Origin of the sequence: Xanthobacter sp., assembly GCF_041911315.1 — a bacterium.
Taxonomy (GTDB): domain Bacteria; phylum Pseudomonadota; class Alphaproteobacteria; order Rhizobiales; family Xanthobacteraceae; genus Xanthobacter; species Xanthobacter aminoxidans.
In genome coordinates this window covers 1-54,196 of record NZ_JAYRPE010000058.1, presented here as the reverse complement: position 1 = coordinate 54,196, position 54,196 = coordinate 1, and the positions used below count along the sequence as shown (strand labels likewise).

Below are 54,196 nucleotides of genomic sequence, written 5' to 3'. Positions count from 1 at the left end.
ATCCGCCTGCAGGCCCGCTGATGCTGCGCGCGCCCGCCTTCTGGTGGCGCGACCGGCCGGGCCTTGCCGCCGCTCTGCTCTCTCCGGTCGCCGCCGTCATCGGCGGCGTGGCGCTGCGCCGGCTTGGGGAGGCCGGCGGCATGGTGGACGTGCCGGTGATCTGCATCGGCAATCCCACGGTCGGCGGCGCGGGCAAGACCCCCACCGCCATCGCCCTCATCGAACGGCTCAAGGCGCGCGGGGCGCAGCCCTTCGCCCTGCTGCGCGGCCATGGCGGCAAGGCCAAGGCCCCCCTTCGGGTCGATCCAGCCTCCCACACCGCGGCGGACGTGGGGGACGAAGCGCTGCTGCTCGCCAATCATGCGCCCACCATCGTCGCTGGCGGGGACCGGCTGGGTGGCGCGCGGCTGGCGGTGAAGGCCGGCGCGAGCCACGTGGTGATGGACGACGGCTTCCAGAACCCCTCCCTCCACAAGGATTGCACGCTGCTCGTGATCGATGCCGGCGTCGGCGTGGGCAACGGCTACGTCACCCCGTCCGGACCGTTGCGCGCGCCGCTGGCCCCACAGATCGAGAAGGCCGATGCGCTGCTGCTGATCGGCGATGGCGCGCCCGGCGAGACGGTGGCCGGGCTGGCCCGCGCGGCGGACCTGGCCGTGCTGCACGGGCACCTCGCGCCGGAGCCCTCGGCCGTCGCGGCGCTCAGGGGCAAGCCTCTCGTCGCCTTCGCCGGCATCGGACGGCCGGAGAAGTTCTTCGCCACGCTGGAGGCGGAAGGGCTCAACGTGGTCGCGCGCCACGCCTTCCCCGACCACCATCCCTACCGGACGGACGAGATCGCCCGCCTCGCGGCGGAGGCGCGGCGCCTCGGCGCGCGGCTGGTGACGACGCAGAAGGACTTCGTGCGGATCGGCTTCGCGTTCACGGTCAGCGCGAAGATCGCGAACCTGCCCGTCAGCCTCGCGCTGGACGGGGGCGATCGGCTCGACGCCCTGATCAGCTGGGCCGAGGCCCGCGTCGCCGCCCGTAGGCTGTAAGGCCGGACCGGCTCAGTGCCGCCGGGCGAGCAGCGCGGTCGCCGCCACCATCAGCCAGCCGAGGATCATGAGGCTGCCGCCAAATGGCGCGCTCCCGCCCAGGAGCTTGACGTCCATCAAGGCCCGCGCGGCAAGATCGCCCGAAAAGAGAAGCGTGCCGAGCGCGATGGCGCTGGCCCCCACCTTCAGCAGCACGCCCCCGCGCGTGAGCTGGAGGGCAAGAGCGACCAGCGCCGCCAGCGTCGCGGCGTTGAACAGCAGGAAGTGCGACGCGGTCTCAAGGTTGGTGCCCCCGCCCACATGGGCCGCAGCAGCCGCAGCCGCGACACCGGCCGCACCGAACAGGCCGGCAAGAAGGACGAGAAGACGGGTCCAGAGGTCCATCGGGTGTATCCTGTCGGGCGTTTGCCGGGGCGTTTCTTGGGGCGTTTCTTGCGGGCGCATCGCGGGCGTTTGTCTATACGCCCGGCGGGCGGATCGCGGGAGCCGCGCCGGCTGCGGCATCGCGCGCCGCCACGGCGGTGCGCACCCCGGGGACCAACCAAGGGCTATGAGCCCAAAGTCTTGACCGGCGGTGCCTTGTGAAGCGTCGAGGCGCTCAGCATAATCCGCCCCAACCAAGGCGGGTACCGCCGTGAATGATGGACAGCGGACGAAGCGGTCCGCGCGAGGGAGGCAGAAGAATGTCCGACAAGGTCTATGACGTTCCGTCCCAGTGGGCCCAGAAAGCCTATGTGGACGACGCGCACTACAAGTCCATGTATGCCGCCTCGGTCAACGACCCGAACGCCTTCTGGGGCGAGCACGGCAAAAGGATCGACTGGTTCACGCCCTACACGAAGGTGAAGAACACTTCGTATGACCCGGGCCACGTCTCCATCAAGTGGTTCGAGGACGGCGTGACCAACGTCGCCTACAATTGCGTGGACCGGCACCTCGAGACCCGCGGCGACCAGGTGGCCATCATCTGGGAGGGCGACAGCCCCGACGAGAGCCGCAAGATCACCTATCGTGAGCTGTCCTCCGAGGTGAACAAGCTCGCCAACGTGCTGCGCAACCGCGGCGTGGAGAAGGGCGACCGCGTCACCATCTACCTGCCGATGATCCCCGAGGCGGCGTTCGCCATGCTCGCCTGCGCGCGGCTCGGCGCCATTCACTCCATCGTGTTCGGCGGCTTCTCGCCGGACAGCCTCGGCGGGCGCATCGCCGATTGCGGCTCCAAGGTCGTCATCACCGCCGACGAGGGCCTGCGCGGCGGCCGCAAGGTGCCGCTGAAGGCCAATGTGGACGCGGCCGTGAACCAGATCGAGGGCGGCGTGGACCACGTGATCGTGGTGCGCCGCACCGGCGGTAAGGTGGACATGACTCCCGGCCGCGACGTCTATTACGACGAAGCCGCCGCCATGGTGACGGACGAATGCCCGGCCGAGCCGATGAATGCGGAAGACCCGCTGTTCATCCTCTACACCTCCGGCTCCACCGGCAAGCCGAAGGGCGTGCTGCACACCACCGGCGGCTATCTCGTCTATGCGTCCATGACGCATCAATACGTGTTCGACTATCACCCCGGCGACATCTACTGGTGCACCGCTGACGTGGGCTGGGTGACGGGCCATTCCTACATCGTCTATGGCCCGCTCGCGAACGGCGCCACCACGCTCATGTTCGAGGGCATCCCGAACTATCCGAGCGTGTCCCGCTTCTGGGACGTGATCGACAAGCATCAGGTGTCGATCTTCTACACCGCCCCCACCGCCATCCGCTCGCTGATGCAGGCGGGGGAGGAGCCGGTGAAGAAGACCTCCCGCGCCTCCCTGCGCCTGCTCGGCTCGGTGGGCGAGCCCATCAATCCCGAGGCCTGGGAGTGGTACTACCGCGTGGTCGGCGAGGAGCGCTGCCCCATCGTCGATACGTGGTGGCAGACCGAGACCGGCGGCATCCTCATCACCCCCCTGCCCGGCGCGACGAAGCTCAAGCCCGGCTCGGCCACCCGTCCCTTCTTCGGCGTGCAGCCGGAAGTGGTGGATGCGGCGGGCGGCGTTTTGGAAGGCGCCTGCGAGGGCAACCTCGTGATCGCCGACAGCTGGCCGGGCCAGATGCGCACGGTCTACGGCGACCATGAGCGCTTCGAGCAGACCTATTTCGCCACCTATCCCGGCAAGTACTTCACCGGCGACGGCTGCCGCCGCGACGCGGACGGCTTCTACTGGATCACCGGCCGCGTGGACGACGTCATCAACGTCTCCGGCCACCGCATGGGCACGGCGGAGGTGGAAAGCGCCCTCGTCGCCCATCCGAAGGTGTCCGAGGCGGCCGTGGTCGGCTTCCCGCACGACATCAAGGGCCAGGGCATCTATGCCTACGTCACCCTGATGGACGGCGAGGAGCCCACCGAGGAGCTGCGCAAGGAGCTGGTGGCCTGGGTGCGCCGGGAAATCGGCCCCATCGCCTCGCCCGACCTGATCCAGTTCGCGCCGGGCCTGCCCAAGACCCGCTCGGGCAAGATCATGCGCCGCATCCTGCGCAAGATCGCGGAAGACCAGTTCGACAGCCTCGGCGACACCTCGACGCTGGCCGATCCCGGCGTGGTGGAAGACCTCATCAGCAACCGCCAGAACAAGCGCGACGCGGCCTGAGGGCACGTCTCAGGCGCCCTTCATCGTCACCGTCATGGCCCGGCGCGTCCGGGCCATCCACCGGGCCGATGGAGCGGTGGGACCGACGAAGATCCAGCCCGGCCGCACCGTGGATCCCCGGACAAGCCGGGGGATGACGGCGGCGAAAGCGAAACCAGGACCAAGCCGGCGTCCCTCGGGGCGCCGGTTTTCTTTTGGCACCGGCGCACAAGAAAAAACCGGACGTTCGCGAGAACGCCCGGCGGGAGGAATGCGACGATCATGGAAGCGGCGAGGGGGGCTCGCCGCGCCGCTCAGTGCGAGCGGCTGACCACGGTGTATTCGCCGGCGGCGACCCGCTCGGCGACGCGCGCCATATATTCGGAGCTGGCGGCCTCGCCATAGGTGGCGACGAGGCTGCGCAGGGCGGTGAAGAGCGCGGCCTGCACCAGGCAGTCCTCGTCCAGCCCTTCGCGCACGGCCTCGACCCACGCATCGTTCAGATAGGTCAAGGCGGCGTGGCGGTCATCGGCGGCCATGTCCGAGATTTCGGGCAGGTCGATGACGGGGTTGGTCAAGGTGGACACGTTTGGCTGCCTCCACGCCGCAGAACCGAACGGCGCACCGGATATCTAGCACTTCACGCTGGGGGATTCAGGCGAGTTCTGACCAAAAGGTTAACACGAAAGGGGTCAATTCCCCCCATACCTCACCACGATTTCGTGAGTGAGGCGCCCGCCCTCGTCGAGCTGGCGATCCACCGCCATGCGCGCCGCCGGCGTGCAGCTGCGATAGACCTCGGCATAGCTGGAATAGCCGCGGTTGAAGCTGGCGATGATCTTGGAACGGCGGGCGTCCGAGGGCTGCTCGGTATCGATGAGCGCCTGCATCTCGTTGCGCCAGCGCTGCGCCTCGGCGGTGACGCCGCACAGGGGCCGCAGGTAATGCAGGGCGCCGAGAATCTCCGCGAGCCGCATCAGGTCGCCGTCATAGGGCGGGGGCGCGCCTTCCGTCGGCCCGGCGGCGCGGGACGCGGCGGGGCCGGCGAGCACGAGGCCGGCAGTCAGGAGAAGGGCGAGCGCGCGCATCATCATGGTTCCGCCGCCACTCCTGCGGCGCCCGGCGCGCGCGGTCAAGGGGGCCAACCGGCGGGTCACATCTCGCCCATCAGGAGCGCGGCCTTGGCCACCACCTCGGCGAGCCCCTCGGTGGTGGTGAGGGCGGCGACCTCGTTGGGCCGGAACCAGCCGACCTCGGCCGCCTCCGCGCCGGGCTTCGGCTCCCCGCCGCGCCAGCGGGCGGCGTGGGCGAGGACCACGAAATGGGCCTTCAGCTCCCCCTCCCTGTTGCGCACGATGATGTCGCGGGCGGCGGCGAGGCCGACGATCTCGGCCTCGACTCCCACCTCTTCCATCACCTCGCGCACGGCGGCCTCGGCCACCGTCTCGCCCGGCTCCACCCGTCCGCCCGGCAGGCTCCACAGGCCGGCGCCGGGATTGGCGGCGCGGCGGGCGAGCAGCACGAGGGGGCCGCGGAACACGGCGGCGCTGGCGGCGAGCGTCGGGCGCACCTCCACCCCAGGGGGAACGGCCGTTGCGCTATCCAGGGTGTCGGACATGAAGGATCTCGGGCGAGGCGATGCAGCCGGAGCCGTGACGGGCGGCTTGTGAGGTTTCGGCCGGAGCTTACCTTTCCCCGATCCGAGGAGCACGCGATTCGTGACTGAGCCAGACGTCCCCGCCAAACCTGCTGCCAAACCCGTTGCAAAGACGACCTCCCGCCGCGCCGGCGCCGCGCCGCGCGCATGGCAGCGCATGCTCTCCGGCCGCCGGCTCGATCTGCTCGACCCCTCCCCCCTCGACGTGGAGATCGAGGACATCGCCCACGGCCTCGCCCGCGTGGCGCGCTGGAACGGCCAGACATCGGGCGCCAACATCTTCTCCGTGGCGCAGCACTCCCTGCTTGTGGAGAAGATTTCCCGCCGCACCCATCCGGACCTGGACGCCCGCTGGCGCCTGTGCGTGCTGCTGCACGACGCGCCGGAATACGTCATCGGCGACATGATCTCCCCCTTCAAGGCGGTGCTGGGGGGCGACTACAAGACCGTGGAGGCGCGCCTCCTCAATGCCATCTGCGTGCGTTTCTCGCTGCCGGTGGGCTGGCCCGATCAACTTTTGAAGATCGTCAAGGCGGCGGACCGCGCCTCGGCCTATTTCGAGGCGACGCGTCTGGCGGGATTTGCGGAAGAGGAGGCGAAAGCCTTCTTCGGCCGCCCGGCCCGCCTCGACGCTGGGGTGGAAAAGGACTATCTCACCCCATGGGAGGCGGAAACGGCGAAAGCCCGTTTCCTCAAGAGATTCGAGGAGCTTGCGCCATGATCCATGTCTGCTCCCTCGCCAAGCTGCACGATACGGTCGCCACGACCGGCGCGCGGCATGTCATCACCCTCATCAATGGCGGCACGGTGCTGACCCGGCCGAGCAACGTCGACCCCACCAACCACCTCTTCCTCGGCATCAACGACATCGCCGAGGAGATCGAGGGGCTGGTGGCGCCGGGCGAGGCGCACATGCTCGAGCTGTTCGAGTTCGTGCGCGCCTGGCCGCGCCAGACGCCGCTGGTGATCCATTGCTATGCCGGCATCTCGCGCTCCACGGCAGCGGCCTATGCCACGCTCTGCGCGCTGCTGCCGGATCGCGACGAGATGGAGCTGGCCCAGCGCCTGCGCCACGCCTCGCCAACGGCGACGCCGAACCCGCGCATCGTGTCTCTCGCCGATGCAGCGTTGCAGCGGGAGGGCCGGATGGTTGCCGCCATTCACTCGATCGGTCGCGGCGCCGATGCCTTCGAGGGCGAGCCCTTCTCCCTGCCGGTAGCCTGAGTGGCGCCGCAGACTGGGCGGGACCGCGCGCGATTTCAGCTTTGCATCGCGCGGGCAGCACGGATGCCGGCTGCGCGCGTGGCCCACTCGCGAGCATGGCGGGCATGGGCTATGTTGCGCCGCAACTTATCCCCGACAGACTGAGCTGCGGGCCTCTGGGCGCCTCTTCGCCAGCCCGCGCCGTCTGCCCTGCCCCGGCCGCCCCGGCCAGAGACCGCCCATGCCCGCTTCCGCCCCGAGCCCGAACCAGCTGGGCTTCGCCCGCATCTTTGCCATGGCCGCCGCAGCCGGCGTCGCCGTGGCGAACATCTATTACAACCAGCCCATGCTGGCGGTGATGGAGGCCGACCTGCCCGGCCCGCTGACGCCGCTGGTGCCCACCGTGACGCAGCTCGGCTATGCCGCCGGTCTGTTCCTGCTGGTGCCTTTGGCTGATCAGCTGGAGCGGCGGCGGCTCATCGTCCTGCATTTCGTCGCGGTCGCGGCGGCCGCCGCCTTGTCGGCCCTCGCGCAAGGCGCACTGGCGCTGCTCGCGGCCTCGCTGCTGCTCGGCCTCGGCTCCACGGTGGCGCAGCAGATCGTGCCGTTCGCCGCCCATCTCGCGCCGCCGGAGAAGCGCGGGGCGACGGTGGGAACGGTGCTCTCGGGCATCCTCGCCGGCATCCTGCTCAGCCGCACGCTGGCCGGCTTCGTCGCCGCCCATGCGGGCTGGCGCGCCATGTTCTGGCTGGCGGTGCCCATGGCGCTCGCCGCCGCGGCGCTGATGGCGGCCATGCTCCCCCGCAGCAAGCCCGAGGGTGGGCTGAGCTATGCCAGCCTCATGGGCTCGCTCCTCGGATTGTGGAAAGAGTTCCCGACGCTGCGGCGGGCGGCGATCACGCAGGCGCTGATCTTCGCCTCCTTCATCGCCTTCTGGACCATCCTCGCCTTCCGGCTAGAGGGACCGCCCTTCGGCCTCGGCTCGGAGGCCGCCGGCCTGTTCGGCATCCTCGGGCTGGTGGGCGTGCTGGCGGCGCCGCTGTTCGGCCGCTTCACCGACCGGCGGGGACCGTCCAGCGTGGTGGTGCTCGGCGCCGTGCTGGCGCTCGCGGCGTGGCTGTTCTTCTCGCTGTGGCCGCAACTGGCGGGTCTCGCCGTGGGTGTGGTGCTGATCGACCTCGGCATCCAGAGCGCGCTGGTGGGCAACCAGCACCGCATCTTCGCCCTGCGGCCGGCGGCACGGGCGCGGCTCAACACCATCCTCGTGGGCACCATGTTCCTCGGCGGCGCCTTCGGCTCGGCCGTCGCGACGATGGCGTGGACATGGGGCGGATGGGCCGCCGTCTGTGCCACCGGGCTCATCCTGTGCGTGGGGGCGCTGGTCATCACGCTGGTCGCCGGGCGGGACGCCTCGGCCAGGGCCTGAACGGCTTAGCCGGCCGCCAATACGCCCACCAACCCCGGCACCGGCACGCCCTTCTCCGAGCGGGTGGAGGCCCGCTCCAACAGGACGACGGCGAGCCCCGCCTCCGCCGCCAGCGCGCGGACATAGTCCTCCCCATGGGCATAGCGCAGCGTCTCGCGCAGCAGCACGCCTTCGCCCTCGTGCGTCTCCAGCGTGAAGGCGAAGAGGCCGCCCGGCGCCAGCGCCGCCCGCGCGGCGTGGAAGATGGGGGCAAGATCGCCCACATAGCAGAGCGCGTCGGCGGCGAGGACGAGATCGAGGCCGCCGGCCGGCATCGCCCCCAGCGCCGCGCCCATCTCGCCGGCTTCGAGGGCGGCATAGAGGCCGAGCGCCCGCGCCTTTTCCAGCATGGCGGGCGAGAGGTCCACCCCGTCGAGCCGCTCCACGAGCGGCGCAAAGAGCACGCCGGCGAGGCCCGTGCCGCAGCCGAGGTCCAGCGCCGCGCCGAAGCGGACGTCGCGCCCCTGGGTGGCACAGGCGGCCCGCACCGCCTCCAGGAGCAGCTCGGGGCCGCGATAGGCGAGTTTCTCGCGCAGCGCCGTGTCGAAGCGATCGGCATATTGGTCGAACAGGGTGCGCACATAGGCCGCCGACATCACGCCTTCTGCCGCCTCGCCCCCGAGCCGCGCCCGGCGCAGCCCCGCGCCCAGCCGGTCGGCGGGATCGAGCGCCAGCGCCCGGCCATAGGCCTCCTGCGCGGCCTCGCTTTCCCCCTGCCCTTCCCGCGCCTCGCCCAGCAGGAACCAGGCGGCGGCGAAACCGGGCGCCGCCTCCACCGTCTCGGCGAGAAGCTCGGCGGCGGCGGCGAAATCTCCCTCGGCAAGGAAGGCGCGCGCCCAGTCGAGCCGTCGGTCGAGGACGGGATCGCCTGATGTGTCGAAGGCAGCAGCGGACAAGCTCGATCTCGCAGTTCGAGGGAACCTCGCGCAGGCGCGCAAGTCTCCCCATATAGTGGTGAACCCGCCCGATAAAGTGATGCGCCCGGAAGACCTCCTCTGCCCCTCGCCCAAGGGCCTCTACAGCCCCGCCGGCGACTTCTACGTGGACCCCACCCGCGCCGTGCCGCGGGCGGTGATCACGCACGGCCATTCCGACCATGCCCGCGCCGGCCATGCCCATGTGCTCGCCACCCGCGAGACGCTGGACATCATGGCCCTGCGCATGGGGCCGGGCTTCGCGGGGGCGACGCAGGCGCTGGCCTATGGCGAGGAGATCACCCTCAACGGGGTGAAGGTGAGCCTCCATCCCGCCGGCCATGTGCTCGGCTCGGCGCAGGTGCGGCTTGAGAAGGACGGGCTCGTGATCGTCGTCTCCGGCGACTACAAGGACGCCGCCGACCCCACCTGCGCGCCGTTCGAGCCCATTCGCTGCCACGTCTTCGTCAGCGAGGCGACGTTCGGCCTGCCGGTGTTCCGCCATCCCCCGGCGGCGGGGGAGGTGGACAAGCTGCTCGCCTCGGTGCGCATCTTCCCCGAGCGCACCCACATCGTCGGCGCCTATTCGCTGGGCAAGGCGCAGCGGATGATGGCGCTGATCCGCCGCGCGGGGCACGACGCGCCCATCTACGTGCACGGCGCGCTCATCAACATCACCGACTATTATGAAAGCTGCGGCATGGATTTCGGCGAGATCCTGCCGGTGAAAGGCGCGCCGAAATCCGCCTTCGCCGGAGCCGTCGTCATCGCCCCGCCCTCCTCCATGACGGACATCTGGGCGCGGCGCTTCGCCGATCCCATCACCTGCTTCGCCTCCGGCTGGATGCGCGTGCGCGCCCGCGCCCGGCAGCGGGGGGTGGAGCTGCCGCTCGTCGTCTCCGACCATGCCGATTGGGACGGCCTCTGCGCCTCCATCCGCGCCACCGGCTGCGAGGAATTATGGGTGACGCATGGCGCCGAGGACGCCCTCGTCCACTGGGCCCACACCCGCCAGCTCCGCGCCCGCCCCCTCCACATGGTCGGCTACGGCGAGGAGGATGAGGAGGCGGTGGTGGTCGCGCCGGAGGGGGAGGCCCCTCCCCCATGAACCGCTTCGCCGCGCTGCTGGATCGCATGTCTTACGAGGCCGGGCGCAATGCCAAGATCCGGCTCATGGCGGACTATTTCCGCTCGACGCCGGACCCGGAGCGCGGGCTGGCGCTGGCGGCGCTCACGGGGGCCCTGTCGTTCGCCAATGCCAAGCCCGGCGTGGTGCGCACGCTGATCGCCGAGCGGGCGGACCCGGTGCTGTTCGAGATGTCCTACGATTATGTGGGCGATCTTTCCGAGACCGTCGCCCTCATGTGGCCCCGGCCGGAGGGCGCGCGGCCGCACGCGCCGCTGCTCTCCGAGATCGTCCACGGCCTCTCCACCTTCTCGAAAGTCTCCCTGCCCCGGCATCTCGCCAACTGGCTGGACGGCCTCGACGAGACCGGCCGCTGGGCGCTCCTGAAGCTCATCACCGGTGCCATGCGGGTGGGCGCCTCGGCGCGCCTTGCCAAGACAGCCGTGGCGAGCCTGGGGCAAGGGCTCACGGAGGTCACGCCCGACGAGGTGGAACTGGTCTGGCCGGGGCTGGAAGCTCCCTACGAAGAGCTGTTCGCCTGGGTGGAGGGGCGCGGGCCGCGGCCGGAGACCTCGAACCCCGCCCCGTTCCGCCCGGTGATGCTGGCCCACGCCATCGAGGAAACGGATTTCACCGCCCTCGACCCGGCCGATTTCCGCGCCGAATGGAAATGGGACGGCATCCGCGTGCAGGCCGTGGCTGGCACCGGGCCGGACGGCGCGCGCGTGGTGCGGCTCTATTCGCGCACCGGGGAGGACATCTCCGACGCCTTTCCCGATATGGCGGAGGCCATCGCCTTCGACGGCGCCATGGACGGCGAATTGCTCATCGTCCGTGACGGCCGGGTGGAGCCGTTCAACGTGCTCCAGCAGCGGCTGAACCGCAAAACGGTGACGGTGAAGATGCTGGCGGAATTCCCCGCCCACATCCGCGCCTACGACCTGCTGGTGGACGGCGCGGACGATCTGCGCGGAGAGCCCTTCGCCACCCGCCGCGCCCGGCTGGAAGCTCTCGTCGCCCGCCTGCACACCCCGCGCATCGACCTCTCGCCCATGGTGCCCTTCTCCACCTGGGAGGAACTGACCGCCGCCCGCCGCGATCCCGCCTCCGCCGGCGCGGGGGCGGATGCCGGGGCGGTGGAAGGGGTCATGATCAAGCGGGCGGACAGCCTCTATCTGCCCGGCCGGCCGAAGGGGCCGTGGTGGAAGTGGAAGCGCGATCCGCACACGGTGGATGCGGTGCTCATGTATGCCCAGCGCGGGCACGGCAAGCGCTCGTCCTTCTATTCGGACTACACCTTCGGGGTGTGGACGATCGGCGATGAGGGCGAGGATGTGCTGGTGCCGGTGGGCAAGGCCTATTTCGGCTTCACCGACGAGGAACTGAAGCAGATCGACGCCTTCGTGCGCCGCGCCACCATCAACCGCTTCGGCCCGGTGCGCGAGGTGGTACACGAGAAAGACGAGGGGCTGGTGCTGGAAGTGGCCTTCGAGGGCCTCGCCCGCTCCACCCGCCACCGCTCCGGCATCGCCATGCGCTTCCCCCGCATCGCCCGCCTGAGATGGGACAAGCCGCCCGGCGAGGCGGACCGGCTGGAGACGCTGGAGGCGTTGCTGGGGTGAGGTGGGCGAAGGATTGAATGGCGAGTTGGCGCGGCTCGATGTGGCGTGCTGCCTGCCCCCACAACACCGTCATGCCCGGCCTTGTCCCGGCCATCCACGTCGGGCCGATGCCACGACGCCCAGAGGGGGTTCCCGGTCGAGCCACGTGGATGGCCGGGACAAGCCCGGCCATGACGGCGGAGAAACAGGAACCGGCGGGGACCTTCCCGCCCGCGTCGGCACCCGCTCCTACTGGCTCGCCCAAACAATCCGCGCGATCCAGTCCACCTGATCGAGCGGGATCTGCCGGTCCTCGTGGGCGGGGTTGAGGGAGCGCAGCTCGATGTGGCGGGCGGTCTTGCGCACCAGCTCCTTGGCCAGCACCTCGCCTTCCTTGGTCTTCAGCACCACCCGGTCGCCGCGGCGCGGCTCGGAGGCGGGGGAGACCACCACGATGTCGCCGTCGCGATAGACCGGCTCCATGGAATCGCCGGCGATCTCCAGCGCATAGGCGTGGGCGTCGTGGACATCGGGAAACACGATCTCGTCCCAGCCGGCGCCCACCGGGAAGCCCGCATCGTCGAAGAAGCCGCCGGAGCCGGCCTGGGCGAAGCCGATCTGCGGAATGGCATGGAGCGGCCGCGTCGGGGGCGGCGACGCGTCCTCGGCGAAGCCCGCGCCGCCGCCATGGGCGGCTGTCCGGTCGGAGCCGTCCAGCAAGGAGAAGAAGTGCTCCGGGCTGGTGCCGGTGGCGGCCAGCGCCTTGGCGATGCTCTCGGTGGAGGGCCAGCGCGGCCGGCCGTCGATGGTCACGCGCTTGGAGCGGTTGAAGGTGGTGGGGTCGAGCCCCGCCCGCCGGGCGAGGCCGGAGGTGGACAGCCCGTGCTGCTCGGCGAGTTCATCGACGGCACGCCAGATCTTACCGTGGGTCAGCATGGGAAAGACGTTCCTTGCCTCGAGCTTCCTGGCCTCGACAGCGAATCCGGATGCGGACCGGGGCCACCCGCGCGACACCACGCCCCCCGATGCGTGGAAGATATGAATTTGTTCCCCATTTGTACAGGACTTCAGTCCGCATGCAACCATAAGGCGAACACAGTTGCCCTTTCGTTCGTGCCGGCCTATGTGCGTCGCCGATCCATTGAGGAGCATCGCCCGTGACTGCCGCCCCCCTCATCTACAAGATCGCCCCCGCCGCCTTGTGGGCCGCCGCCGAGCAGGCGGGCGTGTTCACTGGGGCGCCGGTGGACGTGGCGGACGGCTACATCCATTTCTCCACCGCCGCGCAGGCGCGCGAGACGGCGGCGAAGCACTTCGCGGGGCAGAGCGACCTGAAGCTGGTGGCTATTGAGGCGGCGGCGCTGGGCGCGGCGCTGAAATGGGAGCCCTCGCGCGGCGGCGCCCTTTTCCCCCATCTCTACGCGCCGCTGCCGCTCACCGCCGTGAGATGGGTGCGCGACCTGCCGCTGGGCGCGGACGGGGCGCACGTCTTCCCCGATCTGGACTGAAACTCAGCCGAAGGTCCGCCGCTCCAGCGCCGGCAGCCGCAGGGCCTGGAAGCCGCCGCGCGCGAGGAGGAAGGCGAGCATCGCCAGCCACAGGCCGTGATTGCCCAGCGGCCGCAGGGCGAGGAACACGCCGAGATAGACGCCCAGCGAGGCGAGCATCAGGTTGCGCATGTCACGCGACCACAGCGCGCCGATATAGACGCCGTCGAAAGCATAGGCCGTCACCCCCGCCACCGGCAGCAGCGCGGCGTAGAGCAGATAGATGCGCGCCTCGGCCCGCACCTCCGGGCTGGTGCTCATGGCGTCCACGATGGCCGGGCCGGTGACGAGGTAGACCGCCCCCGCCAGCACCGCGAAGGCAAATCCCCACACGATGGAGAGCCGCACCCCGGCGGAGAAATCCGCCCGCCGTCGCGCACCCACGGCCGAGCCGCAGATCTGCTCGGCGGCGGTGGCGAAACCGTCGAGGAAATAGGCCGCCACCATCACCATGTTCTGGAGAATGGCGTTGGCGGCGAGGGTCACGTCGCCCGCCCGTGCGCCCTGCGCGGCGAAGAAGGAGAAGGCGAACATCAGCGCCGCGGTGCGGATCATGATGTCGCGGTTGAGCATGACGGTCTGGATGAGGCGCGCCTTGTCGAGCAGCACCGCCTTCGCCACCCCGAGCCGCCCGCCCAGCAGCACGGCGCACAGGACGAGCCCCGCCGCAGCACCGATGATTTCGGCAATGAGGGTTCCCGCCGCCGAGCCGGCGACGCCCCATCCGGCGCCAAGCACGAGCGCGGCCGAGAGAACCATGTTGAGGACATTGATTCCCAGCTGGAGCACCAGCGCCCGCCCGGTGCGGCCGAGGCCCACCAGCCAGCCCAGCACCACGTAATTGGCCAGGGTGAAGGGCGCGGCGAAGATGCGGATGGCGTAATAGTCCCGCACCGCCGCGTTCACCTCCTCGCTCGCCCCCGCCAGCGACAGGGCCGCGCTCTCGATGGGTGCGCGCAGGAGCACGATCAGGAGGCCGAGCGCGCCGGCGACCAGCAGGCCGCGCGCCAGCACCGCCCGCTCCTCCACCGCATCACGCCGCCCCACCGCCTGCGCGGCGAGGCCCACCGTGCCCATGCGCAGGAAGCCGAACACCCAGAACAGCATGTCGAAGATGATGGCGGCGAGCGCCACGCCGCCGAGCAGCGACGCGCTGCCGAGCCGGCCCACCACCGCCGCATCCACCACGCCCAGCATCGGCGTGGTGAGGTGCGCCAGCGTCATCGGCAGCGCGATGGCGAGCACGCGCCGGTGCGTTACGCCCCCCGAGACGGCGGCGAGGGACACGGCCTCAGCGCCGGCCGAACACCCGCATGAGCAGCCAGAGCGGAATGACGATGACGGCGCCGAGCAGGAAGTAGCGCCACATGCGCTCCACCGCCTCGAAGCTGAAGCTGAACAGGTTGCGCAGCAGGCGCTGGAGGCTGGTGAAAATGTTCATCGGGTCGAGCCCGAGGGCAGCGAGGATCACGCCCACCACCACCGAGAGCAGCACGAGCCGCACCAGCACCCAGGCGGGCGACCCGCCGAAGAAGCGCGTGAGATCGTTGTTCTCGGACATGGGCGGGGCTCCTGTGACGGCCGTGGTTTAGCACGACCGTCGCGCAGGGGGGAGACGGAGCCTGCCTCAGCCCGCCCGCAGGAAGTCCGTCACCAGCGCGATGGTGGCGGCGGGGTTCTCCTCCATGATCCAGTGGCCGCTGCCGGGCACCACGTCGCCCGTCACGTCGCTGGCGGCGAAGCGCATCACCTCGGCCATGCCCAGGCCGAACGAATGCTCGCCGCCCAGCGCCAGCACCGGCATGGCGAGCTTGCCCGCCTTGAGGAATTCCGCGTTGTCGACGGCGTCCTGGTCGAAGGCGGCGAACTGGGCGAAGCCCGCGTGCATGGCGCCGGGCTGGGCATAGAGCGCGGCGTAATGTTCCCGTGCGGCCTCCGAGAAGTGGCTGGGATCGGCGGAAAACTCGTTCCAGAAGCGATCGAGATAGATGCGCTCGCGCCCGGCGACGAGGCGCTCCATGTCCGGCCCGCCGAAGCGGAAATGCCAGAGCAGCGGGTTCTTCAGGATCTCCTCCCACGGCCCGACGCCGGGCAGCGGCGCGTCGATGAGGGCGAACTTCGTTACCCGGTCACGATGGAGCGCGGCGAAGGCGAAGCCCACCATGTTGCCGATGTCGTGGGTGACGAGCGCAACCTTGTCGATGCCGAGGGCATCGAGCAGGCCGGCCATGTCGGCGCCCTGGGTCTTCTTGTCGTAGCCGCCGGGCGGCTTGGCCGAGAGGCCCATGCCGCGCAGGTCCGGCACCACCACGGTGTGGGTGGGCGCCAGCGCCTGGGCGAGGGCGCCCCACATGTCGCCGGTCTCGCCATAGCCGTGGATGAGCAGCACCGCCGGCCCCTGCCCGCCCGTGCGGACATGGAGGGTGGTGCCGTTGGTCTCGATCTCCGCGATGCGGAAATCGGCGGGAAAGGGAACGATCTGGCTCGCTTCGGGGGCAGCAGTCGAAGGCGTCTGGGGCATGGTTTCCTCCCCGCCGCTGGCCGGCGGATGCGCGAGATGCGCTAAGGGAAAGTATGGTCTGTTCCGATGACGACCAGTAGTGGTGCTGCGCGCAAACTTCGCTTGCGCGGCGAAGCTTGCCGCATCGTGATGGCGGGCGCAGAATGGGTGGGCGCAGCGGCCGCGCGCCCCGCCCCGACGCCGGCGAATTTGCCTCTCCGGCACAAACCTGCTAACAGCCCCAGCTTCACACGGACGGCCATGCCGATCCCGCCGACCGGGCCGAGAGCCTGGAGGCCCCCGCCCGACAGCGCGATGCGCCCTCGGGCGTGCTTTGCGTTGGCTTGATGTGGCGTCCCCTGGATGCTCCCTCATCCGGCCCGCGCAGCGCGGGAGATCATCGCCGTCCGGTGTGAAGCTGCAACACCCGGGTGCCCATGTTCGATACCCTTTCCGACCGCCTCGGCGGCATACTCGACAAGCTGAAGCGGCGCGGCGCTCTCACCGAGGCCGACGTCGGCGAGGCCATGCGCGAGGTGCGCCGCGCGCTGATCGAGGCGGACGTGGCGCTGGACGTGGTGCGGTCCTTCACCGACCGGGTGCGCCAGCGCGCCGTGGGCGTGGAGGTCATCAAGTCCGTCACCCCCGGCCAGATGGTGGTGAAGATCGTCCACGACGAGCTCGTGGCAACGCTCGGCTCCGACGCCGACCCCATCGACCTGAACGCCCCCGCCCCGGTGCCGATCCTGATGGTCGGCCTGCAGGGCTCGGGCAAGACCACCTCCACCGCCAAGATCGCCAAGCGCCTCACCGAACGCGGCAAGCGCAAGGTGCTGATGGCCTCGCTCGACACCCGCCGTCCGGCGGCCATGGAGCAACTGGCCACGCTGGGCAAGCAGGTGGAAGTCGCGACCCTTCCCATCGTCGCCGGGCAATCGGCCGTGCAGATCGCCAAGCGCGCCATCGAGGCGGCCAAGCTCGGCGGCTACGACGTGGTGATGCTCGACACCGCCGGCCGCGTCACCCTCGATGAGGGGTTGATGGCCGAGGTGGCCGAGGTGAAGGCCGTCACCAAGCCGCACGAAGTGCTGCTGGTCGCCGACAGCCTCACCGGCCAGGACGCGGTGAACACCGCCAAGGCCTTCGACGGCCGCGTGGGCCTCACCGGCATCGTGCTGACCCGCGCCGACGGCGATGGTCGCGGTGGTGCGGCGCTGTCCATGCGCGCCGTCACCGGCATGCCCATCAAGCTGCTCGGCACCGGCGAAAAGATGGACGCGCTGGAGGATTTCGATCCCCATCGCGTGGCCGGCCGCATCCTCGGCATGGGCGACGTGGTCGCCCTGGTGGAGCGGGCCGCCGAGAATATCGACATCGAGAAGGCGAAGATCACCGCCGAGCGCATGCGCAAGGGCACCTTCGACCTTGACGACCTGCGCGGCCAGCTGGAGCAAATGTCCAAGATGGGCGGCCTCGGCGGGCTCATGGGCCTCATGCCCGGCGTCGCCAAGGTGAAGAACCAGATCGCCGCCGCCAACCTCGACGACAAGGTGTTCAAGCGGCAGGTGGCCATCATCAATTCGATGACCCCCAAGGAGCGCCGCGCGCCCAAGCTGCTCGACGCTTCCCGCAAGCGCCGCATCGCCGCCGGCTCCGGCACCAAGGTGGAGGAGATCAACCGCCTCCTGAAGATGCATCGCCAGATGGCCGACGTGATGAAGGCCATGGGCGGCGCCGCCGGCAAGCGCGGCCCGCTGGCCGGCCTTGCCGGCATGATGGGCTTCGGTGGCGGCGGCCCCTCCCCCGAGATGCTGCAGGAAATGGCGGAAAAGATGGGCAAGGGCGGCCCCGGCGGAATGCCCGGCGCGCCCGGCGGCCTGCCGCCGAACTTCCCCGGCCTGCCCGGCGGTGGCCTGCCGTCCAAATTCCCCGGCGGCCTCCCCGGCCTGCCCAAGGGCTTTCCTGGAGTGGGAGGGCCCGGCAAGAAGAAGTAATTCCGCTCTCTCCCGTCATGGCCGGGCTTGTCCCGGCCATCCACGTCGTCCAGCGGCCGGACGCATTCCTGCGAGAAGCGTGACGGCGGGACGACGTGGATGCCCGGGACAAGCCCGGGCATGACGGCCTCAGACACTCACATCCACCAATCGAACGACCCAAAGGAAGAAGACCATGTCCCTCAAGATCCGTCTCGCCCGCGGCGGCGCCAAGAAGCGTCCCTACTACCGCATCGTCGTCGCCGACGCCCGCGCCCCGCGCGATGGCCGCTTCATCGAGAAGATCGGCACCTTCAACCCGCTGCTCGCCAAGGATTCCGAGACCCGCGTGGTGCTCGACACCGAGAAGGCGAAGGCGTGGCTCGAGAAGGGCGCCCAGCCCACCGACCGCGTGGCCCGCTTCCTCGACGCCGCTGGCCTGCTGAAGCGCGAAGCCAAGAACAACCCGAAGAAGGCCGAGCCCGGCCAGAAGGCCCAGGAGCGCGCCAAGGAGAAGGCCGACAAGGCCGCCGCGGCTGCCGGTGGCGAAGCCGCCGAGTGAGGCTTTCCTTTCGGGAAGATGAGGAATGGGGGCGCCTGGCGCCCCCTTTTCTTTTGCGGCAACGGTTCACAACCGCGCGCCGGCACCTATCTAAGCCCCAGCCCCGGAAGCTCGGGCGCGGCGGCACCACCGTGACGCCAAGGGCGGTTCCCCCTGTCCGCCGACCGGGCTAGACAAGGGCGACGCATATTCTGAATCCATTCTGCCCCCTTTGCTGCTTCTGGAGCGCCTGATGTCCGATCCCGTCACCGTCTCGTTCGCCCGGCTCACCGCCGCCGCCAAGGGCGTCCTCGTGGTGCTCACCGACGAAAGCCTCGCCTTCGGCACGCAGGCGCAGAAGCTGGTGAAGGGGGCCGACAAGGCGCTGACCCGCGCGTTCGACGCCGAGAAGTTCAAGGGCAAGGCCTGGAGCGCGCTGGACCTGCTCGCTCCCGCCGGCATCGAGGCGCCGCGCCTCATCATCATCTCGGTGGGCAAGGCGGCGGACCTCAAGCCCAAGGATTTCCTGAAGCTCGGCGGCCTCATCGCCGGCAAGCTGCCCGCCTCCGCCCGCGAGGCGAGCGTGGTGCTCGACCTGCCCGGCACCAAGATCTCCGCCGATGCCGCCGCCGAGGTGGCGCTGGGCATTTCGCTGCGCAGCTACAGCTTCGATCGCTACAAGACCAAGAAGAAGGACGATGCCGAGCCGACCGCCCGCGCCGTGACGCTCCTCGTCTCCGACGAGGCCGGCACCAAGCGCTCTTATGCCGCCCGGCAGGCGGTGGGCGACGGCGTGCTGTTCGCCCGCGACCTCGTGAACGAGCCTGCCAACGTGCTCGACCCGCCGGAATTCGCCCGCCGCGCCGAGGAGCATCTGTCCGGCGTGGGCGTCGAGATCGAGGTGCTGGACGATGCGGCCCTCGCGGAAGCCGGCCTCAAGGCGCTGCTCGGCGTCGGCCAGGGCTCCATCAAGGAAAGCCGTGTCGTGGTGATGCGCTGGAACGGCGGCCCCAAGGACGAGGCCCCCGTCGCCTTCATCGGCAAGGGCGTCACCTTCGACACCGGCGGCATCTCCATCAAGCCCGCCGCCGGCATGGAGGACATGAAGGGCGACATGGGCGGCGCCGCCTGCGTCACCGGCCTCATGTATGCGCTCGCCGCCCGCAAGGCGAAGGTGAACGCGGTGGGCCTCATCGGCCTCGTGGAGAACATGCCCGACGGCGCCGCCCAGCGCCCCGGCGATATCGTCACCTCGCTCTCCGGCCAGACCATCGAGATCATCAACACCGATGCCGAGGGCCGGCTCGTGCTGTGCGACGTGCTCTGGTACGCCAAGGAGCGCTTCAAGCCCAAGTTCATGATCGACCTCGCCACCCTCACGGGCGCGATCCTGGTGGCGCTGGGCTCGGAATATGCCGGCCTCTTCTCCAACAACGACGAGCTGTCCCAGCGCCTCACCCAGGCGGGCCAGGAGACCGGCGAGCGGGTGTGGCGCATGCCGCTCGGCCCGGAATACGACAAGCTGATCGACTCGAAGTTCGCCGACATGAAGAACACCGGCGGCCGCAACGCCGGCTCCATCACCGCCGCCCAGTTCCTGCACCGCTTCGTGGACAAGACCCCGTGGGCGCATCTCGACGTGGCCGGCACGGCCATGTCCTCCCCCGCGAGCGACATCAACAAGAGCTGGGGCTCGGGCTGGGGCGTGCGCCTGCTCGACCAGCTGGTGAAGGACCATTACGAGGGGTGAGGCCCGGCCTCTCTCACCACGTCGTCCTCCGGTCATGCCGGAGGACGACGGCCTGACGAGACAGGACGCTCGCGCCCCCGCGTGCTAGCCTCCCCGCAATGACCGAAATCCTCTTCTACCACCTTGAGCGCCGCCCTCTGGAGCAGGTGCTGCCGATGCTGCTGGAGAAGTCGCTGGAGCGCGGCTGGCGGTGCGTGGTGCAGTGCGGGTCGGCGGAGCGGCGGGACGCGCTCGATTCCCATCTGTGGACCTATAGCGAGGCCTCCTTCCTGCCCCACGGCACGGAGGCGCAGCCGCTGCCCGAGCGCCAGCCGGTGCTCATCGCCACCTCCGAGGCGAACCCCAACGGCGCGCAGGTGCGCTTTCTGGTGGATGCGGTGCCGCTCGCCGATGCCTCGCCCTATGCGCGCGTCGTCCACCTCTTCGACGGGCGGGACGACGAGCAGGTGGCGAAGGCCCGCGACCGCTGGCGCGAGGCCAAGGCGGTGGCGGGCAACGAACTCACCTACTGGCAGCAGGACGAGAACGGGCGCTGGGTGCGGAAGGCGTGAAAATTGCCCTGCGTTACCGCAGGAAGAATCACCCCGTCTTCCGTCATCGCCCGCCTTGTGCGGGCGATCCACGGTGGGGCCGGGTCCACACCTTCGAACATGGCTCAAGCGGCAAGGTGGATCGCCCGGACGCGCCGGGCGATGACAGCGCTCATGAAGGGAGGCATTCCTCCCGCACGCACAAGGCTCTGCCTGCCCCTTAAGCCCGCGGACTGCGGCGGAACAGGCGGGTGAGCAGCGTCAGCGCCGGCAGGATCAGCCCCGGTACGGCAGCGAGCGAGGCGTAGGAGGCGACGTTGGCCTGGGTGGCGCGCAGGTCCGCGGCCACCGCATCCATGGCCGACTGGCTCACCTGATTGGCCAGCGCCAGCTCGCGGGAGGGCTTCAGCATGGCGCCGATGATGGCCACGATGAGAGCGAGGAAAAGCCCGCCGCCGCCCACCACCACGGCCGCCCAGATCGGCCCCATGGATTGCTCCAGCGCCAGGAACAGCGCGACACCCAGCATCACCACGCCGAAGCTCGCCACCAGAGCGGCGAAGGCGAAGAGGCCGGCGCGGGCCGCGATGTGGCGCAGGTGGATTTCGGCAATGATGGTGTTGGTGCGCAGCAGAATCTTCAGATTCCGCATCAGCTGGTCGAAATTCATCCCGCGTCCCTTCCTCTGCGCACAACCCTGACCGGCCGGAGCAGCGAGCCTGCCACCGCCCCCGCCAGAAACGACACGGCCATCCACGCCAGGGGGTTCATCCGCACGGCCCGCCGCGCCTTCGCGCCGCCCGCCGCCTCAGGTCCGCCCGGCGGATCGCTCGGCGGCCCCTTGGCCATGGCCGCCTTCAGCGCCACCCCTGCCAGCTGGCTCTTGAGCTCGACCAGCTCGGATTCCCGTTCGTCGCCCATACCGCCTCCCGGAACGTCTCCGGGCGCCTGAGAGGGAAGCACCGTGCGCCGCTCTGTCAAGCCGCCCTGCGCAAGGACAACTTCCGGATCGGTCGATTGATCCCCGCGCCCGGGCTTCAAGGCGACGGAAAGAGGCTCTAGCATCGCCCTCCCGCCCAAGGACGATCCCAAGAGAAGGCCTGCCCCCAATGAGCCCGACCCCCGCCGCGCCGCGCACCCTCGACTATTTCTTCTCCAGCGTGAGCCCCTGGACCTTCCTGGGCCATGCCCCGGTGATGGCGCTCGCCGCGCGCCATGGCGTCAATGTGCGCTTCCATCCGGTGGCCCTCGGCCCCGTCTTCGCCGAAACCGGCGGGCTGCCGCTCGCCAAGCGCGCCCCGCCGCGCCAGCGCTATCGCATTCTCGAGCTTCAGCGCTGGCGGCAGAAGCGCGGCGTGGACCTCAACGTCCATCCCGCCCACTGGCCGTTCGACGGCACGCTGGCCGACCAGACCATCCTCGCCGCCATCGAAGCCGGGCACGCGCCCGGCGCGCTGATGGAGCGCATCTTCTCCGGCGTCTGGGTCCGGCAGGAAAATCTCGGACTGCCCGAGGTCATCGCCGCCTGCGCCGATGCGGTGGGCCTCCCCGGCGCCGAGCTGGTGGCAGCCGCGGGGAGTGAGAAGATCGCCGCGCTCTATCTGGAGAACCGCGCCAAGGCGCTCGCCGCCGACGTGTTCGGCGCGCCGTCCTATGTGCTGGATGGCGAGGTGTTCTGGGGTCAGGACCGCATCGACCTGCTGGACGACGCCCTCACCTCCGGCCGCGCGCCCTATCGGCCCGACGTGGCCTGAAGCCCCCTGCCCCCTTCCGGCCCCGATCGGCGTGATTATCTAGCGGGAATGACGCGGCGGAACGCGCCGCGGGACGTGACGGCGGAATTTGGAGGCGCACATGGTCTTCCCGGCTCATCCGGCGCATTCGGCCGGTCTCTCCCTCGCGGCGGTCCTCGCCGCGAGCCTTCTGGCGGCCCCTGCCCTCGCGCAGGCGCAAGTTCCGCCCGTGCCGCCCGGCGACACCACGGCGCCGCGCTTCTCCTTCGCTCCGGTGGAGGGCGGCGCGCTGAAGCTCGACCGGGAGACCGGCCGCGTCTCCCTGTGCGCCAAGCGCGGCACGGGCTTCACCTGCGAGGCGGTGCCCGACACGCGCGATGCCTATGAGGCGGAGATCGCCCGCCTTCAGGGGGAGGTGGACACCCTGCGCCGCTCGGCCCAGCTCCCGCCGCTCCCGCCCCTGCCGCCGACGCCGGGGCCGAACGTCAGCCCCGACACCTCAGACATGGACCGCGCCCTCGACTATGCCGAGCGCTTCTACAAGCGCCTGCGCGGCCTCATCGACGAATTCCGCGCGCCCAACGGACAGGAGAAGCTCTGAGGGCGCGAAAGGCCGAGGGGTGGGGGCTTCGCCATTGGCCCCGCCCGTCATGCCCGGGCTTGTCCCGGGCATCCACGTCGAGCCGTTTCGCGCTCGCCTGAGTCGTAGTCCCGGCCGAGCCACGTGGATGGCCGGGACAAGCCCGGCCATGACGGCGGGAAAAACAGGGGGCTGGCCGCTGACGCCCCCTCCCTCAGAACTCCGCCAGATACCCGTCGATGCGCTTCAGCGCCTGGTCGGCGATGGTGCCGGGGAAGGCGATGAAGACGTGGCAGCCGCCGGGATAGACCTCCAGCTCCGTGCCGTTCCCCGCCGCCGCCCACGCATTGGCCATGAAGAGGGTGTCGTCCACCAGAGGATCGCGGCCGCCGACGATGAACAGCGCCTTGGGCAGGCCCTTGAGGCGCGCCAGCAGCGGCGACACGTCCGGGTCGTCGGCCTTGCCTTCAAGCCGCAGGTAGTTGTCGACGAAGAACTGGATGTCCCGCGTGTTCAGCACCAGGGGCAGGTCGCCCCAGTTGCGGACGGAGGGGGTCAGGCGCAGGTCGTAGCAGCCGGCGGTGAGCACGGCGGCGGAGAAGGGCGTCAGACCGTGGCGGTCGCGCAGCCGCACGAGGGTCGCGACCGCCAGCGTCGCGCCGCCTGATTCCCCGCCGATGGCGAAGCGCTCGGTGCCGAAGCGGGCCTTCGCCTCCTTCACCAGCCAGAGCGCAGCCGCCTCGCAATCGTCCGGGCCGGCGGGATAGGGCACTTCCGGCGCCAGCGCATAATCCACCGAGACCACCGCCAGCCCGCAATTGGCGGCGATGCGATCGAGCAGCGCCTCGTTCTCGCGCGCCGAACCCAGCGTCCAGCCGCCGCCGTGGATGTGGAAATAGACGCCCCTGGGCGCGCCGTCCGGCCTGTAGATGCGCACCGGCACCGGACCGCGCGGGCCGGGAATGGTCTCGGCCGTGGCGCGCGGGCTTTCCGGCGCCAGCGGAAACACGCCTTTGCCGGCAAGGCGGGCGGCGCGAATCTCGGGCAGCGGGGTGGCCCACCGGTCGGGGATGGCGGACAGGACCTTCACGATGGCATCGTTGACCATGCGCGTGTCGGGCGCGATGGCCGCATCGGCGAACACGGCGGGATCGAGAACCAGCTTCGACATGGAAGAACCCTGATCGTTGGGCGTCGCCGCCCGAAAAGGCGGCGCGGCAGGCCGTGAACTGGTACGTGGCGGGCGAACACCGCGCAAGAAGCGAACACCGCGCAAGCAGGAGGAGACATCACCATGGCGCGCACCAGCCGCACCCCGGCGCGACTGAGCGGGGCCGTGCGCCACGCCGAGGCGACGCTTCAGGTGGAGACGCCCGGCGAGGGCTTCACCGACATCACCCGCGAGGCCACCGCCTTCCTCACCGAGATCGCCGCCGGCGACGGCGTGCTCACCGTCTTCTGCCGCCACACCTCGGCCTCCCTCACCATCCAGGAGAATGCCGACCCGGACGTGCAGACCGATCTTCTCACCGCCCTGCGCACCCTCGCGCCGCGCAATTTCCGCTGGGTGCACGACACCGAGGGGCCGGACGACATGCCGGCCCATGTGCGCACCATGCTCAGCGACGCCAGCCTCTCCATTCCCGTTCGCGGCGGACAGCCGGGGCTCGGGACGTGGCAGGGGATCTACCTCGTGGAGCACCGCGAGCGGCCCCACCGGCGCGAGGTGGTTTTGACTTTCACCGGAACGCTTGGTCAATTTCCCTGATCGGCTTGTCACCGCTTCGCCACGGATTGATGATCGCAGAATCGATTCGCGCTAACGTTGTGGCGACCGCGCGACAAGAAGCTGAAGCCTTGCGGGGGAGGAAGCATGGTGGAAGATGCCGGGAACGGACTGCGCCTCGTCATCGCCGACGACCATCCCCTGTTCCGCGGTGCCTTGCGGGAAGCGGTGCTCGGCCGCAGCGCCGATGCCAGGATCGAGGAGGTCGGCACCTTCGACGACCTGACGGCGCTCTTGGAGCGCGACCCCGAGTTCGACCTGATCCTGCTCGACCTCACCATGCCCGGCGCGCGGGGCTTTTCCGGCCTCATCTATCTGCGCGCCCAGTACATGGCGATCCCGGTGGTGGTGGTCTCCGGCAACGAGGAGCCGGCGGTGATCCGCCGCTGCCTCGATCTCGGCGCCTCCGGCTTCATCCCCAAGAGCATGAGCGTCGGCAACATGCGTGATGCGGTGGCGCAGGTGCTGAAGGGCGAAACCTTCCTGCCGCCCGACATCAACGTGACCACCAAGGCGGATGCCGAGACCGATGCCATCATCGCCCGCCTCTCCACTCTCACGCCCCAGCAGGTGCGGGTGCTGATGATGCTGGCCGAGGGCCGGCTCAACAAGCAGATCGCCTATGAGCTATCGGTCTCCGAGGCGACGGTGAAGGCCCACGTCTCCGCCATCCTCCAGAAGCTGGGCGTGGAAAGCCGCACCCAGGCCGTGATCGCGGTGTCCAAGGTGGAACAGGGCCTGTGGAGCCATCCGCAGGCGTGAGCACGGACCGGCCCGTTCTGCCACGGTAGGAACCTCTTCACCGGTCACGCTCATAAAGCAGGGCGAGGACCGGGATGCCGCGCGCAGCATCCCGCAGCGGCACGCCACCGGCGTTCCGGGAATGGCGGAAGGATCGAGATGACCGAGCAAAGCCTCAGCCCGACCGGCTCCGAAGCCCCCCGGCGGCGCACCCTGAAGGAGGCCGTCGCGCTCTATACCCAGCGCGACGTGCTCTCCGTCAGCCTGCTCGGCTTCTCCTCCGGCCTGCCGCTGGCGCTCACCGGCGGCACGCTCTCGCTGTGGATGAAGGACGTGGGGGTGACGCTCACCGCCATCGGCCTGTTCAGTCTCGTGGGCCTGCCCTACACCCTGAAGTTCCTCTGGGCGCCGGTGCTGGACGCGGTGGATGTGCCGATCCTGTCCCGCCTGCTCGGCCGGCGGCGCGGCTGGCTTCTGGCCTGCCAGGTCGTTCTCATCGCCGCCATCGCGGCGCTCGCGCTTCAGGACCCCATCAGCGCCCCCTTCGGCGTCGCCGCCTGCGCGCTGGCCGTCGCCATCGCCTCGGCGACCCAGGACATCGCGGTGGATGCCTTCCGCGTGGAGCGACTGGAGAGCGCGAGCGAACAGGCCGCCGGCATGGCCGGATACGTCACCGGCTACCGCATCGCCATGCTGGCCACCGGCGCCGGCGTCATCGCGCTGGTCGCCTATCTGGAAACGGCGCTGGGCCTGCCGCGCGGCACCAGCTGGTTTTGGGGCTACATGATCGCCGCCGGATGCGTCGCCATCGGCCTCATCGCCACCCTGTTCGCCCGCGAGCCCAAGGCACCGGTGCGCGCGCCGGATGAAGGCACCGGGCACCGGCTCATCGCCACCACCGTTGGCGCGTTCGGCGAGTTCCTGCGCCGCAACCAGGCGGTGATGATCCTGCTGTTCGTGATGCTGTTCAAATTCTGCGATGCCTTCGCCGGCGTGCTCACCGGGCCGTTCGTGCTGGACATCGGCTTCTCGAAGGCCACCTACGTGGAGATCGTAAAGGTGGTGGGCTTCGGCGGCACCATCGCCGGCAGCTTCGTGGGCGCGTGGATCGCCCGCGAGCGTCCGCTGGTGACGTGCCTGTGGATCTCCGGCGTGCTGCAGATCACCTCCAACCTCGGCTTCACGCTCCAGGCCTATGTGGGCCCGAACGAGGCGGTGCTGACGGGCGTCATCCTCATCGAGAACTTCACCAGCGCCATCGGCACGGTGATCTTCGTGGCCTATCTCTCGGCCCTGTGCGGCGCGCGGGAGCATACCGCCACCCAGTACGCGCTGTTGACGGCGCTGACCGCGGTGGGCCGCACCCTGCTCGGTTCCTCCAGCGGCGCCATCGCCGAGGCGTCGGGCTGGCCGCTGTTCTTCGTCCTCACCGCCGTCGCCGGACTGCCGGGCCTCGCGGCCCTCGGATGGCTCCAGATGAAGGGGCACTTCGCCGAGCTGGCGCGGGACAGGGCCTGAGCCGCCCCCTCAGCGCCGGCCGAAGGCGGGCCGGCTGAAGAACAGCAGCACCAGGGCGAGCGGGATCATGATGTGATCCAGGATCTTGCCCGGCGGGGCGTGGGTGACATCCAGCGGGCGCATGTGCCCGAGCAGGTAGCGGCCCGCATATTCCACCAAGATGAACACCAGCAGCAGCGGGATCAGCGCCCGATAGCGCGCCAGGGCGACCACATAGAGCAGCCCCATGATAAGCTGCGACAGGCCCCAGAGCGCGAACACGAAGATCACCGCCTGCCCCGCCTGGACCGGCGAGAAGGTATCGAGCGGGATATGCGCCACCGACTGCGCCCCGCCATCCGGCGCCAGCATGTGGAACAGGCTGCGCCCGATGGTCATGGCGGTGATCGCCGCGAACACCGCCACCACCGCACGGTGGCCGGGGAAGTGGTTGTCGATGCGGTCCGGCAGGATCCAGTTCATGCGGCGCTCCGGGCAGAAACAGAGGCGGCACGCGAGACGAAGCCGCCTCCCGGACTTATGGCATCGCTTGGCGCCCGGACCCGATGGCGGAAAATGGCCCGAAGGGTGGCCGTCATTGTCTGTCTCGGGCCGGCTCCCACGGCCCTCTCGCCGTCATGCCCGGGCTTGTCCCGGGCATCCACGTCGGGCCGATCGAGCGGGTGTCCCAGAACTGTTCCCGGCCGACCCACGTGGATGGCCGGGACAAGCCCGGCCATGACGGCGGTTCGGGGGATAATAGCCAGGACAAACCCCGAACGACCGCTGCGACGAGCGGCTGCTACCGTCGCCGCCCCGCTTGCTGGGCCACCTGCAACACCACCCGCTCGCAGATGGCGGGGGCGAGCGGTGCGTTGCGGCGGGCGGCGAGGACGGCGTCGTCGACGGCGAGCAGCGCCTTCATGCAGCGGTCGGGGTCGAGGCCGCGCAGGGCCTTTTCCAGCTTGGGCTTGCGCGAGAAATGCACCGGCGGGCGCGCGGAGCCCACCACGCTCTCGGGGCTCGATCCCCCCGCTACGGCCAGCGTCATGGGGTGCAGCGCGGTGAGCGCGCGCAGCAGGCCGCCCAGCACGGCATCCGGCCGCGTCGCCGCGCCGAAGGCCTTGGAGAGGGCCGCCAGCGCATCCCGCGTCTCGCCGGCCAGCGCCGAATCCACCACATCGTCCAGCGCCAGCGCCGAGGCGTCGCCGACGATGAGGCGCACGTCCTCCAGCGTCACGCGCTCGGTGCCCATGCCATAGAGGATGAGCTTGGCGATCTCCCCGCGCGAGGCCAGCCGGTCGCCGCCGATGAGAGAGACGAGCAGCTCACGCGCATCGCGATCGATGGAGAGGCCGGCCTCCGCCATCATCTGATCCACGAGGCGCGCGAGGTCGCGCTCGCTGTCGGCGTAGCAGGCGATGGCGAGGGCGTTCTGGGCGTTCTCGCACAGGGTGCGCAGCGGCGCGCCCTTCTTCAGGTCGCCGGCCTCCACCACCACCAGCGCGTCGCAGGGGTTGGAGAGCACCGGCTGGATCGCCGGCACGATGTTCTTGGAGCCGGCGCGCACCCACACCACCCGCTCGCCGCCGAACAGGCCGATGGTGGAGGTCTCGTCGATCAGCCGGCGGGGATCGGAGGCGATCTCGTCGCCCTCCAGCCGCACCAGCGCGAAGGGATCATGGGCATCGGGCACGGCGCGGCGCACCAGTCCCTCGGCGCGCTCGCGCACGAGGCCGGTGTCGGGGCCGTAGATGAGGACGACGCTCTTGGACCGGTCGCGCCGGGCGAGCGCCGCGTCGGCGTCGCCGGGCCGGACCGCGACCATCCGCTCAGCTCGCCGAACGGGCCGGCGGCGCGTTGCCGGTGCGGATGAACCACGCGGCAAGCTGCGCCTTGATCTGGTCCGCCACGGAACGGGCGGCCCGCTTCTCGGCGTCGATCTGGGCGCTGTAATTGGCGAAGCGCTGGTCGCTGGTGTCGATGGTGGCGGAGCCGGTGGCGGCGCCTTCCACCTGGGTGATCTTCTTCTTGTCGTCCGCCTTGATGATGCGCCAGTTGGCGGTGACGCGGATGATCTGGTTCTCGGGCAGGCCCGAGGCCGAATTGATGAGCGCGGTGGAGACGGACGAATCCACCGTGATGATCATCTGCAGAGGCGCGCCCTTGGGATTCCCCTCGCCGCCGGTGAGGGCGAAGATCAGGTCGTTGCGCAGATCGTTGCCGAGCCGCCCCTGGATCTGGACGATCTCCACATCCCGCATCTTGTCGAGCAGCGCCGGGCCGCCGGTGGTCGAGTTCTCCGCATAGAGCGGCTGGAAGCAGCCCGCGAGCGCCCCGGAGAGGGCGCACACCAGCATCAGCCGCCCCAGAAGGGCGGCGGGGCGCATGCGGAAGGACGGATCAGGCGACGACATTCACGATCCTCTGCGGCACCACGATGATACGCTTCGGCGCGCGTCCGTCGAGTGCCCGCTGGACGCTTTCCAGCGCGAGCACGGCGGCCTCGACCTCGGCCGGGGTCGCCTCGCGCGGGACGACGATATCGTCGCGCTTCTTGCCATTGATCTGGATCGGAAGTGTGACCGTGTCGCGGCGCAGCAGATCGGCCTCGGTGGCCGGCCAGGAGGCCTCCGCCACCAGCGTGCTCTCCTGCGACCCGTGGCCGAGCGCGACCCAGCACTCCTCGGCGAGGTGCGGCGTCATGGGCGCGACCACGCCCGTCAGCATCTCGGCGGCTTCGCGCAGCGCGAAGGCGAGGTCTTCCGGCACCTCGGGCGCCGAGCGGGCGGCGGCGACGGCCGAGCCGAACACGTTGGCGAACTCGTGGACATGCGCCACGGCCACGTTGAAGCGCAGCCGCTCGATGTCCTCGGCCACCGTCGCAACGAGACCGTGGGCGGCGCGGCGCAGGCCGAGGGCCTGCTCGCCGAAGGTCGCGGGACGCGGCGCGCCGGGCTTGGCGCCCAGCTCCACCGCCTCGTTCACCAGACGCCACACGCGCTGCACGAAGCGCCAGGCGCCCTCGATGCCGCCCTGCGTCCACTCGCTGTCGCGCTCGGGCGGGGTGTCGGAGAGCATGAACCAGCGGGCGCAGTCCACGCCGTAGGTATCCGCCACCACCTCGGGCGCCACCACATTGCGCTTGGACTTGGACATCTTCTCCGGCGGGGACACCGTGACGGGCGTGCCGTCCGAGATCCGCACCGCCTTGCCGTTGCCGAGGAGCTTCACCTCCTCGGGGAAGAGCCACTTGCCCTCGGTATCTTTGTACGTCTCGTGGACGATCATGCCCTGGGTGAAGAGGCCGGCGAACGGCTCCTCCAGGTCCACCCGGCCGCAATGCTTCAGCGCGCGGGTGAAGAAGCGGGAATAGAGCAGGTGCAGGATCGCGTGCTCGATGCCGCCGATATACTGGTCCACCGGCAGCCAGTGGGAGACCGCCGCCTTGTCCAGCGGCTTCTCCACGTTGTCGGAGGCGTAGCGCAGGAAGTACCAGGACGAATCCACGAAGGTGTCCATGGTGTCCGTCTCGCGCCGGGCCGGCTTGCCGCACTTGGGGCACGGCACGTCGCGCCACGCCTTGGCGCGGTCCAGCGGGTTGCCGGGACGGTCGAAGGTCACATCATCCGGCAGCTCAACCGGAAGCTGGTCGCGGGGCACGCCCACCGGGCCGCAGTCGTCGCAATGGATGACCGGGATGGGGCAGCCCCAGTAGCGCTGGCGCGAGATGCCCCAGTCGCGCAGGCGGAAGTTCACCCGCCGTGTGCCCTGCGGCTCGCCCGCGACGCGGAAGCGCTCAAGCTGGCGGGCCACCGCCTCCTTGGCCTCGGGCACGCTCATGCCATCAAGGAAGGCGGAGTTGAACAGGGTGCCGTCGCCATCATAGGGCCCATCGGCCACCGAGAAGGTGGCGGGGTCCGCGCCCTCGGGCAGCACCACGGGGGTGATGGCGAGGTCGTATTTGGTGGCGAAGTCGAAGTCGCGCTGGTCGTGGGCGGGGCAGCCGAAGATGGCGCCGGTGCCGTAGTCCATCAGCACGAAATTGGCGACATAGACCGGCACGGTGCGCGTGGCGTCCAGCGGATGGACGACACTGAGGCCCGTGGCGTAGCCCTTCTTCTCCTGCGTCTCGATCTCTTCCGCCGAGGTGCCGCCGCGCTTGCACTCGGCGATGAAGGCGGAGAGCTGCCCGTCCGTGCCGGCGAGGTGCTTGGCCAGCGGATGATCGGGCGACAGCGCGAGGAAGGAGGCGCCGAACAGGGTGTCCGGGCGGGTGGTGTAGACCTTCACCGCCTTGGTGCCGGCGGGCAGCTTCTCCGCACCCGCCTTGGCGAACTCGAACAGCACTTCGAGTCCTTCCGAGCGGCCGATCCAGTTGCGCTGCATGAGGCGCACCTTGTCCGGCCAGCGGTCGAGCGTGTCGATGGCGTCGAGCAGTTCCTGGGCGAACTGGGTGATGCGCAGGAACCACTGCGACAGCTTGCGCCGCTCCACGATGGCGCCGGAGCGCCAGCCGCGGCCGTCGATGACCTGCTCGTTGGCGAGCACGGTGTTGTCCACCGGGTCCCAATTGACCTCGCTCTCCTTGCGATAGGCGAGGCCGTTGTCCAGGAAGTCGAGGAAGATGCGCTGCTGCTCCACGTAATAGGACGGGTCGCAGGTGGCGATCTCGCGGTTCCAGTCGAGCGACAGGCCGAGCAGCTGGAGCTGCTCGCGCATGGAGGCGATGTTCTCGTAGGTCCAGCTCTTGGGGTGGATGCCGCGCTCGATGGCGGCATTCTCCGCCGGCAGGCCGAAAGCGTCCCAGCCCATGGGATGGAGCACGTTGAAGCCCTGCATGCGCTTGTAGCGCGCGAGCACGTCGCCCATCACATAGTTGCGGCCGTGGCCGATATGGATGCGCCCCGACGGATAGGGGAACATCTCCATGACGAAGAATTTCGGACGCGGGTCGTCGTTGCGCGTGCGGAAGATGCCGCGCTCGGCCCAGGTCTTCTGCCACTTCGGCTCGGCTTCGCGGGCGTTGTAGCGGTCTTGAGTGCGGTCTTGCGCGCGCTCGGCGGCGTTGTCCGGCATACGATCTTGGGTCATGGGTCCGTCAGGCGTCGAAACGGCCGGGACTAGGACAGAAACAAACCCTGCGGTCAACCGTCCCGCACCGCCGAAGGTGCCCCGGACCAGCGACGGCGCAGCCGGAGCCCCCCGTTCCCCGGACAAGCGACACCGAAGGTGGAGCGCTGAGCCGGGGCCCAGCGCAAGACTCCCGCGCAGCGGGGCCGTCCCTCCCCTCTCCCCTTGCGGGAGAGGGGTCGGGGGTGAGGGAGGCGGCCTCGTCATGCGTCGCGATGCCGGTTCTCGTGGCACCACACCCCTCACCCCAACCCTCTCCCGCAAGGGGAGAGGGGGCACGGCCAGCACCTTCCGCTGACGCTGCATGCGTCCGGGGCACGAGGGTGGTGCAAGCGCCCCCGCCCATTTCACTGAAGGACGACGGCGGCCGGTTTGGCCTTGCCACATGCCGGCCCATCGTCCATCAAACCGTGGGGACATCAATCTGGAGGGTGGCGATGACGGCGCCGGGTCGCGGGATGAGAGTCGCTTCGGGAATTGCCGCAACACTCCTCCTGACCACCCTATCAGCCGCGCCTGCGCTTGCGGCGGACGGGGTTCCCGCCCTCAACGGCGCGAAGCTCCCGCTGCTCTGGGGCATCCCCTTCGCCGGCATGCTGCTGTCGATCGCCCTGTTCCCGCTGCTCGCGAACCACTTCTGGCACCACCATTACGGCAAGGTGGCGCTGTTCTGGGGGCTGGCCTTCGCGGTGCCCTTCTCGCTCACCTACGGCCCGTCGGCGACGGCGCACGAGGTGGTGCACACGGCACTCTTGGAATACATCCCCTTCATCATCCTGCTGTTTGCCCTGTTCACCGTGTCCGGCGGCATCCTCGTCACCGGCAATCTCAAGGGCACGCCGCTGGTCAACACGGTGATCCTGGCCTTCGGCACGGTGATCGCCAGCCTCATCGGCACCACCGGCGCCTCCATGGTGCTCATCCGCCCGCTGCTGCGCGCCAATGACGACCGCCGGCACAATGTGCACACGGTGGTGTTCTTCATCTTCCTGGTGTCGAACATCGGCGGCTCGCTGACGCCGCTGGGCGATCCGCCCCTGTTCCTCGGCTTCCTGAAGGGCGTGAACTTCTTCTGGACCACCACCCACCTGCTGCACGACACGGCGGTGATCGCGGCCATCCTGCTCGTCGCCTATTACCTGCTGGACCGCTTCTTCTACGCCCGCGAGGACGAGGTGATCCGCAATCCGCCGGACCCCACCCCGGCGACCGACAACCTCGGCCTGCGCGGGGCGCAGAACCTGCCGCTGCTCGGCGGCATCATCGGCGCCATCCTCATCTCGGCGCTGTGGAAGCCGGGCATCAATTTCGACGTCTACGGCACCCATCTGGAGCTGCAATGGGTGGTGCGCGACGTGCTGCTCGTGGTGTTCGCGCTGATCTCGCTGGCCATCACCCCGGCGCTGGTGCGCGAGCGCAACGGCTTCGACTGGGAGCCCATCCTGGAAGTGGCGAAGCTGTTCGCCGCCATCTTCCTCACCATCATTCCCGTCATCGCCATCCTGAAGGCCGGCGCCAGCGGCGCCCTCGCCCCGCTGGTCAACCTCGTCACCACGCCGGACGGCCAGCCGGTGAACGTCTGGTACTTCTGGCTGACGGGCGCCCTCTCCGCCTTCCTCGACAATGCCCCGACCTACCTCGTGTTCTTCAACCTCGCCGGCGGCGATCCCCACCAGCTCATGGGGCCGCTGGCGGTGACGCTGGAGGCCATCTCGGCCGGCGCGGTGTTCATGGGCGCGCTGACCTATATCGGCAACGCACCCAACTTCATGGTGCTCTCCATCGCCCGCCATCGCGGCGTGAAGATGCCGAGCTTCTTCGGCTACATGGCGTGGTCGTTCAGCTTCCTGCTGCCACCCTTCGCGCTGATCACCTGGCTGTATTTCGTCTGAGGGGGTGGGCATGACGGTGGCATACGCACCACCCTCGCGCCCCGGACGCATGCAGCGTTAGCGGAATGCGAGCCGGGGCCCAGCGCAAGGGACCGCCGTAGGCGCTTCCGGGCCTTACGATCCTCGGGCTTTGCCCCGCTGCGCGGGGAGTCTTGCGCTGGCGCCCGGCTCGGCGCTCCGGCTTTCGCCGTCGCTGGTCCGGGGAACAGGCCGCCGGCGTCGCTTGCCCCCGTCGAGCCCCCTACTCCCCCGCCAGCCGAAGCGGTGCGCCCTGCGCCGCCTCCGCCCGCCTGAGGCGCGTCTCGGCCTCGGCGATGTAGCCGCGGGTGAGCGGCACCGCCTCCTGGCGGCGCGCCAGCTGGATCTGGAACACGTTCAGGCCCTGATGGCGGAAGCCCATCTCGCTGGCGGCGAGGTAGAATTCCCACATGCGGCAGAAGCGCTCGTCGGTGAGCCGCGCCGCCTCCTCCCGGCGGGCGAGGAAGCGCTGGCGCCACGCCTTCAGCGTCTCGGCATAATGCAGCCGCAGCAGCTCGATGTCGGTGACGACGAGCCCGCTCTTCTCGATGTGCGGCGTCACCTCCGACAGCGCCGGAATGTAGCCGCCGGGGAAGATGTATTTGGCGATGAACGGGTTGGTGACGCCGGGCGGGTCGGACCGGCCGATGGCGTGCAGCAGCATCACCCCGTCGTCCTTCAAGAGGCTCCGCGCCTTGCGGAAGAAGGCGCCGTAATGGTCCACACCCACATGCTCGAACATGCCCACCGAGACGATGCGGTCGAACGGGCCATCCACGTCCCGATAGTCCTGCAAGGAGAATGAGACATGCGCCGCCATGCCCCGCTCGTCGGCGCGGGCGGTGGCGAGCGCCAGCTGCTCCTGCGAGAGGGTGACGCCGGAGACCTCAGCCCCCGCCATCTCGGCGAGATAGAGGGCGAGCCCGCCCCAGCCGGAGCCGATGTCCAGCACCTTGAGCCCCGGCCGGTCCAGCACCAGCTTCGCCGCGATGTGGCGCTTCTTGGCGAGCTGGGCGTCGTCGAGGCTCTGCCCCTCATGCTCGAAATAGGCGCAGCTGTACTGCCGGTCGTGATCGAGGAAGAGGGAATAGAGCCGGCCATCGATGTCGTAATGGTGCGCCACGTTGCGGCGCGACCGCTCGGGCGGGTTGAACTGGGCGATGCGCCGCCCGAGCCGCCGCAGCACGTGGAACGCCTTGGCCGGCACGCTGGGATTGAAGGATGCGGGCTGGGACATGAGCAGCGCGAGGAGGTCGGCGATGCTGCCTTCCTCCATCACCAGCGTGCCGTCCATATAGGCCTCGCCGAGCTTCAGCTCGGGATCAAGCACGATGCCCCGCTCGGCCTCGGCGGTGGTGAAGCGCACGGCGAGCGGCTCGGGGATCGGTCCGGCGCGGGGGGAGCCTTTCACGGTGAAGGTGCGGCCCGAGGCCGTCGTCACCTTCAGCGCGCCATCGACGACGACACGACGCAGAAGTGTCTCCAGCAACCGTTCCATCGGCCGCCTCCGGTTTCGTCCGCTCGATCCTTTCCCGCTTCCCGGCAACGGAGGGTTCGGGCCACCCCCTGCGACCCGAAGTTCCCGGCCTGAAGCGCCGCAACCTCGAAATGAAAACACCAACCGTGCCGCACCGCAATACGGCACGCGACGATTTGACCCGCGGGGCGCGCGCGGGCCGGATGAGCCCGCCTCAGGGCGTCGGCCCGGTGCAGGCTTCCGAGCGGGTGGCGAGGGCGGTCCACACCTGCTCCACGGCGGTGCGGTTGTTGCAGCGGTCGGCGGTGGGCTCCAATTGCTCGTGCAGGTTCATCTGCACCGGCTTGGAGAGCCACCAGCTCATGGAGACCTGCCGGATCTTCTCCGGCGTCGCCGTGCCCACCGGGCAATGGCCGGCGCTGTCCTCCGGCCAGACCTTGATCTGCACGAGGTTCACCGCGCAGCGCCCGCCGAAGCGGCCATCGAGCCAGGCGGCGGCATGGGCCACGGCGAGCCGGCCGCGCCCGCTGCGCACCGCGCCGATGGCATCGACGGGGCCGACGACCTCGGGCAGGAAGCTGTGCTCCGCCGCATCCGGCACCACCACGCCGCGGGCGGTGCGCTCCTCGGTGAGCACGCTCTGGGGATCGTTGGAGACGACGAGGACGAAGGGCGCGAGGGCCGGCTCCACGTCCACCATGGCCTGCGCCAGCTCCAGCGCGCTCTCGGCGCCGAAATTCTCGAAATAGCCGCCGTCCACGATGCGATCCACCACGTCCGTGTCCACCTGATAGATGGAGCCGGGGGGCGAGATCACCGGGAAGCGCGCCGAATTGGTGGCCGCCGTGGAGAGCCGCACGTCGAGGTCCGAGCGCACGAGGCTGTGGAAGTCGATGGCGTGGGTGAAGATCGGGCATTCGGCCGTGGGGCCGCCGCTCGGGCAGCGGCTGGAGGCCGCGTAGGTCGGCAGGATGTCGGTGGTGATGATGCGCTGGCCGGTCTCCACCGACGTGCCGTTGAGCACGAGATAGGGCACCCAGTGCTCGGGATCGCGCGGGGCGCCGAGGAACGGCTCGGAGAGGCGGCGCGCGGCGCCGGGGCCGGCATTGGCGCCCGCCGCCGCCACATGGCGGGCGAAGCTCGCCTCCCAGGCCTCCTCCAGCAGCGCGGCGCGGTCGCGCAGGAAGAGCTGCACCTGATCGTGGAAGGCGAGGCCGAAGAAGGTGGCGGTGAGGAAGTCGTCCGCCGTCATGCTCTCCAGGCAGTCGCGCCAGCCGTGGATGGCGCCGCCGAACCAGTGGGCCGGCGCCTCGGTGGGGCACGGCGGCGCAGTCCCGGTGCGGGCGGACAAGGCGGCGGCCACCACCGCCGCGCCGTAGGAGCCGCCCGAGACGCCGGAGAGGGCGAACAGGTGGGTGGCGACGTTCTTCCCCTGGCGTTCCTGGCCGTCGAGCACGCTCTGGATGGCCGCCGAGAAACGCCCGTCGTCCCGCGCCGCGCGGCTCACCTTCGAGCCATCGGCGCGGGTGAAGCCGAAGGCCTGCTTCTGCCGGTCGTAGTCGAGGAAATGGCCGATCACGCTGGCGGTGAAGAAGCCCGCCCGGCTCGCCCCGCCCGCGGCTGCGACGATGATCGGGCGCGGACAGGATGAGGGCTGCTCCGCGCAGCCATTGGCCCGCATCCACAGATGGACGGCCTGCACGAGGCTGGTGCGACGGTAGGCCGGCTCGTCGGCGGTCACGGTGCGCACCGCGTGGTTGTCGCCGAACACATAGACGCCGATCGCCCCGGCGATGAACAGGCCGGTCAGGATCGGCACATGGAAGCGCCGCCCCACCGAGGACAGATAGGCGAGGATGGGCACCCAGCCGCCGAAGATCAGCGGCACGGCAAAGGCGAGCGGCAGGCGCGCGGCGAGCCAGTGCGGGCTCGCCACCAGCACCGCCACCACCAGCAAGGCGTAGAAGAGGAGCGCGAGGCGGCCGGAGGCGTGGAGCTGGCCTGCCGCATCGTCCCGCCGCGGCGCGATGGCCAGCAGGCCGAACACCGGCTTCAGCCAGCGCCCGAGCACGCGGTCGAGCGCGGCGAGGGCTCGCACCTGCGTCAACCGTCCGCGCAGCACGCAATAGAGATAGAAGAGTGGCACCGCCGCCAGCATGGCCCAGACGAGCAGCACCAACTGGTGGTGGGCGGCGGCGATGGCGGGGCGGTCGGCCAGCGTCGGCAGATTGCCGATGGCTGCGTTGGCGCCGATGGCGAAGGCCAGGAAGGGCGCAAGGCCGATCAGACGGGGCACCTCGCGCACCATCGCCGCCATCAGCCGGTCACGCCCGACGATGCCGCGGTGGCCGGCCGAGGCATCGCGCCGGGCGACCAGCACCGCAAGGCCGTTGTCCGTCTCCACCAGCAGGCGCGCGGCGTAGTGCACCGGCATGGCCCACAGCAGGAAGACCGCGGCGACGAGGGAGACAATGGCGCGGGAGAGGCCGGCCGCAGCGCCCACCGGGGCGCCGGCCATGGCCACATCGAGGGTCACGTCCTGCGCCTGCGTCACCCCCGCCATCAGCGCGAGGCCGAGGAGGACGCTCAGCAGCGGAACCCGGACCACCCACAGCACCAGGGTGAGATCGAGGATGCGGCGCCAGAAATGCGAAACAATACCCCTGGGCTTCTGCCGCAAGGGGACGCTTGCCGGCTGAGAGCCCGCACGCACACGCTCTATCCTCATGCGTGCCTCCCATCCCCCGCACGCATCTCCAGGATAGAAGTGTTCCGATCCCGCTTACAACTTACGCCCGGTTGAAGGTAGCAGGCGGACGTCGGGATGCGGGATCGAAGGGCCTCAGATCATCGCCATGCCGCCGTTGACGTGCAGCGTCTGGCCGGTGACGTAGGCGGCTTCATTGGACGCGAGATAGACGCAGGCGGCGGCGATGTCCTCGGGCGTGCCGAGCTTGGCGGCGGGCACGGCCTTGAGGATGCCCTCGCGCTGCTTCTCGTTGAGCGCGTCGGTCATGGGGGTGGCGATGAAGCCGGGGGCGATGCAGTTCACCGTCACCCCGCGCGAGGCGACTTCCTGCGCCAGCGACTTGGACATGCCGATCATGCCGGCCTTGGCGGCAGCGTAGTTGCCCTGCCCCGCATTGCCGGTGACGCCGACGATGGAGGTGATGGAGATGATGCGGCCGGAGCGGCGGCGCATCATGGTGCGCACGGCGGCGCGCGACAGGCGGAAGGCGGCGGTGAGGTTCACCGCGATCACCTGATCCCACGCCTCGTCCGACAGGCGCATGAAGATGTTGTCGCGGGTGATGCCGGCATTGTTGACGAGGATGTCCACATGCCCGCCCAGCGCCTCCTCGGCGGCGGGAATGAGCTTCTCCACCTCTTCGGTGTTGCCGAGGTTGCACGGCAGCACGAACACGCGCTCACCGCCCATCTCGGCGGCGATGGCGTCGAGCGCCTCGCGGCGGGTGCCGGAGACGGCGACGGTGGCGCCCTGGGCATGCAGCGCCTTGGCGATGGCGCCGCCGATGCCGCCGGTGGCGCCGGTCACGAGCGCGGTCTTGCCGGTCAAATCGAACATGTCAGCCCCCAGTTTCTTTCGGGTGTCGCGGCTTTTGCGCCGCCGGTTGTATCGGCTTGGGTGGGTGGTGTCCCGACACACGGGCGCCCTCGCCCGGATTTTTCCGGGGAGGGCGCCCGTGTGGTGAGAAATGTCAGGCGGCGGAAGCGGCCGCGTTGCGGGCGGCGATGAAGGCCGCCACGTCGTCGGGCGTGCCCACGGCGCTGGCCGCGATCTGCTTGTCGATGCGCTTCACGAGGCCGCAGAGCACCTTGCCGGCGCCCACCTCGACCACGCGGGTGACGCCTGCGCCCGCCATGTAGATCACGCTCTCGCGCCAGCGCACGGTGCCCGTCACCTGCTCTACCAGCAGGCGGACGATCTCGGCCGGGTCGGTCACCGGGGAGGCGCGCACATTGGCCACCAGCGGCACGCGGGGGGTCATGACGGTGGAGCCGGAGAGGGCCACTTCCATGGCCTCGGCGGCCGGGCCCATGAGGCGGCAATGGAAGGGGGCGGACACCGGCAGCAGCACCGCCTTCAGCGCGCCGCGCTCCTTGGCGATGAGAATGGCGCGCTCCACGGCGGCCTTGGTGCCGGAGACGACCACCTGCCCGGGGGCGTTGTCGTTGGCTGCCTCGCACACGTCGTCGCCGGCGGCTTCCGCCGCCACCGCGACGGCCTGGTCGTAGTCAAGGCCGAGGAGGGCCGCCATGGCGCCCTCGCCCACCGGCACCGCATCCTGCATGGCGCGGCCGCGGATGCGCAGGAGCCGCGCCGCCTCGGTCACCGTGAGGGCGCCGGAAGCGGCCAGCGCCGAATATTCGCCCAGCGAATGGCCGGCGACAAAGGCCGCCTCGCGGGCGAGATCAAGCCCCGCTTCCGATTCGAGAACCCGCAGCGCGGCAATGGATACCGCCATCAGCGCCGGCTGGGCGTTGGCGGTGAGGGTCAGTTCGTCGGAAGGACCTTCCCACATCACCCGCGTCAGGCTGTCGCCGAGGGCGGCATCCACTTCCTCGAACACGGCCTTGGCGGCCGGGAAATTGTCGGCGAGGGCCTTGCCCATGCCCACGGCCTGGCTGCCCTGACCGGGAAAAATGAAGGCAGTCTGGGGTGTTGTGCGCGACCCTTCGGTCATGGGCGGCCTCCGGCTGGAAATTGGCGAGCGGAGAGACACCGGGATTGTGGGCGAGTCAAGGCAAGGGGGTGGCAAGAGCCACGTCAGGGCGATTCTCGAATCGCGTGTCAAGCCAACCTTACGATAAGGAAACTGGGGGTTGGCCACGCCCGCTTCACAATTTATCCATAACGAGCGATGGACATTGGGCGCAGCTCTGCACGTCCGCATCAGAAAGTGGTTCCGCCGTGAAGCCTGAAGTGAAGGCCATCCGGGGATTTCCGGCGCTTCTTGCCGCCGCTCTCCTCTCCGCCACCGTCATCGTCCCCGCCTGCGCGCAGACTCTGACGCCGTCCGGAACCGCGCCTTCTGCGCCGCCCACGTCGACCTTCACCGCGCCGCACCCCGCGCTGATGACCGGGCCCGTGCCCTCCTCCATGATGGAGCCGCCCCCGCCCAACCTGCCCTCGAGCACCGGCATGGCTGCGCCCGCGGCCGAGGCGACGGGCACCAACCCGCACAATCTCATCGCCTATTCCTCGGCGACGGTCGATGGCCCCTACATCGCCATGACCTTCGACGACGGCCCCAACCCCGAGACCACGCCGCGCCTTTTGAAGATGCTGGAGCAGCGGGGCATCAAGGCCACCTTCTTCGTGCTCGGCAGCCGCGCCGTCGCCTCGCCCAACATCATCAAGCAGATGATCGCGCAGGGGCACGAGGTGGCGAACCATTCCTGGGATCACCCCCAGCTGCCCAAGATCCCGGTGGCCGCCGCCGACAAGCAGATCGGCGACACCAACGCCGCCATCGAGCAGATCACCGGCCTCAAGATCCACAATCTGCGCCCGCCCTACGGCGCGATGACCCCGGCGCTGCGCGCGCATCTGCGCGAGAAGTTCGGCTCCACCTTCATCTACTGGTCCGTGGACCCGCTGGACTGGAAGGACCGCAACGCGCAGGTCATCCACGACCGCATCCTGAAGAATGTGCATCCGGGCGCCATCATCCTCGCCCATGACATCCACCCCACCACGGTGGACGCCATGCCGAAGACGCTCGATGACCTCATCGCCAAGGGCTACAAGTTCGTCACCGTCTCCCAGCTCATCGCCATGAACAAGGCGATGCCGGAGCCCAAGGTCGCTTCGCTTAACCCGGCGCCGAAGAAGAAGCCGAAGCCCCAGGGCACAGCCGCCGCCGCCAACACCACCGGCTCCACCGGCACGAAGCCGGCGACGACCGCGACGGCCAAGCCCGCGAGCGCCAAGCCGACCGCGCCCCGCCCGCCGGCCAGCGTCGGGCTGTATTGAGGGCAGTTCGTTTTCCGCCCCGGCTCAGGCGCTCCGGCGCTGCCAGGCGCGGGGGGAGAGGCCGGTCCAACCGCGGAACGCCCGGGTGAAATGGGCCGGCTCCGAATAGCCGAGGTCCAACGCGACCGCGGCGATGGAAACTCGGCGCTGCCGCAACAGGCTCTCCGCCTCGGCCCTGAGGACCGACCGGGCGACCTGCTCGAACGTGATGCCGCGAAGCACAAGCCGGCGCTGCAGCGTGCGCGCCGACATGCCGAGCCGCTGCGCCACCGGCGCCAGCGCCGGCCGCCCCGCCAGAAGCTCCAGCCGGATCAGATGCTCCACCAGACCCACCAGATCATCGGGGATGGTCTCCCGCCCCGCGGGCTCCACCCGCTGCGGCCTCGGTGCGGGGTTCTCCGCAAGGAGATGCGCCTCGGGAAAGCTCACAAGGGCGCGGGCGCTGCGGCCAAGATCCGTGCGCAGCACATCCTCGACCGCCGTCCGGCCAGGGAGGGGCGGCCCGGCCACCGCCGCCCGCAGTGGGGTGAAGCGCGGGCCGATGAACCGGCGCAGCAGATCGAGCATGTAGCCGAGGGCGAGGCATTCGTTGAACTGGCGCCCTTCGTCGGAGCGGTCGGTGACGCCATAGGTCCAGTGGGCGATCCCGTCTTCGGCCCAGAGTTCGATTCGCGTCGAGGATTGCAGCAGGGTGCCCATCATGCCGTTGGCGCGGGCGATGGCCACGTCGAGCCGGTCGGCGCCGAGAACGTGGTCGGCGAGGGCGCCGAGGCCGGGGATGCCGGCTTCCACCGACAGCCGCGCCCCCAGCGCCGAATCGCCGATCTCCCGCGCCGCGCAGGCGATGAGGCGCAACTGGTCGCGCAGGAGGATCAGCCGCTCGGGATGGTCCACCAGCCGCAGCGGGAGTTCGGCGGCGCGGAACACCTTCGCGGGTGAGCCGCCCGCGCGCTCCACCACCTCTGCGACCCGCCCCATGGAGCGGGCCTTGGTGAGGCCCCATCCGGTCATCCGCGTCTCGTCCTGTCGCGAAATGGCAAGAACCGCCGCCGGCCCCGCGCCATCCTCGCGGCTGACGGGCGGCACAACCGCCCGCGCAGCTTCAGGGATGGAACGCAACATGAGCAAATCTTCTGAAATCGAGGCGCCGGAAGCGGTTCAGGCTGCCCTTCGCACAGCCGTTGGTGCGGTGCAGGCGGAGGTACGGGCGGGCGCAGTGCTCCACCTGCCGGCCCATGACGCCCAATGGCTGGCGACTGGAATATCCGTCACGCGGGGCGAGACGGTCACACTCGTGTCTTCGGGCATCGCCTGGCTCTCCCGCGCTTTCGACCTGTTCGTCACCGGCGGTCTGTCGCTCTGGTACCGCATCGGCGGCGGCCCCATCGGCAAGGTGGGAGGCGACACCTTCAGCTTCACCGCCGAGCGGGACGGGCCGCTCGAGCTGATCTGCCACCTGGCGGGGCAGTGGATCGACGAAAGCGGGCGCTTCGATCCCGCCTCGACCCTGGAGGATGGTGGCCTTTGCGTCGCGGCGCTGGTCTGGCGCGGCGACCGGGACGCGGGCCTTGCCGCCTTCGCGGCGGTCGATTCCACTGGCCTTGCGGCCCGCGAGGTCGCGCGGATCGCGGCCTTTCGCCCGCTGCCGCCCGGCTGGGCGCCCCTGTGGCGGGTGGGCGCCACCTCCATTTTCTGCGAGGCGGTGGACACGGACGCGCCCCCGCGCATCGCCTGCCGCTGCGTCGAGGATGCCGGCATCATCAAATATCCGCTCAGCCTGGAGCTGACCGACGACCTTGCCATCGCCTGGGACTGGCGCATCCAGCGCCTGCCCTCCACGGTCGCCGAGGACATCGCGCCGACCCACGACTATCTCTCCCTCGCGGTGGAGTTCGACACCGGGCAGGACCTGACCTATTTCTGGAGCTCCTCCCTGCCGGTGGGCACCACCTTCCGCTGCCCGCTGCCCTGGTGGGACCAGGTGGAGACCCATATGGCCGTGCGCTCCGGCGCCGAGGGCCTCGGCCAGTGGCTCGGCGAGCGGCAGCCGCTGCTGTCCGACTATCGGCGCTGCGTGGGCGGCGCCGATCCGGCGCGGGTGGTGGGTGTGTGGATCATCGCCCTGAGCGCCTTCCAGCGCGGCACGGGCCTCGCCGATTTCGCCCGCATCCGCCTGGAAGGCGCGGGTGGGCAAACCTGGATCGGGCCGTAGGAGAGAGAGCCTGGACGGCCCCCTCCCGCCTTGCCTTTCCTCCGAAACCTGCTATACGCCCCGCTTCCGTCGCACCCGGCCGGGGGCTGAACGGACGGTCTTCTTTTGCCGCGGCCCACCCCACGGGTTTGGCCAAGGCGTCGGAAGACAGGGCGAAAGTCCGTCGTCCCGTGTCCCCGCCTTCCGAGCTTCGCGCCTTTCCGAAAGGCAAGAAGGGCTTGGCGCCGGTGGACGGAAGAGTGAAACCGAAAGGCAGTGAACACATGCCGCTCTACGAGCACGTGTTCCTCGCGCGCCAGGACGTCACGGCGCAGCAGGTCGAGGAACTCACCACCCGGTTCAAGGGTGTCATCGAGGCGAATGGCGGCTCGGTCGGTAAGACCGAGTACTGGGGCGTGAAGTCCCTCACCTATCGCATCAACAAGAACCGCAAGGCCCACTTCACCCTTCTGAACATCGACGCCCCCGCGGCGGCGGTGCAGGAGCTGGAGCGCCAGCAGCGCATCGACGAGGACGTCCTGCGCATCCTCACCCTGCGCGTCGAGGAGCACGAGGAGGGTCCCTCCGCCATGCTCCAGAAGCGTGACCGGGACGACCGTGGCGAGCGCGGAGAGCGTGGCGACCGCGGTGATCGTGGCGACCGCTTCGGCGGCCGCGAGGATCGGCCGCGCCGTCCGCGTCCGACCGATGAAGTGCAGGCCGAGGAGGGCAACTGATGGCTTTCGCATCGTCCGGTGGTGCCGGCGCCGGCGGCGGTCAGCGCCGTCCCTTCTTCCGCCGTCGCAAGACCTGCCCCTTCTCCGGCCCGAACGCGCCGAAGATCGACTACAAGGATGTGCGTCTCCTGCAGCGCTACATCTCCGAGCGCGGCAAGATCGTGCCCTCGCGCATCACGGCGGTCTCCGCCAAGAAGCAGCGCGAGCTCTCCGCCGCCATCAAGCGCGCGCGGTTCCTGGGCCTGCTGCCCTTCGTGATCCGCTGATCGCCTGATCCGCTGATTTTGGGCGCCCCCTTCGGGAGGGCGCCCTTCCTTTAGCGACGCGCTTCGGGGAATGACCCCCGGAGCGTTTGCTGGGGCGGAAAATCCGCCTCTAACCGCACCCGCGGGACAGCTTGTCGAGATGGTGTACCTTCTTCTCACAGGCGTGGCTGCCGGCCTCGCATCTGCCCTTCTTGCCGCCGGAGCCGCGGCGGGATCGGCGCTGGCCGTGCCCCTGTTCTATCTCTCGCCCCTGCCGGTGATGATCGCCGGCCTCGCCTTCTCGCCGCTCTCGGCGCTGGTGGCGGTTCTCGTGGGCGGGGCGGGGATCGGCCTCGCCTTCGGCGGCAGCCTCGTCCTCACCTACGCGGTCAGCATCGGCGGACCGGCCTTCGCCTTGTCCTATGCGGCCATGCTCGCACGGCCCGATCCGGCCGGCCGCGACGGGCTGGTGTGGTTCCCGGTGGGTGGGCTGGTGCTGCTCTCCGCCGCCGTCTCGACCCTCGCCGTCATCATCGCCTTGTTCGCCGTCGCCGGTGACTACGAGAGCTATCGCCGCACGGTGGTGGCCATGTTCGTGGTGATGTACGAGGCGTTCGTCTCGGGTCAGATGCTGCCCGACAAGCCACAGGCCGATGTCAAGGTCCTGGGCGCTGCCTTCGCGCACATGTTGCCTGCCATGGTGGCGGTGGCGGCCATGGTCTCGCAGCTCGTCTGCCTCTATCTCGCGGCCCGCGCCGCGCTGATCTCCGGCCGCCTCAGGCGTCCGTGGCCGACTTTGTCGGCCTTCCGCCTGCCGCCCGTCACCTCGCTGGTGCTGGCGGTGGCGATCGCCTTGTCCATGGCCGGGGCGATGCTGGGGCTGTCCGCCTCCGCCGCGGCCGCGACGCTGGTGTGCGCCTACGCGCTGGCGGGCTTCGCCGTGGTCCATGCGGTGACCATCGGCCACTCGGCCCGCTTCCTCATCCTCGCCGGGCTGTGGCTCACCGCCGCCGCGCTCAGCTGGCCGATCCTCGCCATGGCGCTGCTCGGCTTCGCCGACGCCATGTTCGACTTCCGCTCGCGCATGGGCTCCGGGCAAAGCCCGCCCGCCGCGAACGACCGCTGAAAAACACCGTAAATCCAACGATCAGAGACAGGAGAACCAAAATGGACGTCATTCTTCTCGAGCGCGTCGCCAAGCTCGGCCAGATGGGCGAAGTGGTGAAGGTGAAGGACGGCTTCGGCCGCAACTACCTGCTGCCGAACGGCAAGGCCCTGCGCGCCACCAAGGCGAACAAGGAGCGGTTCGAGACCATGAAGATCGAGCTCGAGGCCCGCAACCTGGAGCGCCGCAAGGACGCCGAGGCGGTGGCCGAGAAGCTCGCCGGCCAGGCCGTCATCATGATCCGTCAGGCGGGCGAGAGCGGCCAGCTCTACGGCTCGGTCTCCACCCGCGACATCGCCGAGGGCTTCACCGCCAACGGCTTCAGCCTCGACCGCGGCCAGATCGTGATGAACCACCCCATCAAGACCCTGGGTCTGCATGTGGTGCCGGTGAGCCTGCACCCCGAGGTCGAGGTGACCGTGCAGGTCAACGTCGCCCGCAACGCGGAAGAGGCCGAGCGTCAGGCCCGCGGCGAGGACGTGCGCACCGCCCGTGACGAGGACGCCGAGATCGAGGCCGAGCTCGCCATCGAGCGCGCCGCCGTGGCCGCCGAGATCGCTGCCGAGGAAGGCGAGGAAGCCTGATTCTGGCCTGAGGCCTGCGGCGCCGGCACCCCGGCGCCGGTTGCAAGCTTTGAACACGGCGTCCCGGCCTCACCGCCGGGGCGCCGTTTTCGTTTGGGGGTTCCGCCCTCGCGTCCCGGACGCATGCAGCGAAAGCAGAATGCGAGCCGGGACGCAGCGCATGAGACCGCCGAAGGCGCTTCCTTGCCCAACGCCCTCAGGTTTTGCCCGCTGCGCGGAACCCTTGCGCTGGCCCCCGGATCAGCGCTCCGGCTTGCGCCGTCGCTTGTCCGGGGAACCACCCTCGCGTCCCGGACGCATGCAGCGCAGCGGAATGCGAGCCGGGACCCAGCGCAAGAGACCGCCGAAGGCGCTTCCTGCCCCCAACGCCCTTAGGCTTTGCCCGCTGCGCGGAACCCTTGCGCTGGACCCCGGATCAGCGCTCCGGCTGCGCCGTCGCTTGTCCGGGGAACGGCGGATTCCGTCTCCCGCAGGAATCCTCTAAACTCCCGCCGTTTCATCGCCGCCGGCCCGACCGGCCCCCATATTTCAATCCTTGGAGCTGCCCGCCATGGCGCGCGCCCGTACCGCCTATCTCAACCGGGCCGATGTGCCCGACCGTGCCGCGCTTCAGGCGGCGCTCGATGCCTTCAAGCTCAAGCTGGTGCTGGATGACGGCTATGTGCCGCTTTTAACCTCCGGCTACCTGCCCTGCACCCTCCACGGCGAGGATGCCGGCTTCACCCTGCGCTTCCGCGCGGTGGGGGAGGATGGCGGCAAATCTCCGGCCCTCGCCCCGGTGCTGGGCGCGCGGGACGTGGCCGCCGACATCAAGTGGAGCGGCGACATCCGCGAGGAGGTGAGCGCCATGGCGGTGCTCGCCGCCCTCGCCGGCTCATTCGGCGCCGTGGTGCACGACCCGGAGAAGGACGCGCTCATCGCGGCGAAGACGCTCCTCGCCCGCGCCAAAGAGGGTGCCGAGGAGCTGTAGGCCTGAGTGCGCTTCGCTTCAGTGCGCGACGCTCTTGGACATCAGGTTGATGACGATGACGCCGGCGATGATGAGCCCGAGGCCGATCAGCGCCGGCAGGTCCAGCTTCTGGCCGTAATAGATCCAGGCGAATCCGGTGACGAGCACGATGCCGACGCCGGACCAGATGGCATAGGCGATGCCCACCGGCAGCGTGCGCAGGGTGAGCGACAGGCAGAAGAAGGCGATGCAATAGCCCACCACCACGATCACCGAGGGGCCGAACTTGGTGAAGCCTTCCGCCTGCTTCAGCGCCGAGGTGGCGATGACCTCGGCAACGATGGCGATGAGAAGATAGACGTAGCTCATGTGACCCTGCCCCCCGCCGCGGTCGCCCGCAGCCCCATGCCAGAAGAGGCGCCGGCCCGGCTGCTGTCAACGCGGGGAAATTCCGCAGCGCCCGCCGGCCAGCCTTTCCGTTGGAGGTGCCGTCATCGCCCGGCTATCCTCCCTCCTCTTCCTCCTCCCAGCATGACGGCCACCGTGACCGATCCTTTCACCCCCCGCGATCCTGCCTATGAGACCAAGGTGCGCGACAGCTTCGCCCGCCAGCCCTTCATGACCCTCATCGGCGCCACCCTCGGCGCGGTGGCGCCGGGGCGGGTGGAGATCGTGCTGCCCCATGCGGAAAAGGTGACGCAGCAGCACGGCTATTTCCACGGCGGCTCCATCGGTGCCATCGCCGACACCGCCGGCGGCTATGCCGCCTACAGCCTGTTCCCGCCGGATTCGACCGTGCTGACGGTGGAGTACAAGATCAACATCATGGCCCCCGGCAAGGGCGAGCGGCTCGTGGCCGTGGGCGAGGTGACGCGGGCGGGGCGGACCCTCACGGTGGCGAAGATCGAGGTCTACGCCGAGGCCGGCGGCACCCGCACCCACTGCGCCACCGCCACCCAGACCCTCATGTGCCTCGCCGGCCGCGCAGACGCACGCGTCTGATGCTGTTCGCCGCCCCCCTGCTGCCGGGCCGCCTCGTGCGGCGCTACAAGCGCTTCCTCGCCGACGTGGTGCTGGACGACGGCACAGAGACCACCGCGCATGTGGCCAATTCCGGTGCAATGCTGGGGCTCGATACCCCCGGCAGCCGCGTGCTCCTCTCCCGCTCCCTCAACCCCGCCCGCAAGCTGGCCCTGAGCTGGGAGCTGGTGGAGGCCGATTTCGGCGCCGGGCCGGAATGGGTGGGGGTGAACACCATGCACCCCAATCTGCTGGTGGCCGAGGCCATCGCCGCCGGCCAGGTGCCCGCCCTCGCCGGCTACGCCCGGATGCGGCGGGAGGTGAAATACGGCAAGGCCAGCCGCGTCGACATCAAGCTGGAAGACGACGCCCGCCCCGACTGCTTCGTGGAGGTGAAGAACGTCCACCTCATGCGCGCCCCCGGCAAGGCCGAGTTCCCCGACTGCGTGACCGCCCGCGGCGCCAAGCACCTCGATGAGCTGGCCGGCGAGGTGGCGGCCGGGCGGCGGGCGGTGATGGTCTATATCAGCCAGATCGGTTCGGCCGGTTCCATCGCCCTCGCCCGCGATCTCGACCCCGGCTACGGGCGCGCCTTCGACCGGGCGCGGGACGCCGGGGTGGAGGCGATCGGCCTCGCCTGCCGGATCACGGCGAACGGTATTAACGTAGAGCGAACCGTGCCCATGCTGGGATGAGGTGTCGATTCGAGAGCTGACACCATTGGACAGGCCCCGAACCCCGGGCGAAAACGTGGTGAAACCCGATTCGGAAACCTGGGGTGAATCGCCGATGGCCGTCCCGTTCAGCCTCTCCCGCCGCGGAACCCTGAAGCTCGCCGCGACCCTCGCCGGCGCCCTTGCGGCGGACTCCCTGCTGCCCGCCATCGCCGCCGACGATCCCGACCTTTCGGAAATTAAAGCCCTGAAACCAGGCACTTACGTCTGGTATCCCGAGCGTTCGCCGGACGGCTTCGTGGCCATCGTGGTGAACCTGTCGGACCAGCTCTGCTTCGTCTACCGAAACGGTGTCCGGATAGGGGCCTCCACGGTCTCGACCGGCAAGGACGGGCACGAAACCCCTACCGGGGTATTCACGATCCTGGGCAAGGACGTGGACCACCATTCCTCGCTTTATAACGACGCATCAATGCCTTACACGGAGCGCCTGACATGGTCGGGCGTGGCGCTGCACGCGGGCGGCCTCCCTGGATACCCCTCCTCCCACGGCTGCGTTCACCTGCCGCTGGCCTTCTCCAAGCTGGTCTTCGGCATCACCCACCTGGGCACCCCGGTCATCATCGCCGACCGCCATTCGGCGCCAGAAGATGTTTTGCATCCGGGACTTATCATGAGCGAGGGTCTGGAGCAGCAGCTCGCGACCTCCGCCACCGGCGAAGGCGCCCCCCAGGACGCCACCGCCGCCCCGGAGCCCATCTCCATGGTGGTGAGCCGGGCCGACAGCTCCATCACCGTCCTCAAGGGCGCACAGACCGCAGTGCAGGGTCCCGTGAGCATCCGCGATCCGCAGAACCCCTTGGGAAACCTCGTCTATGTGCTCATGAGCAAAGACGGAGCCGCGCCCCGCTGGAGCGCCGTTTCCTATGAGGGCAACGGCGTCGTGGCCGGTCTGGCGCAGGATGCGCTGGCCCGGATCAGCGTCGATCCCTCCATCAACAAGCAGGTGGCCGCGCTGGTGACGCCGGGCACGACCTTGTTCCTCACCGACCTGCCCGCCCACCCCGGCACCCGGAGCGACGGCGGATTCGTCGTGATGGCCCAGAAGGTTACGAGCTGATGCGTCGGCTCGCCGCCGCGGCAATCCTCGCCGTCCTCGGCTCCGCTGCCTGTGCCCAGCCGACGGCCAAGCCCGCAGCCCCGGTGCCGGCCAAGGAGCTGTTCGGCCGCGCCGCCCAGCCCGCCCCCATGGCCGCGCGCAGCATCGGTTTCTATTCCAAGGGCTGCCTCGCCGGCGCCCAGGCCTTGCCCGTCAACGGTCCGAACTGGCAGGTCATGCGCCTGTCCCGCAACCGCAACTGGGGCCACCCGGACCTCGTCGCCTTCCTCGAACGCTTCTCGGCGAAGGTGCCGCAAGTGTCTGGCTGGCAAGGCATTCTCGTCGGCGATATGGCCCAGCCACGCGGCGGCCCCATGCTCACCGGCCATGCCTCCCACCAGATCGGCCTCGACGCCGACATCTGGCTCACCCCCAGCCCCGGCCGCGAACTCACCCGCGAGGAACGGGAAAAGCTCTCCGCCTCCATGATGGTCCGCGCCGACCGCAAGGACATCGATCCCGCCAACTGGCGCCCGGACACCTGGAAGGTGATCCGCGCCGCCGCCGTCGAGCCGCGGGTGGAGCGCATTTTCGTCAACGCCGCCATCAAGAAGGCGCTGTGCCGGGAGGCGACGGGCGACCGGTCCTTCCTCGCCAAGGTGCGGCCTTATTGGGGGCACGACTACCACATGCACATCCGCCTCACCTGCCCGGCCTCCAGCCCCGACTGCCGGCCGCAGGAGGCCCCGCCGACGGGGGATGGCTGCGGATCGGAGCTGGATTGGTGGTTCACCGACGCCGTGCTGCACCCCAAGCCGGAGAAGGAACCCTCTAAGCCCAAGCCGCCCCTCACCCTCGCCGATCTGCCCGACGCCTGCGCCGCCGTGCTCGACGCACGCTGACGACGGCCGGCCTCGCGCGAACGTGCTTGGCCGGGGAGCCGGCCTCTGGCTGGTGCCGCTCCGTTCCCCGGCGCATCATACCGGCGCAGGCCGAAACGGCCGCAGCATCATGGGAGGGCGCAATGCTGAAACGTCTTGGTGTTGGTGCAATCGTCCTGTTTGCGGGCCTGAGCCCGGCGGCGGCCGAGAAATGGGATCTTTCGACCATGACCTGCCAGCAGTTCCTGCAGGCGGACAAGGATACGATCACCATCATCCTCACGTGGCTCGATGCCTACTACAAGGACGACGACGCGCCGCCGGTGATCGACACGGACAAGTTCGTGAAGAATGCCGAAAAACTTGCCGGATTCTGCGCGTCCTCGCCGAGCCTCGGTCTCATCACGGCGGCCGACAAGGTGTTCGACTGATCCCGGAACCCGCCGCCTTAGTCCCGTCTTGAAGAGCTGTCCGCAATTCCGGCCGCCCCGGCCCACGGGACGGCGAGAGGGAGGTTCATGTGTCCGATCTGTCTGATCTTTTTCCCGGATTTGCCTCGCACTACGTGGATACGAAGGCCGGCCGCATCTTCCTGCGGCAGGGGGGAACGGGTGCTCCCCTGCTCCTGCTCCACGGTTTCCCCCAGAGCCACGTGATGTGGCACCGCGTGGCGCCGAAGCTCGCCGAGCAGCACACCCTCATCATCCCCGATTTGCCCGGCTACGGCTGGAGCGCGGCGCCGGAGGGCGGGGCCGATCATTTCCCCTATTCCAAGCGCGCCATGGCAGCCGCCATGGTGGAGGTGATGGAAAGCCTCGGCTTCGCCCATTTCTCCGTCATGGGCCATGACCGCGGCGCGCGGGCCGCCTACCGGCTGGGGCTGGACCATCCCGGCCGGCTCGACCGGCTGGTGCTGCTCGACATCGTGCCCACCTACGTGATGTGGCACCGCATGGACCGGGCGCGCGCGCTGCAGGTCTATCACTGGGCGATGCTGGCCCAGCCGAAGCCCCTCCCCGAGAAGCTGGTGGGTGGCAATCCCGCATGGTTCCTTGACTGGACCATGGCGAGCTGGACGGCGCACAAGGACCTTTCGGCTTTCGATCCGCGCGCCATGGCGGCCTATCGTGCGGCGATTTCCTCGCCCGACCGGCTGCACGCCATGTGCGAGGACTACCGGGCCGGGGCCACCATCGACCTCGCCCATGACGAGGCGGACATCGCCGCGGGTCGAACCCTCTCCTGCCCGACGCTCGCGCTGTGGGGCGCCGCCGGAATCCCGAGCCGTGGCGCCAGCCCACTGGAGGCCTGGAAGGCGTTTGCGCCGCAGGTGGAAGGACAGGCCATCGAGGCCGGCCATTTCGTGGCGGAGGAAGCCCCGAAGGCGATGCTCGATGTGGCGATGCCGTTCCTGGCGCAGGGACGGCCCTAGACCGACTACCGGCGTTCCTGGAAGAACGCCCGCAACACCTCGGCCGCCTGCCGCTCGGCGATGCCGCCATAGACCTCCGGCGCATGGTGGCAGGTGGGCTGGGAGAAGAAGCGGGGACCGTGCTCCACGGCGCCACCCTTGGGATCGGGCGCGCCGAAATAGAGCCGGCGGATGCGCGCGAAGGACAGCGCCGCCGCGCACATGGCGCAGGGTTCCAGCGTCACGTAGAGGTCGCAGTTCATCAGACGTTCGGTCTTGAGCTGCGCGCCCGCCGCGCGGACCACCAGCATTTCCGCATGGGCGGTGGGATCGTTCAGCTCGCGCGTGCGGTTGCCATTGCGGGCGACAACCTCCGACCCGCGCACGAGAACCGCGCCGACCGGAACCTCGCCCCGCTCGGCTGCCGCGCGCGCTTCGTTGAGCGCCATCTGCATGAAGGTTCCCGACATGGTGCCTTTAACCGCCCCTGATCTCGCCCAGCCCATCGCCGCGCTCGCCGCGCAGCCTGCGCTGTGCTAACTCCCCCTCATGCCGCGCACATCACCGCCCCGCAAGGACAAGAACCGCGTTCCGCGCCAGAAGCGCGAACTCCCCGCCGCCCCTCAGAAGGAGGCAGAGCGCGTCGCCAAGGTCGTCGCCCGCGCCGGCCTCGGCTCGCGCCGCGAGATCGAGGAATGGATCGAGGCCGGCCGCGTGGCGGTCAACGGCGAGGTGCTCACCAGCCCTGCCGTCACCGTCACGCCCGCTGACGCCATCACCATCGACGGGGAGCCACTCCCCGAGCGGGAGCGCACCCGCCTCTTCCTTTACCACAAGCCCAAGGGCGTCGTGACCACCAACCGCGACCCGGAAGGCCGCACGACGCTGTTCGAGATCCTGCCCAAGGGCCTGCCGCGCCTCGTCAGCGTGGGCCGGCTGGACCTCAATTCCGAGGGCCTGCTGCTGCTCACCAATGACGGCGGTCTCGCCCGCGTGCTGGAATTGCCCGAGACCGGATGGCTCCGCCGCTACCGCGTGCGCGCCAACGGCGAGATCGATCAGGCCAAGCTCGACACGCTCATCAAGGGCATCACCGTGGATGGCGTCGAGTACGGCCCCATCGAAGCTGAGCTCGACCGTGTGCAGGGCGCCAACGCCTGGATCACGGTCTCGCTCCGCGAGGGCAAGAACCGCGAGATCCGCAACGTGCTCGGCGCGCTCGGCCTCGCGGTGAACCGACTGATCCGCGTCTCCTACGGTCCGTTCCAGCTGGGCGAGATCCCCGAGGGCAGCGTCGAGGAAGTGCGCACCCGCGTGCTGCGCGACCAGATCGGAGCTGACCTTGCCACTGCCGCCGGTGCGGATTTCACCGGTCTGTTGGTGGAGCGGGAGATTGAAGAAATCCCCGTGCGTCCCGCCTACCGTCCCGCGGGACGCCGGCAGGCCGAGGCCGACAAGGCCGGCGGGCGGAAAGTGCCATCTCGCCGCGCCAGCCGCGAGCGGGAGGAGTTCGACGCGCCGGTAGAGGATGTCATCCGCCCCGCCGCGCCGCGCGTGCGCCGTCGCGCCAGCGAGGAGCACGGCACCGAGCGCGTGGGCACCGTCGCCGACCGCAAGGGCCGCTCCGTGAAGGTCGAGCGTGTCCGCGCGCCCAAGGACGAGGCGCCGCGCCGCGCCCGTCCGGCAGCGGGCGAAGGCGAGGGACGTCCCTTCCGTCGCAGCCGGGACGAAGGAGCCGCCGAGCGGCCGCGCCGCGAGGGGCGCCCCTCCTTCCGCGATGACGCGCCGCGTGGACGCGGCCCGCGCGAGGAAAAGGAAGATTTCCGCCGCCGCCCCACCCGCTCCGGGGGCGGCGACGAGCGGCCGCGCCGCTATGAGGATGACGGCGGCTTCAAGCGCTCCGGCCCCCGCCGCGAAGGCGACCGC

General features: G+C 69.8%; 56 protein-coding genes (1 of these 56 cut by a window edge). 33 read left to right on the top strand and 23 right to left on the bottom strand.

The features are described from left to right. Both ACE3QW_RS16675 and lpxK read left to right on the top strand, forming a co-directional pair. On the top strand, positions 1-21 hold the 3' end of the coding sequence (locus ACE3QW_RS16675) for a 3-deoxy-D-manno-octulosonic acid transferase (protein WP_374252645.1). The gene continues 1,275 nt to the left of window position 1, outside the view; only the last 21 of its 1,296 coding nucleotides appear in the window; the start codon falls outside the window, past its left edge; its stop codon occupies positions 19-21. Next, a complete protein-coding gene (gene lpxK, locus ACE3QW_RS16670) occupies positions 21-1,037 on the top strand; it encodes a tetraacyldisaccharide 4'-kinase (RefSeq protein ID WP_374252643.1) in 1,017 nt (338 codons plus the stop codon). Before ACE3QW_RS16675 ends, lpxK begins: the two co-directional genes overlap by 1 nt. Before the next feature lie 12 nt (positions 1,038-1,049). Here lpxK and ACE3QW_RS16665 read toward each other — a convergent pair whose 3' ends face one another. Next, a complete protein-coding gene (locus ACE3QW_RS16665; protein ID WP_024279659.1) occupies positions 1,050-1,421 on the bottom strand; it encodes a DUF423 domain-containing protein in 372 nt (123 codons plus the stop codon). A 299-nt stretch (positions 1,422-1,720) separates the two neighbouring features. Between ACE3QW_RS16665 and acs the strand changes: the two genes are divergently transcribed. Next, positions 1,721-3,673, top strand: coding sequence for an acetate--CoA ligase (acs, locus tag ACE3QW_RS16660; protein ID WP_374252641.1), 1,953 nt, complete (start codon positions 1,721-1,723; stop codon positions 3,671-3,673). 293 nt (positions 3,674-3,966) lie between these two features. Here acs and ACE3QW_RS16655 read toward each other — a convergent pair whose 3' ends face one another. The 3 genes from ACE3QW_RS16655 to ACE3QW_RS16645 form a co-directional block, all read right to left on the bottom strand. Continuing rightward, on the bottom strand, positions 3,967-4,239 hold the full coding sequence (locus tag ACE3QW_RS16655) for a hypothetical protein (RefSeq protein ID WP_024279661.1): 273 nt from the start codon (positions 4,237-4,239) through the stop codon (positions 3,967-3,969). 105 nt (positions 4,240-4,344) lie between these two features. Then, the gene (locus tag ACE3QW_RS16650) at positions 4,345-4,746 is read right to left on the bottom strand and encodes a TIGR02301 family protein (RefSeq protein WP_024279662.1); all 402 of its coding nucleotides are present in this window, start codon (positions 4,744-4,746) and stop codon (positions 4,345-4,347) included. 59 nt (positions 4,747-4,805) lie between these two features. Further along, a complete protein-coding gene (locus ACE3QW_RS16645) occupies positions 4,806-5,270 on the bottom strand; it encodes an NUDIX hydrolase (protein ID WP_374252638.1) in 465 nt (154 codons plus the stop codon). Positions 5,271-5,466: 196 nt separating this feature from the next. Here ACE3QW_RS16645 and ACE3QW_RS16640 point away from each other — a divergent pair, with 196 nt between their 5' ends. The 3 genes from ACE3QW_RS16640 to ACE3QW_RS16630 all read left to right on the top strand — a co-directional run bounded on the left by ACE3QW_RS16640 (position 5,467) and on the right by ACE3QW_RS16630 (position 7,938). Then, positions 5,467-6,030, top strand: a complete 564-nt coding sequence (locus tag ACE3QW_RS16640; protein ID WP_250166741.1) for an HD family hydrolase — start codon at positions 5,467-5,469, stop codon at positions 6,028-6,030. Continuing rightward, positions 6,027-6,533, top strand: a complete 507-nt coding sequence (locus tag ACE3QW_RS16635; RefSeq protein WP_024279665.1) for a tyrosine phosphatase family protein — start codon at positions 6,027-6,029, stop codon at positions 6,531-6,533. The genes ACE3QW_RS16640 and ACE3QW_RS16635 overlap by 4 nt, the downstream gene beginning before the upstream one ends. A gap of 220 nt (positions 6,534-6,753) precedes the next feature. Then, positions 6,754-7,938, top strand: a complete 1,185-nt coding sequence (locus tag ACE3QW_RS16630) for an MFS transporter (protein WP_374252636.1) — start codon at positions 6,754-6,756, stop codon at positions 7,936-7,938. A 5-nt stretch (positions 7,939-7,943) separates the two neighbouring features. On the opposite strand, the gene ACE3QW_RS16625 is transcribed toward ACE3QW_RS16630, so the two are convergent. Beyond that, complete coding sequence (locus ACE3QW_RS16625) at positions 7,944-8,873, bottom strand: methyltransferase domain-containing protein (RefSeq protein WP_374252634.1); 930 nt, start codon at positions 8,871-8,873, stop codon at positions 7,944-7,946. A gap of 79 nt (positions 8,874-8,952) precedes the next feature. Here ACE3QW_RS16625 and ACE3QW_RS16620 point away from each other — a divergent pair, with 79 nt between their 5' ends. Together ACE3QW_RS16620 and ACE3QW_RS16615 are read left to right on the top strand one after the other, a co-directional pair. Then, a complete protein-coding gene (locus ACE3QW_RS16620) occupies positions 8,953-9,999 on the top strand; it encodes a ligase-associated DNA damage response exonuclease (RefSeq protein WP_374252765.1) in 1,047 nt (348 codons plus the stop codon). Then, positions 9,996-11,639 carry a cisplatin damage response ATP-dependent DNA ligase gene (locus tag ACE3QW_RS16615; protein WP_374252632.1) on the top strand — a complete coding sequence of 548 codons (1,644 nt, stop codon included), beginning with the start codon at positions 9,996-9,998 and terminating at the stop codon, positions 11,637-11,639. The genes ACE3QW_RS16620 and ACE3QW_RS16615 overlap by 4 nt, the downstream gene beginning before the upstream one ends. A 228-nt stretch (positions 11,640-11,867) precedes the next feature. Here ACE3QW_RS16615 and ACE3QW_RS16610 read toward each other — a convergent pair whose 3' ends face one another. Beyond that, positions 11,868-12,554, bottom strand: a complete 687-nt coding sequence (locus tag ACE3QW_RS16610) for a helix-turn-helix transcriptional regulator (RefSeq protein ID WP_250166674.1) — start codon at positions 12,552-12,554, stop codon at positions 11,868-11,870. A 221-nt stretch (positions 12,555-12,775) separates the two neighbouring features. On the opposite strand from ACE3QW_RS16610, the gene ACE3QW_RS16605 reads away from it, so the two are divergent. Further along, positions 12,776-13,126 (top strand): DUF952 domain-containing protein, encoded by a 351-nt coding sequence (locus ACE3QW_RS16605; RefSeq protein ID WP_374252629.1) that lies wholly within the window; start codon positions 12,776-12,778, stop codon positions 13,124-13,126. Between the two features lie 3 nt (positions 13,127-13,129). Here the strand turns inward: ACE3QW_RS16605 and ACE3QW_RS16600 are convergent, their stop codons facing one another. The 3 genes from ACE3QW_RS16600 to ACE3QW_RS16590 all read right to left on the bottom strand — a co-directional run bounded on the left by ACE3QW_RS16600 (position 13,130) and on the right by ACE3QW_RS16590 (position 15,686). Next, positions 13,130-14,452: an MATE family efflux transporter gene (locus ACE3QW_RS16600; protein ID WP_374252628.1), complete on the bottom strand. Its 1,323-nt coding sequence runs from the start codon at positions 14,450-14,452 to the stop codon at positions 13,130-13,132. A 4-nt stretch (positions 14,453-14,456) separates the two neighbouring features. Next, positions 14,457-14,726, bottom strand: coding sequence for a DUF6460 domain-containing protein (locus tag ACE3QW_RS16595; protein ID WP_029557931.1), 270 nt, complete (start codon positions 14,724-14,726; stop codon positions 14,457-14,459). Between the two features lie 66 nt (positions 14,727-14,792). Beyond that, positions 14,793-15,686, bottom strand: a complete 894-nt coding sequence (locus ACE3QW_RS16590; RefSeq protein ID WP_374252625.1) for an alpha/beta fold hydrolase — start codon at positions 15,684-15,686, stop codon at positions 14,793-14,795. A gap of 416 nt (positions 15,687-16,102) precedes the next feature. Here ACE3QW_RS16590 and ffh point away from each other — a divergent pair, with 416 nt between their 5' ends. The 4 genes from ffh to ACE3QW_RS16570 all read left to right on the top strand — a co-directional run bounded on the left by ffh (position 16,103) and on the right by ACE3QW_RS16570 (position 20,480). Beyond that, positions 16,103-17,659, top strand: coding sequence for a signal recognition particle protein (ffh, locus tag ACE3QW_RS16585; RefSeq protein ID WP_374252623.1), 1,557 nt, complete (start codon positions 16,103-16,105; stop codon positions 17,657-17,659). A 175-nt stretch (positions 17,660-17,834) separates the two neighbouring features. Then, the gene (gene rpsP / locus ACE3QW_RS16580) at positions 17,835-18,200 is read left to right on the top strand and encodes a 30S ribosomal protein S16 (RefSeq protein WP_029557928.1); all 366 of its coding nucleotides are present in this window, start codon (positions 17,835-17,837) and stop codon (positions 18,198-18,200) included. Positions 18,201-18,432: 232 nt separating this feature from the next. After that, positions 18,433-19,929, top strand: coding sequence for a leucyl aminopeptidase (locus tag ACE3QW_RS16575; RefSeq protein WP_374252621.1), 1,497 nt, complete (start codon positions 18,433-18,435; stop codon positions 19,927-19,929). 98 nt (positions 19,930-20,027) lie between these two features. Next, a complete protein-coding gene (locus tag ACE3QW_RS16570; protein ID WP_374252620.1) occupies positions 20,028-20,480 on the top strand; it encodes a DNA polymerase III subunit chi in 453 nt (150 codons plus the stop codon). A gap of 199 nt (positions 20,481-20,679) precedes the next feature. Here ACE3QW_RS16570 and ACE3QW_RS16565 read toward each other — a convergent pair whose 3' ends face one another. Then, positions 20,680-21,129, bottom strand: a complete 450-nt coding sequence (locus ACE3QW_RS16565; RefSeq protein ID WP_051679149.1) for a phage holin family protein — start codon at positions 21,127-21,129, stop codon at positions 20,680-20,682. Beyond that, positions 21,126-21,380, bottom strand: a complete 255-nt coding sequence (locus ACE3QW_RS16560) for a hypothetical protein (protein WP_374252618.1) — start codon at positions 21,378-21,380, stop codon at positions 21,126-21,128. Before ACE3QW_RS16560 ends, ACE3QW_RS16565 begins: the two co-directional genes overlap by 4 nt. Positions 21,381-21,568: 188 nt before the next feature. Here ACE3QW_RS16560 and ACE3QW_RS16555 point away from each other — a divergent pair, with 188 nt between their 5' ends. Then, positions 21,569-22,213 carry a 2-hydroxychromene-2-carboxylate isomerase gene (locus ACE3QW_RS16555; protein WP_374252616.1) on the top strand — a complete coding sequence of 215 codons (645 nt, stop codon included), beginning with the start codon at positions 21,569-21,571 and terminating at the stop codon, positions 22,211-22,213. A 100-nt stretch (positions 22,214-22,313) separates the two neighbouring features. Further along, positions 22,314-22,793: a hypothetical protein gene (locus ACE3QW_RS16550; protein ID WP_374252615.1), complete on the top strand. Its 480-nt coding sequence runs from the start codon at positions 22,314-22,316 to the stop codon at positions 22,791-22,793. 193 nt (positions 22,794-22,986) lie between these two features. Here ACE3QW_RS16550 and ACE3QW_RS16545 read toward each other — a convergent pair whose 3' ends face one another. Then, positions 22,987-23,943 (bottom strand): alpha/beta hydrolase, encoded by a 957-nt coding sequence (locus tag ACE3QW_RS16545; protein ID WP_374252614.1) that lies wholly within the window; start codon positions 23,941-23,943, stop codon positions 22,987-22,989. 123 nt (positions 23,944-24,066) lie between these two features. Here ACE3QW_RS16545 and ACE3QW_RS16540 point away from each other — a divergent pair, with 123 nt between their 5' ends. The 3 genes from ACE3QW_RS16540 to ACE3QW_RS16530 all read left to right on the top strand — a co-directional run bounded on the left by ACE3QW_RS16540 (position 24,067) and on the right by ACE3QW_RS16530 (position 26,817). Continuing rightward, on the top strand, positions 24,067-24,540 hold the full coding sequence (locus ACE3QW_RS16540) for a secondary thiamine-phosphate synthase enzyme YjbQ (RefSeq protein ID WP_374252611.1): 474 nt from the start codon (positions 24,067-24,069) through the stop codon (positions 24,538-24,540). A 105-nt stretch (positions 24,541-24,645) separates the two neighbouring features. After that, positions 24,646-25,320, top strand: coding sequence for a response regulator transcription factor (locus tag ACE3QW_RS16535; protein WP_024279688.1), 675 nt, complete (start codon positions 24,646-24,648; stop codon positions 25,318-25,320). Positions 25,321-25,458: 138 nt separating this feature from the next. Continuing rightward, positions 25,459-26,817: an MFS transporter gene (locus ACE3QW_RS16530; protein ID WP_374252609.1), complete on the top strand. Its 1,359-nt coding sequence runs from the start codon at positions 25,459-25,461 to the stop codon at positions 26,815-26,817. Positions 26,818-26,826: 9 nt separating this feature from the next. Here the strand turns inward: ACE3QW_RS16530 and ACE3QW_RS16525 are convergent, their stop codons facing one another. The 4 genes from ACE3QW_RS16525 to leuS form a co-directional block, all read right to left on the bottom strand. After that, on the bottom strand, positions 26,827-27,279 hold the full coding sequence (locus tag ACE3QW_RS16525) for a hypothetical protein (RefSeq protein ID WP_374252607.1): 453 nt from the start codon (positions 27,277-27,279) through the stop codon (positions 26,827-26,829). 319 nt (positions 27,280-27,598) lie between these two features. Then, positions 27,599-28,624 (bottom strand): DNA polymerase III subunit delta, encoded by a 1,026-nt coding sequence (gene holA / locus ACE3QW_RS16520; RefSeq protein WP_374252606.1) that lies wholly within the window; start codon positions 28,622-28,624, stop codon positions 27,599-27,601. Positions 28,625-28,628: 4 nt separating this feature from the next. Next, positions 28,629-29,213 (bottom strand): LPS assembly lipoprotein LptE, encoded by a 585-nt coding sequence (gene lptE, locus ACE3QW_RS16515; protein WP_051679147.1) that lies wholly within the window; start codon positions 29,211-29,213, stop codon positions 28,629-28,631. Next, positions 29,200-31,890: a leucine--tRNA ligase gene (gene leuS, locus ACE3QW_RS16510; RefSeq protein WP_374252603.1), complete on the bottom strand. Its 2,691-nt coding sequence runs from the start codon at positions 31,888-31,890 to the stop codon at positions 29,200-29,202. The genes lptE and leuS overlap by 14 nt, the downstream gene beginning before the upstream one ends. 497 nt (positions 31,891-32,387) lie before the next feature. On the opposite strand from leuS, the gene ACE3QW_RS16505 reads away from it, so the two are divergent. Then, positions 32,388-33,821: a sodium:proton antiporter gene (locus tag ACE3QW_RS16505; protein WP_024279694.1), complete on the top strand. Its 1,434-nt coding sequence runs from the start codon at positions 32,388-32,390 to the stop codon at positions 33,819-33,821. A 241-nt stretch (positions 33,822-34,062) separates the two neighbouring features. Here ACE3QW_RS16505 and ACE3QW_RS16500 read toward each other — a convergent pair whose 3' ends face one another. The 4 genes from ACE3QW_RS16500 to fabD form a co-directional block, all read right to left on the bottom strand. Next, a complete protein-coding gene (locus tag ACE3QW_RS16500) occupies positions 34,063-35,337 on the bottom strand; it encodes a class I SAM-dependent methyltransferase (protein WP_374252601.1) in 1,275 nt (424 codons plus the stop codon). Between the two features lie 193 nt (positions 35,338-35,530). Beyond that, complete coding sequence (locus tag ACE3QW_RS16495; RefSeq protein ID WP_374252599.1) at positions 35,531-38,029, bottom strand: hypothetical protein; 2,499 nt, start codon at positions 38,027-38,029, stop codon at positions 35,531-35,533. Between the two features lie 129 nt (positions 38,030-38,158). Further along, on the bottom strand, positions 38,159-38,902 hold the full coding sequence (gene fabG / locus ACE3QW_RS16490; protein ID WP_029557911.1) for a 3-oxoacyl-[acyl-carrier-protein] reductase: 744 nt from the start codon (positions 38,900-38,902) through the stop codon (positions 38,159-38,161). Positions 38,903-39,035: 133 nt separating this feature from the next. Beyond that, complete coding sequence (gene fabD, locus ACE3QW_RS16485; RefSeq protein WP_374252597.1) at positions 39,036-40,022, bottom strand: ACP S-malonyltransferase; 987 nt, start codon at positions 40,020-40,022, stop codon at positions 39,036-39,038. 227 nt (positions 40,023-40,249) lie between these two features. Between fabD and ACE3QW_RS16480 the strand changes: the two genes are divergently transcribed. Next, positions 40,250-41,314 (top strand): polysaccharide deacetylase family protein, encoded by a 1,065-nt coding sequence (locus tag ACE3QW_RS16480; protein ID WP_374252595.1) that lies wholly within the window; start codon positions 40,250-40,252, stop codon positions 41,312-41,314. Between the two features lie 24 nt (positions 41,315-41,338). Here the strand turns inward: ACE3QW_RS16480 and ACE3QW_RS16475 are convergent, their stop codons facing one another. After that, the gene (locus ACE3QW_RS16475; RefSeq protein WP_374252593.1) at positions 41,339-42,436 is read right to left on the bottom strand and encodes a helix-turn-helix domain-containing protein; all 1,098 of its coding nucleotides are present in this window, start codon (positions 42,434-42,436) and stop codon (positions 41,339-41,341) included. Between ACE3QW_RS16475 and ACE3QW_RS16470 the strand changes: the two genes are divergently transcribed. The 6 genes from ACE3QW_RS16470 (at position 42,435) to ACE3QW_RS16445 (ending at position 47,206) form a co-directional block, all read left to right on the top strand. Beyond that, a complete protein-coding gene (locus ACE3QW_RS16470) occupies positions 42,435-43,526 on the top strand; it encodes a DUF3047 domain-containing protein (RefSeq protein WP_374252591.1) in 1,092 nt (363 codons plus the stop codon). The genes ACE3QW_RS16475 and ACE3QW_RS16470 overlap by 2 nt on opposite strands. Before the next feature lie 263 nt (positions 43,527-43,789). Next, positions 43,790-44,242 carry a 30S ribosomal protein S6 gene (rpsF, locus tag ACE3QW_RS16465; RefSeq protein WP_024279700.1) on the top strand — a complete coding sequence of 151 codons (453 nt, stop codon included), beginning with the start codon at positions 43,790-43,792 and terminating at the stop codon, positions 44,240-44,242. After that, positions 44,242-44,508, top strand: a complete 267-nt coding sequence (rpsR, locus tag ACE3QW_RS16460; RefSeq protein WP_024279701.1) for a 30S ribosomal protein S18 — start codon at positions 44,242-44,244, stop codon at positions 44,506-44,508. Before rpsF ends, rpsR begins: the two co-directional genes overlap by 1 nt. A 139-nt stretch (positions 44,509-44,647) precedes the next feature. Then, positions 44,648-45,613, top strand: coding sequence for a DUF2232 domain-containing protein (locus ACE3QW_RS16455; protein WP_374252589.1), 966 nt, complete (start codon positions 44,648-44,650; stop codon positions 45,611-45,613). 41 nt (positions 45,614-45,654) lie between these two features. After that, positions 45,655-46,236, top strand: coding sequence for a 50S ribosomal protein L9 (rplI, locus tag ACE3QW_RS16450; protein ID WP_024279703.1), 582 nt, complete (start codon positions 45,655-45,657; stop codon positions 46,234-46,236). Positions 46,237-46,786: 550 nt separating this feature from the next. Next, positions 46,787-47,206 carry a hypothetical protein gene (locus ACE3QW_RS16445; RefSeq protein ID WP_374252587.1) on the top strand — a complete coding sequence of 140 codons (420 nt, stop codon included), beginning with the start codon at positions 46,787-46,789 and terminating at the stop codon, positions 47,204-47,206. 18 nt (positions 47,207-47,224) lie between these two features. Here the strand turns inward: ACE3QW_RS16445 and ACE3QW_RS16440 are convergent, their stop codons facing one another. Beyond that, the gene (locus tag ACE3QW_RS16440) at positions 47,225-47,554 is read right to left on the bottom strand and encodes a multidrug efflux SMR transporter (protein WP_374252585.1); all 330 of its coding nucleotides are present in this window, start codon (positions 47,552-47,554) and stop codon (positions 47,225-47,227) included. A gap of 174 nt (positions 47,555-47,728) precedes the next feature. Between ACE3QW_RS16440 and ACE3QW_RS16435 the strand changes: the two genes are divergently transcribed. The 6 genes from ACE3QW_RS16435 (at position 47,729) to ACE3QW_RS16410 (ending at position 52,291) form a co-directional block, all read left to right on the top strand. Then, on the top strand, positions 47,729-48,187 hold the full coding sequence (locus ACE3QW_RS16435; RefSeq protein ID WP_374252584.1) for a PaaI family thioesterase: 459 nt from the start codon (positions 47,729-47,731) through the stop codon (positions 48,185-48,187). Further along, complete coding sequence (gene sfsA / locus ACE3QW_RS16430) at positions 48,187-48,900, top strand: DNA/RNA nuclease SfsA (protein WP_374252582.1); 714 nt, start codon at positions 48,187-48,189, stop codon at positions 48,898-48,900. The genes ACE3QW_RS16435 and sfsA overlap by 1 nt, the downstream gene beginning before the upstream one ends. 94 nt (positions 48,901-48,994) lie before the next feature. Further along, complete coding sequence (locus tag ACE3QW_RS16425) at positions 48,995-49,999, top strand: L,D-transpeptidase (protein WP_374252580.1); 1,005 nt, start codon at positions 48,995-48,997, stop codon at positions 49,997-49,999. Beyond that, positions 49,999-50,880: a penicillin-insensitive murein endopeptidase gene (mepA, locus tag ACE3QW_RS16420; RefSeq protein WP_374252578.1), complete on the top strand. Its 882-nt coding sequence runs from the start codon at positions 49,999-50,001 to the stop codon at positions 50,878-50,880. The genes ACE3QW_RS16425 and mepA overlap by 1 nt, the downstream gene beginning before the upstream one ends. 122 nt (positions 50,881-51,002) lie before the next feature. Next, positions 51,003-51,290, top strand: coding sequence for an HdeA/HdeB family chaperone (locus ACE3QW_RS16415; protein ID WP_156026371.1), 288 nt, complete (start codon positions 51,003-51,005; stop codon positions 51,288-51,290). 89 nt (positions 51,291-51,379) lie between these two features. Continuing rightward, complete coding sequence (locus ACE3QW_RS16410) at positions 51,380-52,291, top strand: alpha/beta fold hydrolase (protein WP_374252576.1); 912 nt, start codon at positions 51,380-51,382, stop codon at positions 52,289-52,291. 5 nt (positions 52,292-52,296) lie between these two features. On the opposite strand, the gene ACE3QW_RS16405 is transcribed toward ACE3QW_RS16410, so the two are convergent. Next, positions 52,297-52,740, bottom strand: coding sequence for a nucleoside deaminase (locus tag ACE3QW_RS16405; protein ID WP_024279712.1), 444 nt, complete (start codon positions 52,738-52,740; stop codon positions 52,297-52,299). A 79-nt stretch (positions 52,741-52,819) separates the two neighbouring features. On the opposite strand from ACE3QW_RS16405, the gene ACE3QW_RS16400 reads away from it, so the two are divergent. After that, the coding region (locus ACE3QW_RS16400; RefSeq protein ID WP_374252574.1) for a pseudouridine synthase at positions 52,820-54,196 on the top strand (1,377 nt) is incomplete at its 3' end.

Excerpts from the sequence above, each read along its gene's own strand:
- lpxK (WP_374252643.1), top strand. The coding sequence starts at position 21 with ATGCTGCGCGCGCCCGCCTTCTGGTGGCGCGACCGGCCGGGCCTTGCC.
- ACE3QW_RS16665 (WP_024279659.1), bottom strand. The coding sequence starts at position 1,421 with ATGGACCTCTGGACCCGTCTTCTCGTCCTTCTTGCCGGCCTGTTCGGT.
- acs (WP_374252641.1), top strand. The coding sequence starts at position 1,721 with ATGTCCGACAAGGTCTATGACGTTCCGTCCCAGTGGGCCCAGAAAGCC.
- ACE3QW_RS16650 (WP_024279662.1), bottom strand. The coding sequence starts at position 4,746 with ATGATGATGCGCGCGCTCGCCCTTCTCCTGACTGCCGGCCTCGTGCTC.
- ACE3QW_RS16645 (WP_374252638.1), bottom strand. The coding sequence starts at position 5,270 with ATGTCCGACACCCTGGATAGCGCAACGGCCGTTCCCCCTGGGGTGGAG.
- ACE3QW_RS16640 (WP_250166741.1), top strand. The coding sequence starts at position 5,467 with ATGCTCTCCGGCCGCCGGCTCGATCTGCTCGACCCCTCCCCCCTCGAC.
- ACE3QW_RS16635 (WP_024279665.1), top strand. The coding sequence starts at position 6,027 with ATGATCCATGTCTGCTCCCTCGCCAAGCTGCACGATACGGTCGCCACG.
- ACE3QW_RS16630 (WP_374252636.1), top strand. The coding sequence starts at position 6,754 with ATGCCCGCTTCCGCCCCGAGCCCGAACCAGCTGGGCTTCGCCCGCATC.
- ACE3QW_RS16620 (WP_374252765.1), top strand. The coding sequence starts at position 8,953 with ATGCGCCCGGAAGACCTCCTCTGCCCCTCGCCCAAGGGCCTCTACAGC.
- ACE3QW_RS16615 (WP_374252632.1), top strand. The coding sequence starts at position 9,996 with ATGAACCGCTTCGCCGCGCTGCTGGATCGCATGTCTTACGAGGCCGGG.
- ACE3QW_RS16610 (WP_250166674.1), bottom strand. The coding sequence starts at position 12,554 with ATGCTGACCCACGGTAAGATCTGGCGTGCCGTCGATGAACTCGCCGAG.
- ACE3QW_RS16595 (WP_029557931.1), bottom strand. The coding sequence starts at position 14,726 with ATGTCCGAGAACAACGATCTCACGCGCTTCTTCGGCGGGTCGCCCGCC.
- ACE3QW_RS16590 (WP_374252625.1), bottom strand. The coding sequence starts at position 15,686 with ATGCCCCAGACGCCTTCGACTGCTGCCCCCGAAGCGAGCCAGATCGTT.
- ffh (WP_374252623.1), top strand. The coding sequence starts at position 16,103 with ATGTTCGATACCCTTTCCGACCGCCTCGGCGGCATACTCGACAAGCTG.
- rpsP (WP_029557928.1), top strand. The coding sequence starts at position 17,835 with ATGTCCCTCAAGATCCGTCTCGCCCGCGGCGGCGCCAAGAAGCGTCCC.
- ACE3QW_RS16575 (WP_374252621.1), top strand. The coding sequence starts at position 18,433 with ATGTCCGATCCCGTCACCGTCTCGTTCGCCCGGCTCACCGCCGCCGCC.
- ACE3QW_RS16570 (WP_374252620.1), top strand. The coding sequence starts at position 20,028 with ATGACCGAAATCCTCTTCTACCACCTTGAGCGCCGCCCTCTGGAGCAG.
- ACE3QW_RS16565 (WP_051679149.1), bottom strand. The coding sequence starts at position 21,129 with ATGAATTTCGACCAGCTGATGCGGAATCTGAAGATTCTGCTGCGCACC.
- ACE3QW_RS16560 (WP_374252618.1), bottom strand. The coding sequence starts at position 21,380 with ATGGGCGACGAACGGGAATCCGAGCTGGTCGAGCTCAAGAGCCAGCTG.
- ACE3QW_RS16555 (WP_374252616.1), top strand. The coding sequence starts at position 21,569 with ATGAGCCCGACCCCCGCCGCGCCGCGCACCCTCGACTATTTCTTCTCC.
- ACE3QW_RS16550 (WP_374252615.1), top strand. The coding sequence starts at position 22,314 with ATGGTCTTCCCGGCTCATCCGGCGCATTCGGCCGGTCTCTCCCTCGCG.
- ACE3QW_RS16545 (WP_374252614.1), bottom strand. The coding sequence starts at position 23,943 with ATGTCGAAGCTGGTTCTCGATCCCGCCGTGTTCGCCGATGCGGCCATC.
- ACE3QW_RS16540 (WP_374252611.1), top strand. The coding sequence starts at position 24,067 with ATGGCGCGCACCAGCCGCACCCCGGCGCGACTGAGCGGGGCCGTGCGC.
- ACE3QW_RS16535 (WP_024279688.1), top strand. The coding sequence starts at position 24,646 with ATGGTGGAAGATGCCGGGAACGGACTGCGCCTCGTCATCGCCGACGAC.
- ACE3QW_RS16530 (WP_374252609.1), top strand. The coding sequence starts at position 25,459 with ATGACCGAGCAAAGCCTCAGCCCGACCGGCTCCGAAGCCCCCCGGCGG.
- ACE3QW_RS16525 (WP_374252607.1), bottom strand. The coding sequence starts at position 27,279 with ATGAACTGGATCCTGCCGGACCGCATCGACAACCACTTCCCCGGCCAC.
- holA (WP_374252606.1), bottom strand. The coding sequence starts at position 28,624 with ATGGTCGCGGTCCGGCCCGGCGACGCCGACGCGGCGCTCGCCCGGCGC.
- lptE (WP_051679147.1), bottom strand. The coding sequence starts at position 29,213 with ATGTCGTCGCCTGATCCGTCCTTCCGCATGCGCCCCGCCGCCCTTCTG.
- leuS (WP_374252603.1), bottom strand. The coding sequence starts at position 31,890 with ATGACCCAAGATCGTATGCCGGACAACGCCGCCGAGCGCGCGCAAGAC.
- ACE3QW_RS16505 (WP_024279694.1), top strand. The coding sequence starts at position 32,388 with ATGAGAGTCGCTTCGGGAATTGCCGCAACACTCCTCCTGACCACCCTA.
- ACE3QW_RS16500 (WP_374252601.1), bottom strand. The coding sequence starts at position 35,337 with ATGGAACGGTTGCTGGAGACACTTCTGCGTCGTGTCGTCGTCGATGGC.
- fabG (WP_029557911.1), bottom strand. The coding sequence starts at position 38,902 with ATGTTCGATTTGACCGGCAAGACCGCGCTCGTGACCGGCGCCACCGGC.
- fabD (WP_374252597.1), bottom strand. The coding sequence starts at position 40,022 with ATGACCGAAGGGTCGCGCACAACACCCCAGACTGCCTTCATTTTTCCC.
- ACE3QW_RS16470 (WP_374252591.1), top strand. The coding sequence starts at position 42,435 with ATGAGCAAATCTTCTGAAATCGAGGCGCCGGAAGCGGTTCAGGCTGCC.
- ACE3QW_RS16475 (WP_374252593.1), bottom strand. The coding sequence starts at position 42,436 with ATGTTGCGTTCCATCCCTGAAGCTGCGCGGGCGGTTGTGCCGCCCGTC.
- rpsF (WP_024279700.1), top strand. The coding sequence starts at position 43,790 with ATGCCGCTCTACGAGCACGTGTTCCTCGCGCGCCAGGACGTCACGGCG.
- rpsR (WP_024279701.1), top strand. The coding sequence starts at position 44,242 with ATGGCTTTCGCATCGTCCGGTGGTGCCGGCGCCGGCGGCGGTCAGCGC.
- ACE3QW_RS16455 (WP_374252589.1), top strand. The coding sequence starts at position 44,648 with ATGGTGTACCTTCTTCTCACAGGCGTGGCTGCCGGCCTCGCATCTGCC.
- rplI (WP_024279703.1), top strand. The coding sequence starts at position 45,655 with ATGGACGTCATTCTTCTCGAGCGCGTCGCCAAGCTCGGCCAGATGGGC.
- ACE3QW_RS16445 (WP_374252587.1), top strand. The coding sequence starts at position 46,787 with ATGGCGCGCGCCCGTACCGCCTATCTCAACCGGGCCGATGTGCCCGAC.
- ACE3QW_RS16440 (WP_374252585.1), bottom strand. The coding sequence starts at position 47,554 with ATGAGCTACGTCTATCTTCTCATCGCCATCGTTGCCGAGGTCATCGCC.
- sfsA (WP_374252582.1), top strand. The coding sequence starts at position 48,187 with ATGCTGTTCGCCGCCCCCCTGCTGCCGGGCCGCCTCGTGCGGCGCTAC.
- ACE3QW_RS16425 (WP_374252580.1), top strand. The coding sequence starts at position 48,995 with ATGGCCGTCCCGTTCAGCCTCTCCCGCCGCGGAACCCTGAAGCTCGCC.
- mepA (WP_374252578.1), top strand. The coding sequence starts at position 49,999 with ATGCGTCGGCTCGCCGCCGCGGCAATCCTCGCCGTCCTCGGCTCCGCT.
- ACE3QW_RS16415 (WP_156026371.1), top strand. The coding sequence starts at position 51,003 with ATGCTGAAACGTCTTGGTGTTGGTGCAATCGTCCTGTTTGCGGGCCTG.
- ACE3QW_RS16405 (WP_024279712.1), bottom strand. The coding sequence starts at position 52,740 with ATGTCGGGAACCTTCATGCAGATGGCGCTCAACGAAGCGCGCGCGGCA.